Origin of the sequence: Streptomyces sp. F63 (assembly GCF_018070345.1) — a bacterium.
Taxonomy (GTDB): domain Bacteria; phylum Actinomycetota; class Actinomycetes; order Streptomycetales; family Streptomycetaceae; genus Streptomyces.
Map to the genome: position 1 here is coordinate 57,672 of NZ_JAGPXX010000014.1, position 57,671 is coordinate 115,342.

41 protein-coding genes (2 of these 41 cut by a window edge) are annotated in these 57,671 nt (G+C 73.8%); 19 read left to right on the forward strand and 22 right to left on the reverse strand.

Annotation, left to right across the window (positions count from 1 at the left end; genetic code table 11):
* Nucleotides 1-110: the 3' end of a VWA domain-containing protein gene (locus KBZ10_RS16405; RefSeq protein ID WP_374223364.1), read on the forward strand. 1,096 nt of this gene lie to the left of the window's left edge; the window shows 110 of its 1,206 coding nt (coding positions 1,097-1,206); the start codon falls outside the window, past its left edge; it ends in the stop codon at nt 108-110.
* Nucleotides 111-310: 200 nt separating this feature from the next.
* Here KBZ10_RS16405 and KBZ10_RS16410 read toward each other — a convergent pair whose 3' ends face one another.
* The 20 genes from KBZ10_RS16410 to KBZ10_RS16515 form a co-directional block, all read right to left on the reverse strand.
* Nucleotides 311-1,198 carry a peptidoglycan-binding protein gene (locus KBZ10_RS16410; protein WP_210988401.1) on the reverse strand — a complete coding sequence of 296 codons (888 nt, stop codon included), beginning with the start codon at nt 1,196-1,198 and terminating at the stop codon, nt 311-313.
* A gap of 266 nt (nt 1,199-1,464) precedes the next feature.
* A complete protein-coding gene (locus tag KBZ10_RS16415) occupies nt 1,465-3,216 on the reverse strand; it encodes a DUF6519 domain-containing protein (RefSeq protein WP_247702484.1) in 1,752 nt (583 codons plus the stop codon).
* 178 nt (nt 3,217-3,394) lie between these two features.
* Nucleotides 3,395-5,749, reverse strand: a complete 2,355-nt coding sequence (locus KBZ10_RS16420) for a hypothetical protein (RefSeq protein WP_210988402.1) — start codon at nt 5,747-5,749, stop codon at nt 3,395-3,397.
* On the reverse strand, nt 5,746-9,888 hold the full coding sequence (locus tag KBZ10_RS16425; RefSeq protein ID WP_307847481.1) for a putative baseplate assembly protein: 4,143 nt from the start codon (nt 9,886-9,888) through the stop codon (nt 5,746-5,748). Before KBZ10_RS16425 ends, KBZ10_RS16420 begins: the two co-directional genes overlap by 4 nt.
* Nucleotides 9,885-13,661: a baseplate J/gp47 family protein gene (locus tag KBZ10_RS29510; RefSeq protein ID WP_247702485.1), complete on the reverse strand. Its 3,777-nt coding sequence runs from the start codon at nt 13,659-13,661 to the stop codon at nt 9,885-9,887. The genes KBZ10_RS16425 and KBZ10_RS29510 overlap by 4 nt, the downstream gene beginning before the upstream one ends.
* Nucleotides 13,658-14,053 carry a GPW/gp25 family protein gene (locus tag KBZ10_RS16445; protein WP_210988403.1) on the reverse strand — a complete coding sequence of 132 codons (396 nt, stop codon included), beginning with the start codon at nt 14,051-14,053 and terminating at the stop codon, nt 13,658-13,660. Before KBZ10_RS16445 ends, KBZ10_RS29510 begins: the two co-directional genes overlap by 4 nt.
* Nucleotides 14,050-14,499 carry a hypothetical protein gene (locus tag KBZ10_RS16450; protein WP_307847482.1) on the reverse strand — a complete coding sequence of 150 codons (450 nt, stop codon included), beginning with the start codon at nt 14,497-14,499 and terminating at the stop codon, nt 14,050-14,052. The genes KBZ10_RS16445 and KBZ10_RS16450 overlap by 4 nt, the downstream gene beginning before the upstream one ends.
* 22 nt (nt 14,500-14,521) lie before the next feature.
* Complete coding sequence (locus KBZ10_RS16455) at nt 14,522-15,067, reverse strand: phage baseplate assembly protein V (RefSeq protein ID WP_210988404.1); 546 nt, start codon at nt 15,065-15,067, stop codon at nt 14,522-14,524.
* Nucleotides 15,068-15,128: 61 nt separating this feature from the next.
* Nucleotides 15,129-16,220, reverse strand: a complete 1,092-nt coding sequence (locus tag KBZ10_RS16460) for a hypothetical protein (protein WP_210988458.1) — start codon at nt 16,218-16,220, stop codon at nt 15,129-15,131.
* A 43-nt stretch (nt 16,221-16,263) separates the two neighbouring features.
* Entirely contained in the window at nt 16,264-16,692 is a 429-nt protein-coding gene (locus tag KBZ10_RS16465) for a hypothetical protein (RefSeq protein ID WP_247702486.1), read from the reverse strand.
* A 4-nt stretch (nt 16,693-16,696) separates the two neighbouring features.
* The gene (locus KBZ10_RS16470) at nt 16,697-17,407 is read right to left on the reverse strand and encodes a hypothetical protein (RefSeq protein WP_210988405.1); all 711 of its coding nucleotides are present in this window, start codon (nt 17,405-17,407) and stop codon (nt 16,697-16,699) included.
* 41 nt (nt 17,408-17,448) lie between these two features.
* Nucleotides 17,449-18,015 (reverse strand): hypothetical protein, encoded by a 567-nt coding sequence (locus KBZ10_RS16475; RefSeq protein ID WP_210988406.1) that lies wholly within the window; start codon nt 18,013-18,015, stop codon nt 17,449-17,451.
* A gap of 10 nt (nt 18,016-18,025) precedes the next feature.
* A complete protein-coding gene (locus KBZ10_RS16480) occupies nt 18,026-24,697 on the reverse strand; it encodes a DUF4157 domain-containing protein (protein WP_210988407.1) in 6,672 nt (2,223 codons plus the stop codon).
* Nucleotides 24,694-25,002 carry a hypothetical protein gene (locus tag KBZ10_RS16485; protein ID WP_247702487.1) on the reverse strand — a complete coding sequence of 103 codons (309 nt, stop codon included), beginning with the start codon at nt 25,000-25,002 and terminating at the stop codon, nt 24,694-24,696. The genes KBZ10_RS16480 and KBZ10_RS16485 overlap by 4 nt, the downstream gene beginning before the upstream one ends.
* A gap of 179 nt (nt 25,003-25,181) precedes the next feature.
* Nucleotides 25,182-27,407, reverse strand: a complete 2,226-nt coding sequence (locus KBZ10_RS16490; RefSeq protein WP_210988408.1) for an ATP-binding protein — start codon at nt 27,405-27,407, stop codon at nt 25,182-25,184.
* A gap of 6 nt (nt 27,408-27,413) precedes the next feature.
* Nucleotides 27,414-28,622 (reverse strand): DUF4255 domain-containing protein, encoded by a 1,209-nt coding sequence (locus KBZ10_RS30060; protein WP_210988409.1) that lies wholly within the window; start codon nt 28,620-28,622, stop codon nt 27,414-27,416.
* 3 nt (nt 28,623-28,625) lie between these two features.
* Nucleotides 28,626-29,360: a hypothetical protein gene (locus KBZ10_RS16500; RefSeq protein ID WP_210988410.1), complete on the reverse strand. Its 735-nt coding sequence runs from the start codon at nt 29,358-29,360 to the stop codon at nt 28,626-28,628.
* Nucleotides 29,353-30,186, reverse strand: a complete 834-nt coding sequence (locus tag KBZ10_RS16505; protein ID WP_210988411.1) for a hypothetical protein — start codon at nt 30,184-30,186, stop codon at nt 29,353-29,355. Before KBZ10_RS16505 ends, KBZ10_RS16500 begins: the two co-directional genes overlap by 8 nt.
* Nucleotides 30,187-30,205: 19 nt before the next feature.
* Nucleotides 30,206-30,730 (reverse strand): phage tail protein, encoded by a 525-nt coding sequence (locus KBZ10_RS16510; RefSeq protein ID WP_019710451.1) that lies wholly within the window; start codon nt 30,728-30,730, stop codon nt 30,206-30,208.
* A gap of 7 nt (nt 30,731-30,737) precedes the next feature.
* Nucleotides 30,738-32,585: a phage tail sheath subtilisin-like domain-containing protein gene (locus KBZ10_RS16515; protein WP_210988412.1), complete on the reverse strand. Its 1,848-nt coding sequence runs from the start codon at nt 32,583-32,585 to the stop codon at nt 30,738-30,740.
* A 1,112-nt stretch (nt 32,586-33,697) separates the two neighbouring features.
* Between KBZ10_RS16515 and sucC the strand changes: the two genes are divergently transcribed.
* The 3 genes from sucC to KBZ10_RS16530 all read left to right on the forward strand — a co-directional run bounded on the left by sucC (nt 33,698) and on the right by KBZ10_RS16530 (nt 37,558).
* Nucleotides 33,698-34,873 (forward strand): ADP-forming succinate--CoA ligase subunit beta, encoded by a 1,176-nt coding sequence (sucC, locus tag KBZ10_RS16520; RefSeq protein ID WP_210988413.1) that lies wholly within the window; start codon nt 33,698-33,700, stop codon nt 34,871-34,873.
* A gap of 21 nt (nt 34,874-34,894) precedes the next feature.
* Nucleotides 34,895-35,779, forward strand: a complete 885-nt coding sequence (gene sucD / locus KBZ10_RS16525) for a succinate--CoA ligase subunit alpha (RefSeq protein WP_210988414.1) — start codon at nt 34,895-34,897, stop codon at nt 35,777-35,779.
* 282 nt (nt 35,780-36,061) lie between these two features.
* Nucleotides 36,062-37,558 carry a DUF6350 family protein gene (locus tag KBZ10_RS16530; RefSeq protein WP_210988415.1) on the forward strand — a complete coding sequence of 499 codons (1,497 nt, stop codon included), beginning with the start codon at nt 36,062-36,064 and terminating at the stop codon, nt 37,556-37,558.
* Nucleotides 37,559-37,571: 13 nt separating this feature from the next.
* Here the strand turns inward: KBZ10_RS16530 and KBZ10_RS16535 are convergent, their stop codons facing one another.
* On the reverse strand, nt 37,572-38,594 hold the full coding sequence (locus tag KBZ10_RS16535; protein ID WP_210988416.1) for a hypothetical protein: 1,023 nt from the start codon (nt 38,592-38,594) through the stop codon (nt 37,572-37,574).
* A gap of 247 nt (nt 38,595-38,841) precedes the next feature.
* On the opposite strand from KBZ10_RS16535, the gene purN reads away from it, so the two are divergent.
* From purN to KBZ10_RS16590, 11 genes are all read left to right on the forward strand, one after another.
* Nucleotides 38,842-39,513, forward strand: a complete 672-nt coding sequence (purN, locus tag KBZ10_RS16540; RefSeq protein ID WP_210988417.1) for a phosphoribosylglycinamide formyltransferase — start codon at nt 38,842-38,844, stop codon at nt 39,511-39,513.
* Nucleotides 39,510-41,114 carry a bifunctional phosphoribosylaminoimidazolecarboxamide formyltransferase/IMP cyclohydrolase gene (gene purH / locus KBZ10_RS16545; protein WP_210988418.1) on the forward strand — a complete coding sequence of 535 codons (1,605 nt, stop codon included), beginning with the start codon at nt 39,510-39,512 and terminating at the stop codon, nt 41,112-41,114. Before purN ends, purH begins: the two co-directional genes overlap by 4 nt.
* Nucleotides 41,115-41,281: 167 nt before the next feature.
* Nucleotides 41,282-42,163, forward strand: a complete 882-nt coding sequence (locus KBZ10_RS16550; protein ID WP_210988419.1) for a bifunctional methylenetetrahydrofolate dehydrogenase/methenyltetrahydrofolate cyclohydrolase — start codon at nt 41,282-41,284, stop codon at nt 42,161-42,163.
* Nucleotides 42,153-42,650 carry a DUF3017 domain-containing protein gene (locus KBZ10_RS16555; protein ID WP_210988420.1) on the forward strand — a complete coding sequence of 166 codons (498 nt, stop codon included), beginning with the start codon at nt 42,153-42,155 and terminating at the stop codon, nt 42,648-42,650. Before KBZ10_RS16550 ends, KBZ10_RS16555 begins: the two co-directional genes overlap by 11 nt.
* 489 nt (nt 42,651-43,139) lie before the next feature.
* Complete coding sequence (locus KBZ10_RS16560; protein ID WP_210988421.1) at nt 43,140-44,306, forward strand: XRE family transcriptional regulator; 1,167 nt, start codon at nt 43,140-43,142, stop codon at nt 44,304-44,306.
* Between the two features lie 567 nt (nt 44,307-44,873).
* Nucleotides 44,874-45,863: a malate dehydrogenase gene (locus tag KBZ10_RS16565; protein WP_210988422.1), complete on the forward strand. Its 990-nt coding sequence runs from the start codon at nt 44,874-44,876 to the stop codon at nt 45,861-45,863.
* A gap of 245 nt (nt 45,864-46,108) precedes the next feature.
* A complete protein-coding gene (locus tag KBZ10_RS16570; RefSeq protein ID WP_210988423.1) occupies nt 46,109-47,611 on the forward strand; it encodes an aldehyde dehydrogenase family protein in 1,503 nt (500 codons plus the stop codon).
* Nucleotides 47,612-47,674: 63 nt separating this feature from the next.
* On the forward strand, nt 47,675-49,255 hold the full coding sequence (locus tag KBZ10_RS16575) for a GMC family oxidoreductase (RefSeq protein WP_210988424.1): 1,581 nt from the start codon (nt 47,675-47,677) through the stop codon (nt 49,253-49,255).
* Between the two features lie 329 nt (nt 49,256-49,584).
* Nucleotides 49,585-50,664: a betaine/proline/choline family ABC transporter ATP-binding protein gene (locus KBZ10_RS16580; RefSeq protein ID WP_307847485.1), complete on the forward strand. Its 1,080-nt coding sequence runs from the start codon at nt 49,585-49,587 to the stop codon at nt 50,662-50,664.
* Nucleotides 50,665-50,782: 118 nt separating this feature from the next.
* Nucleotides 50,783-52,867: an ABC transporter permease subunit gene (locus KBZ10_RS16585; RefSeq protein WP_247702488.1), complete on the forward strand. Its 2,085-nt coding sequence runs from the start codon at nt 50,783-50,785 to the stop codon at nt 52,865-52,867.
* 103 nt (nt 52,868-52,970) lie between these two features.
* Entirely contained in the window at nt 52,971-53,936 is a 966-nt protein-coding gene (locus tag KBZ10_RS16590; RefSeq protein WP_210988425.1) for an ABC transporter substrate-binding protein, read from the forward strand.
* A gap of 129 nt (nt 53,937-54,065) precedes the next feature.
* Here the strand turns inward: KBZ10_RS16590 and KBZ10_RS16595 are convergent, their stop codons facing one another.
* Entirely contained in the window at nt 54,066-54,509 is a 444-nt protein-coding gene (locus KBZ10_RS16595; RefSeq protein ID WP_247702503.1) for a carboxymuconolactone decarboxylase family protein, read from the reverse strand.
* 383 nt (nt 54,510-54,892) lie between these two features.
* On the opposite strand from KBZ10_RS16595, the gene KBZ10_RS16600 reads away from it, so the two are divergent.
* The 4 genes from KBZ10_RS16600 to KBZ10_RS16615 form a co-directional block, all read left to right on the forward strand.
* Complete coding sequence (locus KBZ10_RS16600; protein WP_210988427.1) at nt 54,893-55,867, forward strand: ABC transporter substrate-binding protein; 975 nt, start codon at nt 54,893-54,895, stop codon at nt 55,865-55,867.
* The gene (locus KBZ10_RS16605; RefSeq protein WP_210988428.1) at nt 55,864-56,682 is read left to right on the forward strand and encodes an ABC transporter permease; all 819 of its coding nucleotides are present in this window, start codon (nt 55,864-55,866) and stop codon (nt 56,680-56,682) included. Before KBZ10_RS16600 ends, KBZ10_RS16605 begins: the two co-directional genes overlap by 4 nt.
* Nucleotides 56,679-57,461: an ABC transporter permease gene (locus tag KBZ10_RS16610; RefSeq protein ID WP_210988429.1), complete on the forward strand. Its 783-nt coding sequence runs from the start codon at nt 56,679-56,681 to the stop codon at nt 57,459-57,461. Before KBZ10_RS16605 ends, KBZ10_RS16610 begins: the two co-directional genes overlap by 4 nt.
* Before the next feature lie 68 nt (nt 57,462-57,529).
* A protein-coding gene (locus KBZ10_RS16615) for an ABC transporter ATP-binding protein (RefSeq protein ID WP_210988461.1) crosses the window boundary here: on the forward strand, nt 57,530-57,671 show its beginning. The gene runs 704 nt beyond the window's last position; the window shows 142 of its 846 coding nt (coding positions 1-142); its start codon is at nt 57,530-57,532; its stop codon lies beyond the right edge, outside the window.

The following is a 57,671-nucleotide window of genomic DNA, read 5'->3' on the forward strand; positions in this document are numbered from 1 at the left end:
CCCTCGGGGCACCGGCGTTCGCCTGCACCCCGGACCTCTTCCCGGAGGTGATGGCCGCGGCCCTCGAGAAGCGTCCGCTGCCCGTCCCGGAGGAGCCGGCCGGGCGGTGACCGGCGGGTGTGGCGACCGCCCGGGCGGGGCCCTGTCAGGTGGGCTCCGCCCGGGCGGCAGTTCATGATTCCATCAACAACCCGCTGCCGAGCGAACGTTGGCCGGATCGCCGCGTACGGTGGCGGGATGCCGTTCCTTTCCGGCCTCCGGCCTCCGGCCGGGGGTCCGGTTGGGCGGTCCCTTCGGCGCCGGGCTCGCGTCAGACGTCGGGCACCTTGAGTTTTCTCCAGCTGGTGGACCCCGGGATGCCGTCCGCGTCGGAGCCGGAGTAGCCCAGCTTCCGCTGCCAGGCGGCGTAGGACTGGCGGTCCGCCTCGGACCAGCGCGGGCCGGGGCCGACCCGGTAGCGCCCGCAGCCCTCGGCGACCAGCCGCTTCCCCATCGCCGTAATGATCTTGCTGTCGCAGCCCGTCCGGAAGAACCCGGCCCCGGGGAAGGGCTCGTGCTGCGGTCGCGGCGGGGGCTTCGGCGAGGTCTTCGGCGGGCCGTCCGGCTTCTCGCCGAGGCGGCGGGCGATCCGGTCCCGCAGGGTGTTCATCGAGAACCCGCGCGGGTCAACCTTCCCCGGCTGCCACTCCAGATGGCCGATCACGGACCGCTGGTTCCAGCCGTGTGCACGGCAGATGGCGGCCGACACCTTCTCGATCGCCAGCTTCTGCGCCTTGGGCCAGGGATCCCTGCCGTCACCGAGGTTGACGCACTCGAAGCCGTAGAAGCGGCGGTTGCCGTCCGTGTCGGCCTCGTTGTCCCGGGGGGGCGCTGTCTCGTTCATGACAGCCCGCAGGACGTCGCCGTCGCCCAGGCCCGCGTGATTCGCCCGGCCGTTCCCGACCAGGTGGACCACGCCGCTCTTGTCGATGACGCCGTGGCAGAGCGGGCCCGGCAGCGAGGAGTGGCCCTCGTAGCAGAGCCGCACCGTGGAGTCGGTCCCCGAGGTCACGGTGTGGTGGATCATCACCCCGTTGACCGGCCCCCAGGGGCCCTTGTGATTGCGGTTGTGCGAGCGCCAACCGCGGTACTCCCGGACCTCCAGTCCTTCGTCGCGCAGCGCCTTCAGCAGGCGGGAGGCGCTCAGGGGCGTTGCCATCGCCGGTACTCCTCTCGTTCGTCCACCGGCTCCCGGACACCCGGGCCCGGTGCGGGTGTGGTTCACCGCCCGCCGCGCACGGCTCCGCGGGTCGCGGAACCGTGCGCGGTCCTCCGTCGGCGCGGCACGCCTCACCAGGCGGTACGCCTCCGCATGCGGTTCGGCTCATGGATCGTTCGATGGAATGGCTCACGTCCGGTACCCCGAACGGGCCGTCCGGGGCCGGGGGCCGGGGCCGGGGGGAGCGCGTCCGCCGCCCGGGCCGGTCAGTTCTCCGCCGCCGCCCCGCCCCCTTCGCCGCTCTCCTCCTCCGAGGCCGGGGCCGAGCCGGAACCCGTGCCCGAGCCGCCCGGTGCGGACGCCGACGCGGGACGCCGCCGCGCCGCGGCCCGGGTCCCCGTGCCGGAGCCGCCGGAGCCGCCGGAGCCGCCGGAGCCGCCGGAGGAGCCGGACGCGGCGGAGGACCGGCCGCCCTCTTCCTCCCCCTCGCCGTCACCGGCCCGTGCCTCCGCCGCGGCCTTCTCCGCGGCCTTCGCCTCCGCCTCGGCCCGCGCCTCGGCCGCCAGTTCGGCCTCGCTCGCCGGCGGCACCGGAACGCCCAGCGGTCCGAAGACCCTGCGCAGATCCGCGATCGTCCCCTCGCCCGTCACCCAGCCCAGCGGCGCGTAGTGCACGCTGATCCCGGCGGGCGGCCGCAGCAGCGGCTTGCGCGCGGCGTTCACGGGCCACTCGACCGAGCCCGTGGCCGTACGGGCCGGGACGATCCAGTGGTCGCCGGACCGGTACCGGCCGCCGGCCTCGAAGTACACCTCGACACCGTCCTCCAGGGGCAGCCAGCGGCCCTCCTCGATCCGCGCCGCGCCGCCGCGGAAGCGTCCCGCGGCGCCCTTCCGGCCGCGCGCGGAGCCCTCCTTCTGGTCCCAGCGCCGCAGGAACGGGTGCAGCTCCGGCCGCCGTCCGACGCGCGGGTCCGGCTCGCCGGACAGCCGCACCCGCCGGCCCGGCAGGTCCAGCTCCTCCACCCGCAGCAGCGGCAGGGGTTCACCGCGGCTCGCGGAGGCGGTGTCCGCGAACTCGACCCAGTCGCCCACGTTCAGGTCCAGCTTGTCGTCGCTGCCCAGGGAGGCCAGTTCCACCCAGGTGCCGTCGAGTTCGTCGACGGGGAACAGCACGGAGCCGTTCTCCCGCGACCACTTGAACGTCGCCTCACCGTCCGCGCCGCCCTCGTGGATCTCCACCCGGTAGAGCTGGTTCTCCGGCCCCCGGTACCGGGCGTCCGGCGCGACCAGGCAGGGGTCCTCGTCCGCCCGGGCCGGCCGCTCGCTCCGCGCCGCCAGCCGGGAACGGCCCGCGCGTTCGTTCTCCACCCAGGTGCGGAAGGCCTCCCGGACGGCCGGCTTGTCCGGGTCCTCGCCCAGGTCGCCCAGCGCCGAACCCTCCAGCGGCAGCACCTGCCAGACGACCCTGGCGCGGGCCGCGGTGTCCGGCATGGCGGAGCCGAGGGCGACCTCGCGCAGCTCCGGGTCCTCGGCCGCGCTCACCGAGCGCTCCCACACCTTCAGGTACATGAGGTACGGGTAGCGGCCGGGCAGCCGGTCCTCGGGGCGCTCCGGGTCCCGGAAGCCGTCCGGCTGGTCCCAGTAGGTCCAGGTGGCGGGCGTCTCCGGTTCGGCCGTCCCGCCGCCGTCCGGGCCGTCCCCCGCGTCGTCGCCGACGGCGTCGCCCGGGCGCGGCCGGTCCGCGTCGCAGAGGATGCCGTCGACGTAGTAGCGGCCGCCGCCGATCGTCAGATCGTCCAGGTCGCGGCTGCCGGTCAGCGGGCCGACGGCGAAACCGGCGGCACCGGCCGGTCCGCCGTCCGGGCCGATCAGGTCGCGGGCGGTGGTGCGGGCCAGGTGGAGCTGGATGGCGGTCTGCTCGTTGGCGTCGGCGTCGAGCTGGACCCGGCCCTGCTGGGCGATCACGGCCGAGTAGTGGCGCTCCGGGCGGAAGGTGGAGCGGGAGATGTCTGCGTACATGAAGGGGTCCCCCTCGGAAGGTTCGGCGGCCGGGCGGGGCGCGGTTCCCCGCGGCCTCCGCCGGCTCTGGTGGCTCGGGCGGATCTGTGGATCTCTCGCTGATCGGTGGCGGTGCGGTGCGGTGCCGGTGGCGGTGCGGTGCCGGTGCGCCGGCGGTCACGGGACCGCCGGCCGGTGATCAGGTGACGGTGATGATCCCGGCGTCGGTGTCCGCGGGCGCGTACTCGGCCAGCCGGGCCCGCAGGCTGTCCATCCGCTGCGGCTCGTACAGGTCGTGGAAGACGCCCATCTCGGAGCCGTCGTCGGCGCCCCGGCGGATCTCCTCGGCGCAGGCCGCGGCCAGCCGCGCGTACGCCGGGGCGCCGTACCGCTCGCTCTCGAACAGCGGCCGCACCCGCCCCGCCTCCTCCGGGCCGGCCAGGTCCGGCTGGCAGCGGTGGCGGCGGGGCGTGCGGGAGCCGGGCGGGACGTAGCTGTACCGCAGGCAGCCGATGCCGCGCCGCGCCACGTGCATCCGCCCGGTGAAGACGCTGTTCTCCGCGATCCGCACGGCATGGGTGTGGACCTCGCCGATGACCGTGCTGCGGTGCGCGTGCAGCACGGCGTGGGCGTGCCGGCAGTCCGGGGCGGAGAGCGCGGGCAGGGTGTGGCCGGTGGCGTCCAGGACGCTGTCCCGGAGGTGGACGGCCGGCGGGTCGGTGCTCACCTCGTCCCCGATGACCTCGATGGTGCCGAGGACGCTCCGCTCGATCTGCAGGCAGGCGGTGGTGCGTTCGAGGACGATGCTGGGCTCCTCGGGGGAGGCCGGTTCGCAGTCCGGCTCCAGGGACCAGCCGGGCACCAGGGTGCAGTGACGCAGGACGACCGTGCCGACCGGCCCGGTGACGTTGATGCCGCGGCCCGCGATCAGCAGGCCGTCGAGGACGATCCGGGAGGGCTCGCGGTACGGGCAGCCGGGGCGGTGGTGCCGGCCGGGCGGTTCGGCCGGGCTGCCGCCCGTGCCGCCCGTGTTGCCCGTGCCGCCCGCCTCGCCCGTTTCCGTCGTTCCTCCGGCCCCCGTGCCGCGGGCCGCCGGCCCGCCCGCCGCCCCGTTCCCCGCGTGGTCCCCGTCCTCGGGGCAGCCGCAGCCGCCGTGCGCGCGGATGTTGAGCGCGTCCGGCCGGTTGCTGTACCAGTCGAGGAGCCGGATCACGGGCCGGGTGCCCTCGGCCGCGCGGACCTCCAGCCGGTCGCCCGGGCTCAGGTCGAAGTCGAGCTGTTCCTGGTAGGCGCCGCTGTGGGTGATCTCGATGACGCCCTCGGGGCCGGTGCCGCCCTCCCGCCGGTCCTGCCGCCACCGCTCGTACGCGTCCATGATGCGCAGGAAGCTCTGGCCGGGCCCGACCCGGTAGACCTTCGCCGTCGCCGGGGTGTCGCGGTCCCGGTCGTACTCGCCGCCGCCCAGGTCGTCACCGAAGGCGTAGTGGTAGCTCACCCACACCCCGCGCCGGGGCGCGGAGCGGGAGCCGAACGCGATCCTGCCGAGCTCCGGGTCCACGGCCACCTGCCCGCGCCGCGGCCGGTAGCGCCAGTCCGTCAGGTCCGCCACGACGATGTCCGACAGCGGCACCGGCTCCTCCCGGCCGTCCCGGTGGATCTCCAGGCTCTTGCCGGGCCCGTAGTAGTCGGCGAGCCGGTCCGCGAACTGCCGGCGCCGGATGTACGCCGGGACGTTGTCGACGGCCGCGACGTGCGCGGCGGACGGCTCGGGCTCCGGCTTGGTCACCAGCCGGGTGTCGTTGCCGAGGATCGAGAAGGTGTAGAGGTTCCGGGCCCGGTCGACGCAGTACGCGGGTGCGTCCGTCACCGGGTACGGCCGCAGCCGCCACACGAACAGGCCGACCCCGGCCGGGGTCAGGCCGCCCTGCCTGCGGGCCGAGCCCGCGCGCCGGACGTCCGCGGAGCGCGCCACCGTGCCGAACGGGCCGCCCGCCAGGTCCAGTTCCGCGGAGTCCCGCAGATCGGCGCTCCGGCCGCGGCCGGAACGCCGGGCGCGCACCGCCGCCGTCTCCGGCCCGTACAGCCGGACGGGCTGCAGGCCGGAGACGAGCCGGGAGAACTCCACGGCGCGCGCGGGCCAGCCGGCGACCGACTGCGCCAGCTCCTCCAGCAGCGGCAGCGTGCCCTTGCGGCGCCGGTTGGCGACCGTGGCGGCCACCTCCCGGCGCGGTGAGAGCGCCGCGGCCAGCCGCCGCCGGGAGAGGTCCGGCCGGCCGCCGTCCCCGGGGCCGGTGGCGAGCAGGTGTTCGTAGCCGGGCAGGGGGCGGTGGCCCACCAGATCGCCGAGGTAGGGCAGCACCCACTCGGCGGCCGTCTCCACGAACCAGTCGTCGTATTGCTGTTCGACACCGCTGCGCACCAGGTCGACCTGTTCGGCGATCACCGCGAGCAGCGCGCGCAGCGGCTCACCGCCCGGCCCCTCGCCCTGCTCGGCGTCCCGCAGCCGGTGCCACTGCGGAAGGAGATCCGCGAGCCCGTCCGGTTCCCTGCTCATCGGGTGACCTCCGTAAGAATCAGCGTGTCCGGGACCTCGGGTGACAGCAGCGCCAGCTGGGCGGGGCGCACGCCGCGGAAGACGAGCACCGAGCGGCCCCTCGGCAGCCGCCCGACGCCGCCGATGTCCGGGTTGAGGCGCAGCAGTTCGGCCAGGGAGATGCCGTGGCGGGCGGCGACCTCGGTGAGGGTCTCGCCCGCCTCGGCCGTCACCCGGTACGTCGTCTCGTCGTACTCGGCCTGCCGGGCGGGCACCACGGGCCGCGGCACGCCGGGGTCCGCCGGGGGCGCCGGGGTGTCCGGTCCGGCGGTGGTGACGGGCACGCCGGTGAAGACGTCCACGTCCAGGTGGGCGACGCCGGGCACGGTGTGGGCCGTGGCCAGCACCTCGGAGAGCAGCGCCGGCTGCCCCAGCTCGCGGCCGGGGTAGCCGAGCCGGCGCAGCAGGGCCTGCCGCAGCCGGGGTTCGACGGTCTCCCAGGAGTGGTCCGGCGCCACCTTCACCTGCGCCGCCAGCAGCAGCACGACCAGCTCCCGCACGTCGACGCGGACGGGCAGTCGCGGGTCGCCGTGCTCGGCGAGCGCCGAGCGCAGCGCCCGCAGGGTGTCCGAGTCGGGGCCGATGGGTACGTCGTCCACCCCGGCCACGGTCACCTGGACCACCCGGCGCCGCCCGTCGAAGAGTTCGCGGGCGGAGGCCCGGCCGATGCCGGCGCGGGAGCGGGCGAAGTCCTCGTAGTCCGGGAGGGAGACCAGCCGGTCCAGCGCGGAGACCGCCAGCGGGACGGTGCGGCGGGTGAGGCCCGGCCCGTCGCCCGCCGCGCCGCCGGTGGCGGGCAGCGGGTTGGTGACACCGGTGACGCCGAGGGGACGGGTGACGGCCTGGGTGACGCGGCCCGCGGGAAGGTTGGCCGGCACCTCCGTGCCGCCGGGCCCCTCCGTGCCGTGGCGGTAGCGGGCGCGGACGTTGTCGTGCCCGGTGGGCAGCCGCGCGCCGTTCACCCCGTCCCCGAACGTCACCGCCGGACGGCCGTCCGCGCCGGCGCCCAGCACGTAGACGCGTTCGCGCGGGCCGCGTCCGGCGAGGCTGTCCACCCGGTGCCACAGCAGCCCGTCCACCCGCACCTCCAGGGCCGGTACGGCCCCCAGCGCGTTGCCGGAGGGCAGCCAGGTGAGCGGGGCGCGCCAGAGCGTGAACGTCTGGTTGGCGCGGGTGGTGTCGCCGCTGCCGATGGGCTCGTCGCGGCTCTCGCCGTGCGACGCGGGCACGACGTTGCCCAGCACGCGGACGGTGTCGCGGTGGTAGCGGTGGGCCAGATCGGCGGTGAGCGTCAGCACCGTGTGGACGTGGTCGCCGGGCAGCTCCGGATCGAGCCGCTGCTCGACGTCGGCGATCACCGCGAGCTCGGTGGCGCGCAGCCCGGCGACGCCGGGGATGTCGCTGCGCTCCCCGGTGACGACGATGCGGCGGCCTGGGGCCAGCCCGTCGTGCAGATCGCCGAGTTCGAGTTCGTTGCCGTGCACGTCCTCGCCCAGCGGCTCGTCCGCCATCCGCAGCGGCTCGCCGCCCGCGTGCACCGTGGTGTCCCGGATGTGCGAGAGCAGCACGTCCTGGTCGTCCAGCCACGGGTCGGCGAGCGTGAGTTCGGTGCCGCGCCCGGTGATGCCGTAGTTGGCGTACGCGACGGTGCGCACGGCCGTGACCCGGGTGATGACGCGGCGGAGCGCCGGGTCGCCCGGGATCTCGTCCGGGGTGCCCTTGCGGGGGCGCTCGACGGCGACCCAGCTGCCGACCGTGAGGGAGTCGTGCACGGTGTCGAGCGGCAGCACGCAGCGGTTGGGCGCCGAGGGGACGGTGGCGATACCGATCTCCACGCTGTGCTGCTCGCTGGCCGTGGAACGGCGGACGTAGATCTCGTAGCCGCCGACGGTCTCCTGCCGGCGCTCGCCGGGCGCGAGCCGCCAGTCGTGGCTGCCGCCGTCCGCGACGGACACATGGATGGTGCCGTCCTCGGCCGGGCGGGACACGAACAGCGTCCGCTCCGGCAGGTCCGCCAGCAACTGGGCGGTCACGCCCGGCTCCTGCGGCTCCGTGCCGGACGCCGTCCGCCGGCCGGTGCGGCCGCTCTCCTGCCCCTGGGGGCTCTGGGCGGAGAGGACGACCGTGCCGGGGCCCAGGTCGAACGTCAGCTCGTTCGGGAGGTTCTCGCTGCGCTGCCAGGAGGCGTCCAGCTGGGCGTGGACGAACTCCGCCTTCACGGGCACCTTGCCGGCCGTGTCGAACACGACGCGCATGGTGGTCAGCGCGGAGCCGGTCAGCGGCCAGTCGGACTGCCGGATGATCCGGCCGCGCTCGTCCTGCACGGGCTTGAGCGGGGCCGTGGCCCCGAACGGCGCGGCCGTCACCCGCATCGCCAGCAGATCGCGCAGCACGGCGGGGCCGGGTACGGGGACGGCGGCGGCCGTCCCCGTGGCGGCGGCGGCCGGAGTGGCGCTGCGCCAGGCCGCGTACAGGTCGCCGCCGTCCAGCCGCGGGTCCAGCGCGGTCAGCAGCCGGGCGCCGAAGCCCGACTCCGGGCCGAAGAGGCTCCGGGGGTCGCGGGCGGCCGCGGTGGCGCGGGGGGCGGCCGGCGGGCGGACGGGGTGCGAGCGGAGGGCGGGGAGCAGCGCCCCGAGCGTGCGGAGGGCGGCCGGGGCCTGTGCGCCCTGCCCGGGGCTGTGCCGGTTTCCCGCGCCGGGCGGGGCGGCCGGGGCTGTCGCGCGTCCGCCGCGGTCCGTGCCGTCCGTGCGGTCCGTGCCGTCCGTGCCGTCCGTGCGGTCCGTGCGGTCCGCGGTGCCCCTTTCCCTCTCCGGCTCCCTCTCCGGCTCCGGCTCCAGGACGCGTCCGTCGAAGGCGGCGTCCTCGGCGGCCGAGCGGCCCGGGCCCAGTTCGACCGCCCGTTCCCGCAGCTCGGCCAGCACGGCCGCCAGCCGCTCGAACCAGGCGGCCACGTGCTCGTACGGCCCGGCGATGATCTCCGCCTCGGCCAGCCGGTCGAGGGGCTCCGCCAGCCGGTGCGCGAACTCCTCGGGTGAGGTGATGCCGTCCAGGTCCTCGCGGAGCGGAGCCAGCACCCGTGCGTCGAAGTCCTCGACCAGCCGGCTGACCGGGCGCGGATTCGGGTGCTCCGGGCTCGGCTCCGCCGGCTCCTCCGGGTCTTCCGGGCCGGCCGGTTCCGTGATCCACCGGCGGAGTTCGGTCAGCAGCTCGAACAGGCTCGGCGGCGCCGACCGCGGCAGGGCGACCGCCGTCACGCCGTCCTCCCGGTCGACGCGCAGCCGCGCGACCGGCAGCAGCAGCCGCTGCCCGGCGCCCGGTGCCCCGCTCCCGTCCCCGCCCGTGCCGCCGCCCCCGCCTCCGCCTCCGCCGAAGAGGAACAGCAGCCGGTCACCGAGGTGCAGACCGGTGTCCGTCCCGGCGACGTACAGCTCGGAGCGCCGGGCCAGATCCTCCGGGGTCAGCAGGGCCGGGCGGCGGCGCCGCACTCCCAGCTCGTTCCAGGACCGGCGGGCGGTCAGCTCCTCGTCCGTCTCGAAGGTGTGCGGCTCCTCCTGCGACACGGCGGGCACGCTGTGGCTGCGCGCGCCGCGCGGGATCAGCACGGGGATGTCCTCCCCGGAGCGCGGGTCGCGGTCCACCGTGTACGCGAGATGCGTGTCCGCGGCGATCCCGGGCCGCGGCCGGTGGCCCACCAGCCGGCCCAGCAGCGCCAGGGAGTGCTGCTCGCGGGCGGTGCGCAGATAGCCCTCGTCGGCGATCCGCTCGGAGTGGAACGTCAGCAGGTCGCCGAGGACGGCCCAGGCGTCCAGCAGGGCGACCGCCGGATCGTCCGGGGTGCGGACGGTCAGCCGGCGCAGCGCCGGATAGGCGGGTGAGGCGAGCCGGTCGAGCATGGCGGCCAGGAAGGAGCCGTACTCGCCGACCCGGTAGTCGAGGGCCGGGCGGCCCGGTGGATTGTGCACGGCGGCCGCCGCGCGGCGCTCGTCGTGCCCGCCGCTGCCACAGCCGCTGCCACATCCGCTGTCGCAGCCGCAGCCGCAGCCGCCGTTCGCGCCGCAGCCGCGGCCCGTGGTGGTCGTGTCGGTCGGTTCGATGGTCACTGTCCGCCCCCGAACTCCAGCTCCAGCCGGCCGTTCTCGGGCCGGTCCGGGTCGTTGTCGCACTGTGCGATCTCCAGCGGGCCGAGCCGCAGCACGCCCTCGTCCAGGGCGGGGTCGCGTACCCCGCCCGAGTCGCTCGCGTGGTCGTCGCCGGTGTCGCCGCTGCCGCCGTCGCCGTCGCCGTCGCCGTCGCTGTCGCCACCGGAGCGGGCGCCCGCGTCGAAGAGCCGCCGCAGCCTGGTGACGTGCACGCTCCGCACGCCGGGCACCGCCGCCGCCACGGCCACCAGCCGGCTCAGCCGCACCGGCTCCCCGAAGCCAAGGGCGTCGGGGTGGAAGAAGCCGAGCCGGCCGTCGGGCAGGACCCGGCAGCCGAGGACCCGGTGCAGCTCGGCCAGGACCGGGCCGTGCTGCTGCCCCGGTGCCGCGCAGACGGTCAGCGCGATGTCGAGCGGCACGGTCCGCGCCGGGACGACCACCACGTCGTGGCCGATCCGGCGGTAGCCCTCCAGATGCCGCGCCACCGCGTCCAGCAGCTCCGCGGACGGCTGACCGGTGCCGAGGGCGTCCACGGCGACATGCGCCTCCTGCGTGCTGCCGGTCCAGCGCATCTCCGCCGCCGCCCGCTGCACTCCCGGGACGGCGGACGCCAGTTCGGCGTAGTCGGCGGCCGTCACGGCGCGCAGCCGGGTACGCCTGAGGGCCAGCGGCGCCAGCCGGCGCACCTGTTCGACCGGCTCGGGGTCGGTGCCGCCGGTCGCGGGCAGCGGATTGCGCACCCGGATCACCGGGAAGCCGCGCCCGGCGCGGGCACCGGCCTCGCCGGCCTCGCTCGCCTCGCCGGTCTCCCGGGCCTCCCCGGACTCCGGGCCCGCCTCCGCGCCGTGCTCCGGTTCCCCGGATCCGCCCGGCGCCGCAGGGGCCACCGGCCGGCCCGTATCCCCGTACGGGTCCCAGCCGCGGTACGGGTCCCAGCCGCGGTACGGGTCCCAGCCGCCGTACGGATCCCAGCCGCCGTACGGATCCCACCCGGTGTACGGGTCCCACCCGCCGTACGGGCCCGGGTCCTCCGCGTCGTCGTCCGGCGGCCCGCACAGCACCAGCCGGTTGACGGCCTCCGCGCCGACGTTGCCCGCCGTGCCGCCGCCCAGCCGGTAGCGCAGCTCCAGCGTGGTCCCGGGCTCCGGGGCGGCGCCGTGGACACCGTCGCCGAAGCGCAGCGCGAGACGGCCGTCGTCCTCCGGTTCGCCGGTGAAGTGCCGGTCCCGGGACCCGCTGCCCAGCAGGTCCCGCCGGGGCTCCCACACGCGGGTGCCGTCCGGGGTCCGCTCCAGCACCCGTACCGCCGGGAGCGCCGCCCGCGGGTCCTGGCGGAGCGACGCGGCGGCCGGACCGGCCAGCACCGGGTCCTCCGGGTCGAGCCCGGCCGCGTACGGCGGGCCCCAGCAGTGCGCGATCTCCCAGGCGGTGCGCCGGTCCAGCACCGTGCCCGCGCGGGCACGGGCCGCCAGCACCTCCAGCCGGCGCTTCTTGCGGGCCAGCAACCGGTCGCTGCGGACCAGCAGTTCGCGCAGCGCGCGCCGCGGGTGGACGCGCAGCTCCAGCCGCTCCAGCACCCCCAGCCCGAACAGCACAGCCAGTTCGGCCGTCTCCCGATCGGACAGCCCGTCGCGGTCACGGGCGCTGCGCCACAGCTCCACCAGCCGCTGCCGCACCCGCTCCGGGACGGCCGCCAGCCGCTCCGCCTGCCCGGCGGCGACGAGGCGCGGCTCGGGGAACGGCACGGCCTGGACGACGGGGAAGCGGTCGAGGACCGGCCGGAAGCGCGGCACGATGCCCGGGTACACGGACTGCGCCAGCAGCGTGCGCAGGGCCGCCGCCTGGGCGTGCGCGGTGTCGGGCACGGCCTCCTCGCGCCGGCCCTCGCCCGTGATCCCCAGCCCGGCCCGCGCGGCGGCGTCCTCGCCGAAGGCGGTGAACAGCTCCCGGACGTGCGCGGGTGTGAGCAGCCGCCCGCTGTCGGCGAGATCGAGCAGCGCGGCGGCGAGCCGGGCCGGTTCGTTGCCGCCCGCGCGGTCCGGGCAGCCGAAGGCGGGCGGCTCGCACCGCGGCGGCACGGCCGGCACCGGAGGCACGGTGACGTGCTCCGGCTCGCCGTCGCAGACATCGCCGAAGGAGAGCGACCGGCCGTGGTCGACCAGGACGATGTTGCCGCGCGCGACGCTCACGTCCGGGACCGGCTCACAGCGTGTGCCGCCGGTGGTGGAGAGGCGGAGCGGGAAGCGCAGGGCGTCCTCGCGGGCCCAGGTGATCTCCAGGACCGGCTGTCCGCACAGCCGGTCGACGGCCGGGGTGACGGAGGTCAGGCGCACGGCCTGCCGGTGCGCCGGGTCGGCGTCGCCGGGGGTGCCGGAGCGGGGGCCGCGCACCTCCTCGAACACCAGCAGGTCGCCGGGGGCGAGGTCGAGCAGGCGCCGCCGGGGGCGCCCGTGGCCGTGGTGGCCGCGACCGTCCCCGGGGCCGCGTTCGTCCCCGGCCCCGCGTCCGTCCCTGTCCCCGGCCCCGCGGCCGCGGTCGCGGCCGCCGGCGGCACTGTGCCCCCGGTTGCCGTCTCCGTGGCGGTCGTCCCCGTGCCGGTCCTCCCCGTGGCCGTCGTTCCCGTCGTTCCCGTCGTTCCCGTCGTGCGGGCCGTGCTCCCGGTGCGCCCACGCGTCGCGCAGGGTGGCCGACGTGGCTCCCTTCGGCAACGAGCACTGCTCGCCGCCCCAGGTCCAGAAGCGGATGGCGTTGTGCTCGGGCCGCAGCCGCAGCGGCTTCGGCTCCACCGGCTCGAAGACCTCCACCCCGGCGCGCTCGTCCAGCTCCGCCAGTTCGTGGTCCGCGAGGACGGTGCCGGGCCGCGCGCCGTGCCGGTCGCGCGGACCGCGGTCGCGGAGGTCGACGGAGGCGAAGCGGAAGCTGCCGGGCGGCAGCGCCAGTGGCCGTGCCACCTCCACGGCCACATGGGCGCGGGCGTTGCAGCCGTCGTGCATCGGATAGTCGACCAGCCGGACGTGGCGGCGCACCGACACCCGCCGGCGCGCCGTGTCCAGATAGGCCTCGGTCGCGACCGCGTCCTGCTGGTAACTGATCAAGTCGGCCGTGTGCGCCAGCAGTTCGACCAGCGTGACCCCGAGGTCCGGGGCGTGCCGCTCCACCCAGCCGGGCGAGGTCAGCGCCAGCCGGTCCAGGACGACCTGCCGCAGGGTGTCGTAGTCCCGCGCCGTGTAGTCGATGACCGGGGCGGGCCTGAAGGTGGGCGGGCAGTCCGGCTGCTCGTCCGCGCAGTCGAACGGTGTGGGGCAGTCCGGCCGGAAGAAGAAGTCCACCGCGTGGTACCGCTGGTCGAAGCCGCGGTACGGCTCGGTGCCCGGACGCCCGTACGGGTCCGTCTCGACCACGGACAGCCGGTAGCGGGAGGTGTCACCGGCCTTGTCGACGGTGACGTACAGCCGGTCGTCCAGCTCCGGGTCGTCCTCCCGCTCGACTTCCACCTCCAGCGCCTCGATGCCGGTGACGCGCCGGCCGCCGTCGATGCGCACGTTCTCCGGGCACAGGCCGCGCGGGGCCTTGCCGAGGAAGGTGACGGTCAGGGTGCGGCCGTCGTCGCTCACCTCGACCGCGTCCACCCCGTTCAGCTCGGCCCGGCGCACCGCGCCGCGCCTGCCGTCGCCCCGGCACACCAGTGCGGTGCCGGGGCCGCCGGCCGTCGGTTCCCTGTCCGGCCCGCTCATGCGGCGCCCCTCCCCTCGAACACGTCCTCGCGGCGGTCCGCGGTGGCGCGCACCACGTACCGCAGATGGACGCGGACGACGCTCTCCTCGCTCTCCACGTCCACGTCCTCCACCTCGATCAGATCCCCCAGCCAGCGCTGCAGCGCGGCCTGTACGGACAGCTCCAGCGCGGACGCCAGTTCGGGGCTGCTGGGGGTGAACACCAGATCGAGCAGCCCGCAGCCGAAGTCGGGGCGCATCACGCGCTCGCCCGGGCTGGTGAACAGCAACTGCTCGATCAGATCGCGCACATGGTCGTCGTACGACGCGGCGCGGGCCGTGCGCCCCCGGCCGTCGATCCGGAACGGGAACGCGATGTCCTTCCGCGCGGTCCCCGCCGTCCTCGCCCTCATCGGCACTCCACCCCTCGCTGTGCGGTTCCGGGTCCCGGGCCGGCCACGACCGGCGCGCCCTGCGGGAGCAGGGCGTCGCTGAGGCACTGCGCCCCCGCGGCCGCGGTGTCCAGCAGCACCGGCGCCCCGTCGACGGTCACGGCGCCCCGGCAGCCGCCGCCCGCGCTCCAGCGGACGCTGGTGCACGGCGAGGGCCGGCCGTCGACGATGTGCCCGCAGCCGCTGACCGTGTGGACGTCCGCCGCGGTCATCAGCGGCAGCCCGTCCAGCCGCACCGCGGACGCGGCGTACGCCCCCGAGCCGGCGGCGGAGGCGGCCGCGACCCGGCCGCCGTGCGGGCAGCGCAGCTCCGCCCCCGTGTGGACGGGGCTCCCGGGACGCCCGTGGCCGCCGCTCCCGTGATCCCACCGGCCCCCGCGGCCCCCGCTTCCGTAACTCCTGGACACGACGTCCCTCCCCGTTCTTCTGCTAGCTCTTCTTGGGCACGGTCAGCCGGCCCTCGTTGACGTCCACCTGATCGCCGTCGAGGACGATCGACGTCCCCGCACCGCTGTTGATCTGCACCCCGGCGTTGTTGATCCGGATGAACGCGCCCCCCGGCGCCTGCAGCAGAATCCCGCCGTCCGGGGAGTCGTGGAGCACGATCCTGTGGTGGCTCCGGTTCTCGATGACCACGGGTTCGGCGCCCGTCCGGGCCGCGGCCCGTGCGTCCGGGGGCAGTTCGCTCTCGTCGCCGTACCAGCAGCCCGTCCAGACCGGGAAACTCGCGTCCCCCTGCTCGAACTCGATCCACACCCCGGCCCCCTCCCCGGGGACCACGTACTGGCCGGCCTGCGGGCCGGTGAACGGGAAGCAGGGCATGGCCCAGGTGGACGGCTCGTCCCCGAGCACGTCCGGCACGAGCGCCGTGATCCGGCCGATCCGCAACGGGTCGTCGTTGTCCACCACCCGGCCGCGGAACTTGCCGAGATAGCGGTTGTTGGGTCCTGGTCCTGGTCCTGCTGCTGGCGCCATCGTGTGCTTCTCCAGGTTCCTGTGGCTGCCCGGTCCCGGGTCTCCGGCTCCCGGTCTCCGGTCACGGACGGACGGTGTCGCTCAGCGCGACGAGGCCCTCCCGCGAGAGGGTGAAGTTCTGCTGGTACGAGCCGGGCCGGAGGTTGTGGGTCACGCTGCTGACGTAGTAGTCGCCGTCGTACGTCAGCCCGGCGCCCCGCACCCCGACCAGCTCGCGCGGCCGGAGGATGTAGCCGTGCCGGTTGACGTCCAGTTGCCCCGAGCCGGAGATCGCGTCGGCGGAGGTCGCGGCCCGCGCCAGCGTCTCGGCGCGCGCCTGCTCGGGGCTGAACTTCGCGGTGCCGGTCAGCTTGCGGCGCTTCAGCGCCGGACTGGCCCGCCGGCCCAGGGGCGGGCGGAGCGGGCTGATGTCGGGCTGGGGGAGCAGCGGCGCCCGCCGGGTCACCGGGTCCAGCACCCGCGCCTGCGGCTCCTCGCGGGCGGTGCCGTCATAGGCGAAGGTGAGCTGGTCAACGGTGGAGTTGACGTCCATGTTGACGTTGAGCGCGTGCTGCCGCTGCCCGACCCGCTTCTGCGGGCCGAAGTAGGCGGTCGAATAGCCGGGCGTCGGACCGGGTTCGAGATAGAAGACGTAACCGTTGGCCTGCGCCAGCTCGTTGAGGTACGCCAGGTCGGTGCCGGTCTGGTACTCGACGCGGAGCTGGGCGCGCGGCGGCTGCTCGATCTGCTCCCGGACGACGTACGGCTGGATGCCGTAGTCCTCGTAGCCGCGCAGGATGCGGGCGGCACGGGCGGAGGGCGCGAGGTTGGGGTAGCGCTCGGTGCGCTCCTCCAGATCCATGAGGAGGCTCAGGTCCTCCCCGGTGACGGTCAGCGTGGTCTGCCCCGGCTGGTTGCTCGCCCCGACCTCCTGCCGCACGATCAGCCCGTCGAGCAGGACCCGCGGGGTGCCGCGCACGGAGGCGGTGACGATGACCCGGGTGCGCGGGTCGAAGTAGCCGTCGGGGAGCAGCCGTTGGATGATCGCGCCGCGCTTGGTGAGGTCGAACGCGATCTGGAAACCGCTGCGTTCGCCCGCCGTGCTGGTGATCTGCACGGAGAGCAGGGCCTCGGACACCTCGTACGGCACCGGGCGGACCAGCTTCGGCCCCATGTGCACGGTGAGGTGGACCGGGCCGCCGCCGACCGGCTCTTCGTCAGCCACGGCCGCCGCCTCCCGCCGCTCCGCGCCCCGGCGCGCCGCCGGAGGCGCCGCTGCCCGGTGTGGTGAAGGCGCCCGGCATCGGGATGGCGATCTCCCGCCCCGGCTCGGCGGTCAGCTCGCGCGGATCGAGGACGGGATTGTCGTCGGCGATCCGCCACCACTGGCCCGGGTCGCCGAAGTAGCGCTGGGCGAGGTGGTCGGGGCGTTCGCCGGCGCCGACGGTGTGCGGGGCGGTGTCGCCGTCGTCCCCGGACCCGTCCTCGTCCGGCAGCGGGGGGAGCAACCGGCGCTTGGCGTAACGGACTTCGGTGCCGTCGGGGAAGCAGTACGCCCCGATCTCGGCGTCGTGGTACCGGCTGCCGCGCGGATACGGATGCGCTCCGGGGATCGCGTCCAGCGCGCTGTCATACGGCTCGATCATGGTGTTACGCCCTCCCCATGCGTGTGGACGCCGCCCGGGCCCCCATGCCGATGTCGGCTCCCGTGAGCCCGAGCGAACCGAGCGCCCCGGACCGGACGGTCCCGGCCAGCCGCTCCTTCTGCGCCAAATGCGCGAGATACAGCTCGGCCCCGCGGTGCCCGGCCGGCAGATCGCTGACAGTGAGCACCTTCAGCCCGATGGAGAGCGAGGCCCGTATCGGATTGAGATTGACGTCGAACGCGGATTCGTTGACGGACAGCTCGGTCAGCCGAACGGGCATGACGCGCTTGCTGCCCCAGGTGAAGAGGGTCAGCGGCATCTCGATCGGACTGATCTCGATGGTGCCCTTCTTCGACAGGCGTGCGTTCTCCCGCAGTTGGGCGGTGGTCGGCTGCACCAGCATTTCCAGGGTGGCGAGCTGCGGGTGAATGCCGTCCGGCGCCGCGATCTCGAACTGGTCGGTCGCGTCGATCTCGGCGGTGAACTTCCAGGTCTCCTCCGCCGGCCCCTTGAGGCGGAGGGCCTCATTGCGATCCCCTCCACTGCCTCCGCCGCCGGCGTCACCGGTCCCCCCGGCGGCCTGCGGCGCGATGGAGCGCTCCAGGCTGTCGGGGTTGAACTGCAGCACGATGATGCGCTGCGGGGTGCCGCGCTCGGGGTCGACGATGACGATGCCGGAGCGGATGGGCTTGGGGATGTCTGCGTAGCGGGTCATTTCGTCCTCTGCTGGCTTACCGGGAGATGGCGGCGCCACCCCTACGTGTTGTTACGTTCCAAACCCTCGAGGAGAAGGCGCGCATTGTCCCGGACATTCTCGACAGCGTCCGACTCTTCAAGATGCTTCACGATTTCCACCAACGACGGCCAAGGGCAGTAGCCAGTTGCTACGACGACGGCCTGCCGGATTCCCGGGTCAGTGTCCACTGACATCCGCCGCATCTCCTCGACGAGCGGCTCATCCTCCGTCGTCGGTGCGGTGAGGGCTGCAGCGTAGGCCGAGTAGAGCCGGTCGTCGCGCCCGTCCGAGCTTCGCAGCGCGCCAAGTGCTTCGGGATAAGTCCAGACAGGGAGGGAACTCCTGATATCTTGTTCGATTGATTCTGCCCCTGGGCCGCGCAGCGTGACAAAATTCAATCCGGTGAGCGGGTCTTCGACGTAATGAATTTCCACTCCGCCGTCGCTGCTGTGCCAGATGTGCCGGTAGATCTCGGAGTTCTTGTTTCCGATGTCGTACAGGGACCAACGCCGCGAGCGTGCGATCTGAAACATATTCGTTTCGTCGATGCCCGGCTTGAGGATCAAGCGGGATTTGATTTCTTTCACGGCATCTCCCTTACAGGCCGTAGAAGTCGGCCAGGAAGGCATACACCACTTGACGTCCCTGTCGGAGGGCATCCTGCGGCGTCTTGCCCAGCAGTTCTTTTCCATTGGTCACTTGTCTGAGCCATTGCTCCGCCATGTCCATCTCGCGCTTCTTGAGTTCATCCCGCGTTTTTTGGGCCTTGCCCGGCCGGCCCAAGACCTTGGCGGCAAGCTGCCGGGCTGCCTTGGGGGCACCCTCCATGGACATGGGGAACAGTCCGCGGCCACCCCAAGCCTTGCGCAGCTTCTTCCAGTTCCTCCTGTCTCCCTCGTAGTGCCTGAATGCTTGTTCCCACGTCATGTTGCCCTGGGAGACCCGATCGGTCGTCATGGCTGCGAAGCCGAGATTCCCGGGGTTGCGTGCAGATTCCCTTACGATCATGAGCCAGTGTAGGTGCCGCAGCAGTTCCTTCTGTTGCGAGGAGAAGCTGGCCGGGAATTTACCGGATTTTGTGTATTCTTCCATGGCGGCGGCGATCGCCGGATCCGAGAGGCCGCTGTTCCTCAGGTCGTCGGCAATATTTGGATATGTTTCCACCACCTGTGTCTTGGCGTTGAAGGTCGGCTTCTTGCTTTGCTTGTGCTCCTCCTGCACCATGCCTTGTTCGGCGCCGACGAGATACGACTCCATCGCGTCATGTGCAGGATTGTGCGGACCGACGGATACTTTCTGTCCGTTGGGAGTGGACACATTCAGGGTCTGGCCGCGCGTCCTGAGATAGTTCACTGCTCCGGGAAAGTCTTCGGAGCCGGAAATGCTTATCGGTGCGTCCGGGTCGGCCTGCTTCGTCAAACGCATCTTCAGGGCTGAAGCTTGCACCTTCGGATCCGACAGCATTTCATCCGACATCTCGTGAACGATGTCTCTGATGTCTTCTCTTGTGAGTCGATATCCGCCGCTCGCTGTCTTCTGCGGGTTCAGCTTGGCGGTGATGTCAAACTGACGGTCTCGTTCGCGGTCGAGTTCTGTCAGGCGGAACCAAGTGCGCATCGCTCGCAGTGACGCGTCCATGGCGACACCGTTGATTCCGCGCCTCAGGAGTCCATCGGCAAGCGGCCTGATGCGGGCGACAGCCTTTTCCAGGCGGGATTCCTTTGACTTTTTGGGGTCCTCTTTTTTCTTCTTGTTCTCCTTGTTCTTGTTGTTTTGGTCCGTTTTATTCTTCTTTTCGTTGCGCCACTTGTCGCGCTTCTTCTTGAAGAAGTCGCGAATCTTCTTGCCGGTGTTCTTCAGGGTCTTGCCGATCTTGCTCTTCTTCAGCTTCTTGCCCAGTGTCTTCCCGGCGTTGCGGATCTTCTTCAGTGTGGACTTGACCTTGCCCTTGACCTTCTTCAGGGCCTTGCCCAGCGGGGACTTCGGCCTGCGCGGCTTCGTCCGCTTCGGTGCCTCGGTCTCCTTTTTCTTCTTCTTGGGCTCGTCCGAGTCCTTGTCCCTCTTGGCATCCGGCTTCTGGTCGGGGCCCTTGTCCGACTTGTTGTCGGACTTCTGTCCCGGCTTCTGATCCGGTGACTTGTCCGTCGTCCGGTCCGGCTTGGAGTCCTGATCCTGCTTCTGCTGGGTCTTCTTCGACTCGTCCTCGTCCTTGCGCCGGTCACGGTCGTTCTTCGGGGTCTTGCTGTTCGGCCGGTCGTTCGCCGCGTCCTTGCCCTGGCTGCGGTTGCCGCCCGGGCCGCGGTCCGAGGTCTCCGAGCGGTTCTTCGGGACCCGCGGTCCCTTCGGCTTGGCGGGCTTCGCCGGCTTCTTCAGGGCTTCCTGGGCCTTGCGCGCCGCGCCCCGGGCCTTGTTGACCGCGTTGCCCGCGGCCTTCTTCGCGCCCTTGCCCGTCTTCTTCAGGCCCTTCATGATCTTCTGGGCCATCGCCTTCAGCCGCTTGCCCACGCCCTTCGTGGCGCCGGACAGCCGGATCATCAGGAAGTTGGCGATGAAGTCCAGCAGCGCGACGATCCCCGCGGCCACCGCCTCCGCGAACAGGCACGCCGCCGGGCCGGCCTTGACGGCCTTGAGGTACGCCCAGAACTTGCTGAACGCCGTCAGGATCGAACTGAGGCTCTGCCAGGCGGCCATCAGGCCCTGGACGACCGTCAGGATGGCGCCGGCCGCCGGGACCAGCATCGAGACGACCTTCTCGATCACGATCGACGCGATCATCATCGGCAGTGACGCGATGATCGCGTCCCAGGCCATCTTCCCGATCTGCTTGATCGAGACGCAGCCCTTCACCAGGACGTTGATCACGGCCTTGCCGAGGCCGAGGATGCCCTCCACCTTGGTGTCGAACCACTGCTTGACGCCCGTCTTGATGGCGCCCCACAGATGGTCCGTGATGCCCGCCTTCGCCGAGCTGCCCGCCTTGCTCAGCCAGCCGCCCACATCCGGCGCGATGTCCGCGACCAGCGCCGCGAACTTGCCCAGCGCCTCGATCGCCGCCTCGGCGAACTTCAGCGCGCCGATGATCGCGTCGCGGTAGAGCTTGATGGCGAACTTGATGCCGGCTTCCAGGACGTCCAGCAGGGCGTTCAGGCCCGCCGCCAGCGCGTCCAGCAGTGCGTTGACCGCCTTCTTCAGGCCGTCCGCCAGCTTGTTGACCGTGTCGATCGCCGCGTCCCGCAGGCCCTCGATCGCCTTGCGGAACTTGTCGCGCAGCTCCGGGAAGGCCGCCAGCAGTACGTCACAGACCGCGATCAGCGCGTCCGCCAGGACGTTGATCGCCGCGATGGCCAGGTCACGGACGAAGTCGATCGCCGCGTTGGCGAACTCCTTGAACTTGTCGATGACGCTGTTGATGGCCTCGCGGGCGGCGTCGAAGATCGCGGTGACGGCGTCCAGGAGCGCCGAGAAGAAGTCGCCGATCGCGTCGATCAGCTTCCCGAAGAGGCTGTCGGACTCGTTCTTCTTCTCCTCCTTCTTCTTCTCGGCGTCCTTCTCGGCCTTGTCGGCCTTGCTGTCGATGTCCTTGTTGTCGGCATCCTTGCGGTCGCTGACTTCCTTGTCCTTGTCGTCGCGACCCTTCGTGATCTTCTTGTTCTGCTCGCCGTGTTCCTTCTCGGACTTCTTGTCCGCGTCCTCGATCTTCTTGTCCTGCTCGTCGCGCCACTTCGTGCGCTCCGCATTGGCCTGTTCGGCGGCCCTGCCCCGTTCGGCGGTCTGCTTCTCGGCGTTCTGCTGGACCTCGCGGTCCATCTCCGCCTGCTTCTGCCGCTTCTCCTGCTGCTCGCCCTGCTGGTGTTCCTTCTCCTTGGCGGCCAGCTGCCCCTGGGCCTCGCCGGACGCGCCGCGGATCTCGCCGCCCCGCTCCTGCTTGGCGACGACCCCGACATGCGACTTCGCCTCGGGTCCCGTCGGCTGCCCGCCGCCGCCCCGGCCCTTGCCGCCGCCGCGCACGTCACCGCGCAGCTCCTCCTTGGGCGCGTTGGGGAAGATCTGGTCCTCGCCCATCGGCTTGGCCGCGTCCTCCCGGCCCGTGCCGTGGATCTTCCCCTGCTTCTCCTTGAGCTTCTCGGCCTGCTTGTCGGTGCGCTTGGGGTCGCTCTTGCCCGTCAGCTTGATCTTGGGGGCGGGGCCGACCGTCTTGTTGCGCAGCTCCGGGTCCGTCGTCGGGACCTGGTCGGCGGCGGCCTCGATGCTGCCGGCGTCGCCCGCGCTGATCTTGCCGTCCTTGCCGGGGTTGATCTGCGGCGGCGGTACGCCCTCGGTCGGCTTCTTGCCCTTGGCCTTCTCGCCGCCCTTGGCCTTCTGCTTCTCGCCCTCGTCCTCCGGACCGACCTTCTCCAGCTTCCCCGTCTCCGGGGTCGCGGGCGCTGCGGCCTTCGGCGGAGCGGACTGCGTCCGCGGGGCACCCGAGGGCCGCTCTCGCTTCGGCGGGTTCGCCGCGAGGCGCTTCCGCTCGTCGTTCGCCTTCTTCTCGCCGGCGGCGTCCACGCCGGGCAGCGCCTTCTGCGCCTGGTCCGGCGGCAGGGAACTGACGGTGCTCAGCGCGGCCTTCGGGTCCTGGGCCGATACGTCCGGCGGCTCCTGCTGCTTCTCCTCCTTGGCCGCGGCACCGCCGCCCCCGCCGCAACCGCCCTTGCCCTCTTCCTTCTCGGGTGCGGGCTCCGGAGGCGCGCAGCCGCCGCCGTCCTTCTCCAGCGAGGCCTCGGGCCTGGCCTTGGCGCCCTCGGGTGCCGGAGCGCCCATTTTGCCCGGCGCCTCGGCCTGTTCACCGGCCGGGCTGACGGATGCGTGCGCGACCGAGGGCGCGCCGCCCGGCCCGGCCGCGGGGGAGGGACCGGAAGGTTCACTGCCGCCCACGTTGCCGCTCGGGGCGGCCCCCGGGCCGGTCTGCTTGGGGATCTGGCTCTTCGGCCCGGATGCCTCGTTCTCCGTCTTGGCGGAGTCCGCGACACGGCGGGCGGCGGGGGAGGGGTTGCGGTCCTCGGCGGCCGTCTTCTCCGTATGGGCGCCCGCGGGAGGCGCCGCGGTCGGCTCGGGGCTCCTGGAAGAAGCGGAGTCGCCGCCGGACGGTGCGGACGTGGGCTTGCCGGCGGCCGCGCCCTCCGGCTGCCCCTTCGCGGCCTCCTGCTTCTCCTCCCGCTCGTCCTGTTCCTTGCGCTCCTGCTGCTGCTCCCCCGCGTCCTTGGCGTCCGGCTCCTCCTGGCCGTCGGCCTCGGTGTCCTTCTCGTCCTCGTCCTGCCGTTCCGCCGCGGTCCTGGCCGACTCCTGGTCCTGCTGCTGCTCCGGATCCGGCTTCTCGGCCTCCGGCTCGGGATCCTGCCTCTCCTCGGTCTCCGGGTCCGGGCCGACCTCCTGGTCGACCGGCTTCTCCGGCTGGAGGTCCTTCTCCGTGCGGTCGCCGGCCTCCGCCGCCGGACTGTCGGCCGGCTGCGGTGCCTCGCCTTCGACGGGCCCGATTTCGGCACCGGGCGGCTTGAGCTCGGACTCGGGGGCGTCCTCGTCCTCTTCCTCCTCGGCGTCGTTCTCCCGCTGCTCCTGAATCCGCTCGGCCTTGGTGGGCGGCGGAGCGGGGAACGTCGGCACCGGGGCGTCGGGGTTGTCGGCCGTCGGTACGGCCGACAGGTCGAGGTCCGTCTCCGGTAGATAGTCCTCGGGCTTCAGCTCCGGCTCGCCCGCGCCCGCGCCGCCCTTCCCCGCCTCGCCCTGCTCGCCGCCGATCTCCCGGTCGGCGCCCGCCTCCAGGCCGAGCGGCTGCTCCTCCTCGCGCGGGTCGCCCTCGTCCTCGTCCTTCTCGTGCAGCCCGTGCTCGGACAGCGCGCTGTCCCGCTGCTCGGCCCGCTCGTCAACCTTCTCCGGGCGTACGGGGCCGGGCTGGCCCTTCGCCTTCGGGTCGACCTCTTCCTGCTTGGAGCCCGCGACCCGCTTCCTCGCGTCGTCCTTGCGCTTCCGCTTCTCGCCGCCGGGCGCGTTGGCCTGCTCGGGATCCTGCTCCTCCCGCTCCCGCTGGGCCTTGCGCTCCTTCTTGGCCTGCTCCGTGTCCTGCTCGCGGTCCTCGGCCTTCTCCCGGTCGGCCCGGTCCGCCTCCTGCCGCTCCTGGGCCTGCTTCTCCTCGGCCTGTTGCTGTTCCTGCTCGGTCTGCTCCTGCTCCTTGGCGCGCTCGTCCTCCTGCGCCGTGCGTTCCGCGGCCTCCTTCTTCTCGGCGGCCGCGTCCTGCGACTCGCGGTCCTGCTCGCGCTCCCGGTCCTGTTTCCCGCCCTCGGAGCCCGTGGCCCGCCGCTCCTCGCGGGCGTCCTCGGCCTTCCGGTCGTCGGAGCGGTGTTCGCTCGCGGCGGCCCGCTCCTGGGCCGCCCACTCGTCCTGGAGCTGTTCGACGGTGTCGGGGACCGGTTCCGGCGCGAGGGCCGGGCCCAGCTCGGGCGGGTGCTCCTCCGTCTCCCCGATGAGTTTCAGCAGCCCGTTGTACTCAGGGCTCAGCAGCCGTACCTCAAGCCGGTCGAGCACCGATTCCTGCAGGCCGGGAGCCATCCGCGACAGCTGCATCCGGACCCGGCCGGACAGGTCCGCGGGGTCGCCGCGCAGCGACCGGAGGACTCCGTTCGCCAGCCGGTCCACCAGCGTCGCCGGGTCCAGAAGTTCAGCCCGCCGCCGGTCCGCGTCCAGCGTCGCGTAGCGCAGCCAGCCCGGGGTCGGCTGTCCCGCCTCGACCCCGGCCGCCGGCTCGTCCTCGCGTACGGAGCCCAGCATCGCGTTCCGTACGGACTCCTGCGCCGCCGACTCCGCCTCGCGCTCCGCCGCCTGCTCCGGCAGGCTCACCGCGCCCAGATCGCGGCCCGCGCGCAGCGCGCCGAGGCCGTCCGGGTTCTGCACGGTGTGCAGCAGCTCGTGGGCGAGGAGACGCTGCCCCTCCGCCGTGCCCGGGTGGTAGGTGCCCTCCCGGAAGAAGATGTCCTGGCCGACCGCGACGGCGTCCGCGCCCAGCATGTCGGTCAGCGCGCCCGCGTCCCGGTCGGTGTGCAGGCGTACGCGGCCGAAGTCGTGGCCGAGCTGCTCCTCCAGCTCCCGGCGCACACTCAGGTCGAGCGGCTGCCCGGCGCCGCTGACGATGTCCTTGGGTTCGGGCGCGGTGTTCTTCGCCGAACGCTCCGTGCGCTTGCGGCGCTTGGCGTTCCGCGCCGCCTCCGCGCGGGAATCCTGTGACGCGTGCGAACTCATGTGCGCCCCCGTCCCGTTGAACCGGGCCGCCGTTCCGGGCCGCCGGAGGCGTCCGGCGCGCCGTCCCCCGACAGCCCCGCGTGCACCGCGCGCGCCAGGGCCTCGCCCAGCCGGGCGGGTGAGGCGGTGCGCGGCAGCGGCTCCAGCCCGGACAGGGCCTCCACCGTCAGGTCCCGGCCGCCGGACGCCAGCGGCACGCCCCGCTCCCGTACGAGCCGGGTGAGTTCGGCGCGGAAGGCGGCCGTCACCCGGTCGGTGTCGATACGGGCGTCGAAACCGTCGAGCACCAGTTCGCCGATCTCCACCCGGATCTCCCGGGGCGGACGGGCCCGCTCCGGCCCGGCGGACCGCGGCGTCCCGTCCGGCGTCGTCCCGTCCCGCGGCGCCCCCTCAGGCGGCATCCCGCCGCGCGGCGTTCCGTCCCGTGGTGCCCCCGTCGTCGGCCCCGCCGCGTTCCGTCCCGTCTCGTTCCGACGTGTCCCGTTCAGATCCATCCGCGGACCTCCGAGGGCGTCAGGGAGCGCTCCAGCTTCAGGTACTCGGTGCGGGCGGCGGCCAGCATGTGCCGCATCCGCAGCGCTTCGCCCTCCTCCGCCGCGAGGAAGGCGCCCGCCAGCGCGATGTTGCGGATGGAGCCGCCCGCCACGGTGAGCTGCGCCAGCCGCTCCGGCTCGAGGTCCTTGACCGGCGCCTGCGCGGGCAGAACCCGGCGCCAGATCTCGGCCCGCTCGCTCTCTCCCGGGAACGGGAAGTCGACGACGAAGCGGATGCGCCGCATGAAGGCCGTGTCCAGGGCCTTCTTCATGTTCGTGGTGAGGATGGCCAGGCCCCGGTAGGCCTCCATCCGCATCAGCAGATAGCTGACCTCCAGATTCGCGTACCGGTCGTGGCTGTCCTTGACCTCGCTGCGCTTGCCGAACAGGGCGTCGGCCTCGTCGAACAGCAGCAGGGCCCCGCCGCGCTCCGCCGCGTCGAACACCTTGCGCAGGTTCTTCTCGGTCTCGCCGATGTACTTCGACACCACCTGCGAGAGGTCGATGACGAAGAGGTCGAGCCCCAGCTCCTTGGCCATCACCTCGGCCGCCAGGGTCTTGCCGGTGCCCGAGCCGCCTGCGAACAGCGCGGTGACGCCGAGGCCCCGGCGCAGCGTCTGCGCGAAACCCCACTCCTGGTGGACGGTGCCGCGCTGCCGTACGTGCGCCACGATCTCCCGCAGGATGCGCAACTGGCGTTCGGTCAGCACCAGATCGTCCCAGCCCGCCTCCGGTTCGATCCGGCGGCCCAGCTCGTCCAGGCCCATCCGGGCCTCCGTGAGCCCGGCCCGCCAGGCGAGCTCCTGTGCGTCCAGGCCGACGGCCTCTGCCTCCCCGCCGGCGAGGCCGCGGCGCACCGTCGCGGCGGCGGACCGCACGACGTGCGGAGGCAGCGAGAACTGCGCGACGAGCTGCCGCAGTTGCTCCTCCCCGACCCCGGGTACACCGCTGAACGCGTCCGTCCACAGCCGCAGCCGCTCCTCGTCGCCGAGGTCCGGGACGGTGATCCGCTCGCCCCGGTCCGCGTGCGTGGCGGGCCGGGCGTCCGTACTGGCGACGACCAGCGGCACGGCGGCGGCCGCGGCGAACGCGTCGGCCGCCGTGGCCTGTTCGCGGTCCAGCTCGCCGCTCTCCAGCAGCAGCGCGGCGGGTAGCAGGATCGCCTCGCGCTGCCAGAGACGGGAGAGGCGGTCGCGCTCGGCCGGGACGGCCGGCACGTCCTGCGCGGCCATCGAGTACAGCCCGAGTCCGCTGCGGCGGGCGGCGGACGCGGCGATCTCCTCCCGGGTGTGCCGGTCGCCGCCGACCAGTTCGACGCGCGGCGGCACGCCCGGCCCGGACTCCGCCCAGCCGTCGGCGATCCGCCGCGCGGCGGCGTCGTACGAGGGCGGGAGGCCGGCGGGGAGCGGCACGCGCCGCAGCAGCCCGTGCAGCCGGGCGTCGAGATACGGCGAGCCGAGGAGGAAGTGCAGGATGCGCTCGTCCAGGCGGAGACGGGAGGCGGTCAGCCGCGTCTCGTCGGCCGGCTCGACCAGGCGCCAGCGGCGCAGCGGGGCCACGGGGGTGAGCGCGCTCCAGTGCGGCTCGGCCAGCGCGGCCAGGGCGAGGGAGAAGGTCGGGTACGAGCGCTGCGGGTCACCGCTCGCGGCGGCGCAGCGGGAGGCGGTGGTCGGCTCCAGCTCGGCGGCCGCGGTGAGCAGCAGGATGTCCCGTTCGAAGGAGCTGAGGCCGAAGCAGGTGACGAGGGCGTCCAGGGACGCGGGGCCGGGCGCGGTGCCGGGTGCCGGGCGGTTCCCCGGCTCGCCCGGAACCCCGGGCGCCGGGCCGGCGGGTGGCTCCCCGGACTCGGGCTCCCCGGACTCGGGCTCCCCGGGCGCGGCCTCCCCGGGGCCCGGGACCGGATCCCGGTCCGGCGGTGCGGCCTTGGCCCGGCGGTGGTCCGCCGCGGAGGCTCCCGGGCGGGCGCCGGGAGCGGGGTCCGGCCCCGGACCGGACGTGTCCGGCGCCGGGGGGCCGGTCTGCGCGGTGGTGTGCGTGCGGGCGCGGGCGGCGTGGGCGTCGAGACGCGCCAGGACGGACCGTACGGCAGCGGCCAGCGCCGGGCCGTCCGCGTATCCGGGCGCGGCGGCCGGCCCGTTCCCGCCGGATGCCGTCCTGCCCTCGCCTGTCCCCGCCACCGCGCCTCAGCCCTCCCGCTGTTCGCCGGCCGCGTCGCCGGCCGCGTCGCCGGCCCCGGCCGCCCCGGAAGTGCCGTCGGAACCGCCGCCGGAACCGCCGTCCTTGCGCCGGGAGCCGGAGGTTCCGGTCCGCTTGGTGGTACTCGCCCGCCCGGTCCTGCCGGTGGGGGCGGAGGCGGTGCCCCGGCCCGTGCCGGCGGTGTCCGAAGGGGCGCCCGCGGTACGGGACGTGCGGGCCGCCGCCGTGGCGGGCCCGGTCTCCTCGGCCCTGGTCCGGGCCGCCGGGGACGCGGCACCGGTGCGGCCGGCCCGGGCCGTGGTCCGCCGGGCGGCCGCACCGGCTGACGCCGCCGGTGGCGTGGCGGCGGAGGCGGAGGACGGGGCCGCGGGGGCCGCCGCGGCGGCGAGGGCCGTGCCGGGCCCGGCGGCGGAAGGCCCGGAAGCGGCGGGGGAGTTCCGCCCGGCGCGGGACGCCCGACCGCTCGCCCGCGACGTCCCACCGGCTTCCGTTCCACCGGCTTCCCGTGCCCCGGCTTCCGTCCCCCCGGCCCGCGCCGGGCCGTCCACCGGACCCGCGCCGCCCCCCGGCGGCACCGGGGCCCCCGGGGCGCCGAAGGGGACCGCCCGGACCGTGTGCCGCTCCACCGGCGGTACCGGCACGGGCCGTTCACGGCCCTCGATCAGTACCAGCGACGCCTGATAGGCCACCGACAGCGAGTACGGCGTCTGGTGGAGCATCCCCCAGAGCTTCGAGGTCTCGTCGATGTCCATCTGGGTCGGGGTGAAGCGGACCTTCTGCAGGGCGTCGGCCAGATCGCTGCCCGCCAGATGCGGGCGTTCGGCGGCCTGTGCGATCACATCGCGCGGCAGCACCGGGATCTCGTGCAGCGTGCGCACCACGCATCCGATGAGCCGCTGCCCGACCAGCTCGGCCTCCTCCCCGTAGGCGCTGATCAGATAGTGCAGATCGAGCGCGGCCGCGGCCCGCTGGACGAGGGTGCCGTCGGCGGCCCGGGTCGGCAGGTCGTTGTTGCGCATCGAGGCGTTCGGCGTCACCTGGTAGCAGAACACCGTGATGAGCGGGTCGGGCGGCGGCTCGGCCGGGGGCTTGCGGGGCTCGACGCGGACCGCCTCGTTGAACTCCGGCGTCAGGTTGTTCGCGATCAGGTGGGCCAGCGCCTGGGTGACCGTCGCGATGGCGAGTGCGTTGCTCATGTCTCAGCTCCTCCGTCCGCCGCGCGTCAGATAGTCGTCCAGGCTCAGTGCCGGCGCGGGCCGGCCCGTACGGCCGGAACCGCCGCCCGCCCGCTCGCCGGGACGGGCCGCGCCCGCGGCGCTGACCTCCAGCCGGCCGATCTCCACATGCACGACCTGCTCCGCGCCCCGTCCCCGGCGCCGTCCGGCACCGGAGCGGGCGGCTTCGCGGGCCGCGGCCGCGTCGGCCTCGCGGGGGCGCGGCGGGACGGCGGCCGGGGGAGCGGCGACCACGCCCGGGGGGTGGGGCGCGGCCGCCGCGACCGTGGGTCCCGGCCCGCCGGCGGCGGGCGCGGGGGCCGAGCCCCGCCGTTCCCGCCGGGGGGTCTCCCGCCCCGCCGGGCGCGGGCCGGGCGGGACCGGCGCGGCGGGCCGCAGCAGCGGCGCGGCCGGCCGTGCGGTGACCGGTGGGACGGGCTCGCCGCGGGGGACCTCGGAGGAGCGGACGACGGTGTGCCGGTCGGTCCGGACCTCGCGCTCCCGCCGGACCATCTCCACCGGACCGCGGGCGGCCGGGGCCGCGGGAGCGGAGAGCGGGCCGCCCTCCTCCGGCCCGGGGTCCGCCGCCCGCAGCGACTCGACCCGCTCGAACGGGCCGGGCAGCCGCGGCCGCACCCGCGCCGGGGCGGCGGCGCCGGCCACCGCCCGTACGGGGGTGTGCCGGGCCAGCAGCCGGTCGAAGTGGTCGGGGTCAGGCATCGGCGCACAGCTCCAGGTAGTAGCGGCGCCGCAGCGGACTCAGCGCCAGGATCTCCGGCTCGCTCCAGCCGTAGGCGGTGGCGAGCAGGTGGACGTCGAGCAGCAGGTCCCGCGCCCAGGAGTCGAGTTCGGTCCAGAGGTAGGAGGTGATGTCCAGCTCGGCCGGGGTGGCCTCGCCGCACTCGGGGCAGGTGACGTGGAGCGTGACCTCGGCGGCGGGGTCGGCGCGCCCGGCGGCCTCGGCGATCCGCCGCCGCACCCGCTCCGGCAGGGCGTCGGGCATCCGGTCCCCGGCGACCGGTTCGCCGTTCCGCACGGCGGAGAGGATGCAGCGGGCCAGCAGCTCCCGCCGGGCGAGCGACGCCTCTGCCCCGCGGCCCGCCCCCGGCTCGCCGTCGGGCGCCTCGCCGCCCGCCGCCGCCCGGACCGCCGCCGCGAGGTCGGCGACGGTGGGCAGCCGGAACTCGACCACCCAGCCGTCCTCCGTCACCCGCAGCGGCCCTCCCGGCCGCGGACGGTCGCCGGTCAGCTGCCCGGCGTCGAGGTCGAACTCCATCGCCGTACCGCACGCACGGCACTCGATCCGCACCTGCATCCGCTCGCCGAAGAGCGTGCTCCGCAGCGCGAACAGGTCCGTCTCCCGCTCGCCGACCGGCATCGCCAGCAGTTCGCCGGTGCCGGCCCCCGGACGGGCCGTGCGGTGCAGCAGCAGGGCCCGCCCGGGACCGTGTTCCGCGAGCCCGGCCTCCCACACGGCCAGCAGTTCCGCCGCCCCGGGCGCAGATACCGCCCCGGGGCGCGGGCCCGCCGGCTCCGTCGTCTCCATCACGCGGACCGCCCGGCGCTCAGACCGGGTTGGTGAAGGACGGCTCCGTCGGCTCCGGCACCTCGTAGTCCCGCTCCCAGCCCTCGCACTCCAGCTTGAGACTCTGGATCGCGACGGCGTTGGCGTTGGCGTCCAGTTCCCCCAGCACCTGGTACTCACTCGGCCAGGCCCGGTAGAGCTTGTGCGAGACGGCCACCTGCCCGGCCTCGTTGAGGACCTGGATCACGATGTCCCGGCGGAAGTCGGCGAGCGACACCTCGGCGCCCAGCCCGGCCCCGACCTGCCAGACCTTGTTGGCCCAGCGGTCGAATTCCGGATCGTGGGTGACCCCGCGTTCGAGCGTCACCCCCTCGAATTCGGAACGCCCGGGCGATTTGCGCGGAGTGCTCGGGTCGCCGCCATTGCGGTGCTTGACCACTTCGGTGGTGCGCTTCAGCGGGCTGATTTTGCTGATGCCCGCGACCGTACGCCCGCCCCAGAGAACGAGGAACTTGAAATTCTTGTACGGGTCGAAGCGATGGGCGTTGATCTGAAACTCGGCCATCGGATTCCTAAATCTCGAACTGTCCGGCGATCTGCTGGATCTTGACGACCACGAACTCCGCGGGCCTGACCGGCGCGAATCCCACCACGACGTTCACCACGCCCTGCGCGATGTCCTGCTCGGTGGTGGTGTCCGCGTCGCATTTGACGTAGTACGCCTCGCGCGGTGTGCGGCCCTTGAACGCGCCCTGGCGGAACAGGGTGTGCAGGAACGACGAGGCGTCCAGCCGGATCTGCTGCCAGAGCTGTTCGCCGTTCGGTTCGAAGACCACCCACTGCAGCCCGCGGTGGAGGCTTTCCTCGATGTGCAGGGCGAGCCGCCGCACCGGTGCGTACGTCCACTCGCTGTCGAGGCCGTCCGCGCCCTCGAGCGTGCGGGCGCCCCAGACCAGCGGGCCGAGCACCGGGAAGGTGCGCAGGCAGTTGACGCCCAGCGGGTTGAGGAGGCCGCTCTCCCGGTCGGTGATCCGCACGGTCAGCGAGCGCACCCCGGCCAGCCGGGCCTCCGTGCCCGCCGCGGCCTTCCACACCCCGCGCTCACCGTCCGTGCGGGCGGTGACGCCGGCGACGGCGCCGGACGGCGGGAAGGCGCGCAGCCGCCCGGTGAGCGGGTCGGTCAGCCGCACCTGCGGGAAGTACAGCGCCGCGTGGTCGCTGCGGACCGGGTCGAACGCGGACAGCCCGGCCCGCGCCCGGTCCACACTGGTCCAGGACGCCGGAGCGTCGACGAGCAGGAAGATCCGCCGCTCCTCGCAGAGCGCCACGGCCGCCGAGATCACCGTGACCATGTCCTCGGTGGACTCGTACGCCGCCAGCTCGGGCAGCGCCAGCAGGTTGACGTCGTCGGCGTCGCGCAGCGCGTGCAGCCCCGTCTTGAGGTCCTCGCTGCCGATGAGGTCCTGCGGTCCGGGCGGATCGCCGTCCGCGCCCCCGGTGAGCGGGAAGACGGGCGGATTGACCGAGCCCTCCAGGCCCAGGTCGTTGGCGCACTCGCCGAGGAACCGCACGGTGTCGCGGGGGTCCGCGGACCCGGCGACCACCTGGATCCGGTTGCCGAACGCGGTGGCCTCGGCCCGGGCGAAGGCCCGCTTGCCGGGCGCGTCGGGCAGCGCCCGCAGCTTCCGCTCCAGCAGCAGGGCGAGTTCGGTGACGGTCACCGGGGCCGGGCCGTCCACCGCGGGGTCGTACAGGGTGAAGCTGCGCTCCGCCGTGCCGATCTTGACGGTGAGTTCGACGGCCGGGTCGGGCAGTTCGGCCCCGAACGGCTTCGACACGGTGCCGGACGGGTCGGGACGGCCCTCGCCGGCGACCCGGACCCGCACCAGATCGGAGCCCTCGTTCACCACGGTCTCCACGAAGCGCCCGTGCCCGGGGCTCATGGACAGCCCGGTGTAGCTCTCCCGGGCCTCGCCGTTCGCGTCGGTGACGCGCAGATTGAAGGTCTCGTCCGGGCGCCGGGTGTCGTGGTCGACGGACACCCGCAGGCCGGAGCCCCAGACGCCGGCCTCCCGGGCGGTGACCCGCAGCACCGGGTGGGCGCTGCCGTCCTCGGTGGACTCGAGCGTGACCTCGGCCTCCTCCCCGGTGCCGGACGCCGCCACGCGCACGATCACCGCGGCGGAGCCGCCGTTGCCGAAGAACTGGTGGACGGCGTGACTCACCGCGCTGCGGGCGGTGAGACCCCCGAAGCGGCGCTCGAAGTCGGCGAAACTGGTGATCCGCACCGGCTGGTTGAGCGGCCCTCGGCGGGTGTGCCCGACGAAGGCGGTCACCGAGGTGGTGACCGCGCCGATGGTGCGGACGCTACTGGGAAGTTCCTCGATGTATACGCCGGGATGGGCCGTTCGCACCGGCATTCCCTCCATTCCCTTCGCGCACCAAGAGATGAGAAGAAGGGATGAAGGAGTTGTGTGCGGCCCGTGAATGCGCGCGCACGTTCTCCGTCCCCCCGACGTACACCCCGCGCGGTTTTCGGTACCGCGCGCCCAAGCGTTCATTGCCTGTGGCTCTTGGTGCATGAGTGCCACTTGGAGTCTGGGTGCGCCTTCAAGTGGGGGTCAAGGACGGTTTCCGGCCTTTCCGCGAAGCGGGTAAGGGTATTCCCCTGGCCGCGTTCCGCGGGTGGATCACGGCATTGTCCTGGGTCGGAACGGATGAGTCCGGTCAGCGGAGTGGCGGAATTCAATATTCCGGGAATCGGATTAAGTCGAAAGAGTGAGGGTGTCGGCGCGCCGGTTTGTGTACCGGAAGGCGAAAAATGAGCGGTTCGGCTCCGGGGTGCGGGACCACGGCATCTGTACGAGAAGTGAAAACGATGGAGGGCCCGTGATGGCGGCGCGCGGGGGTCGCCAGGGCGCCGGTGGCGTCACGCGCCGGGAACGCCGACGGCTCCGGCCGGGAAGGCGCGGCGCGCGGCCCGGTCCGGTGTCACCGCTCCGCCTCCGGCCGCGGCGTGCGGCATGTCCGGTCCCGGCGCGGCCGGGGCCTCTCCGTTCCCCGGACCGTTCCGGGCGGGCGGGAAGGAAGGGCCGGTCGGAGGGGTGGCGAGAGGGGCCGGCAAGGGGAGCCGACAAGAGGGGCCGACAAGAGGGGCCGGTAAGAGGGCCGCCGGCGAAGGGTCGCCGGGGGAGGAGAGACGCCCGGCACCGGCCTCCACCGCTGGTGCCGGGCGTCACCCGGTCGGCGCAGCCGCCCCGGGCGGGGCCACTGTCGCCGATGCCGGGCATATCCCCGGTGCGGCGCGCCGCCACTCCTCTGATCTGTGACTGTAATCACCGCGCACATGTGATCTGTGATTTAGGGCCCTCCCGCGTACGGCGATAACCTGCCAGGCGGACATGCCGCGTGCCGGCCAGTGTGTGCGCCTCCCAGTGACCGCGTCGTCACGCTGCCCCTGCGGCACGCCCATGCAGACAACGCACCGCAATCACCACGACAGCGGTATCGAGACGCAAAGGGACGGACGCGCGTGGACCTGTTCGAGTATCAGGCGAGGGACCTCTTCGCCAAGCACGGTGTACCGGTGCTGGCCGGTGAAGTGATCGACACGCCTGAGGCGGCGCGCGAGGTGACCGAGCGTCTCGGCGGCCGCGCGGTCGTCAAGGCGCAGGTCAAGGTCGGTGGCCGCGGCAAGGCCGGCGGCGTGAAGCTGGCCAAGGACCCGGCCGACGCGGTCGAGAAGGCCGGCCAGATCCTGGGCATGGACATCAAGGGCCACACGGTCCACAAGGTGATGCTGGCCCAGACCGCGGACATCAAGGAGGAGTACTACGTCTCCTACCTGCTGGACCGCACCAACCGGACCTTCCTGGCCATGGCCTCCGTCGAGGGCGGCATGGACATCGAGGAGGTCGCCGCCACCAAGCCCGAGGCGCTCGCCAAGGTCCCGGTGGACGCCAACGAGGGCGTGACCCCCGAGAAGGCCCGCGAGATCGTCGAGGCGGCGAAGTTCCCCGCCGACGTCGCGGACCAGATCGCCGAGATCCTGCAGACCCTGTGGAAGGCGTTCATCGCCGAGGACGCCCTGCTCGTCGAGGTCAACCCGCTGGCCAAGACCGGTGACGACGGCAAGGTCCTGGCGCTGGACGGCAAGGTCTCCCTGGACGCCAACGCCGACTTCCGCCAGCCGGACCACGCGGCGCTGGAGGACAAGGCCGCGGCCGACCCGCTGGAGGCCGCCGCCAAGGCCAAGGGCCTCAACTACGTGAAGCTCGACGGCGAGGTCGGCATCATCGGCAACGGCGCGGGTCTCGTGATGAGCACCCTGGACGTCGTCGCGTACGCCGGTGAGGCGCACAACAACGTCAAGCCCGCCAACTTCCTCGACATCGGCGGCGGCGCCTCCGCCGAGGTGATGGCGAACGGCCTGGAGATCATCCTGGGCGACCCGGCCGTCAAGTCCGTCTTCGTCAACGTCTTCGGCGGCATCACCGCGTGCGACGCGGTCGCCAACGGCATCGTGCAGGCCCTGGAGCTGCTCAAGTCCAAGGGCGAGGAGGTCGACAAGCCGCTGGTCGTGCGGCTCGACGGCAACAACGCGGAGCTGGGTCGCACGATCCTCTCCGACGCGAACCACCCGCTGGTCCAGCAGGTGGACACCATGGACGGTGCGGCCGACCGTGCCGCCGAGCTGGCTGCTAAGTAAAGGGAACGGGTCACCAACACCATGGCTATCTTCCTCACCAAGGAAAGCAAGGTCATCGTCCAGGGGATGACCGGCTCCGAGGGCCAGAAGCACACCAAGCGGATGCTTGCCTCGGGCACGAACATCGTCGGCGGCGTGAACCCGCGCAAGGCCGGCGCCACGGTCGACTTCGGCGGCACCGAGGTGCCCGTCTTCGGCTCCGTCAAGGAGGCCATGGAGGCCACCGGCGCGGACGTCACCGTGATCTTCGTTCCGCCGAAGTTCGCGAAGGACGCGGTCGTCGAGGCGATCGACGCCGAGATCGGTCTCGCCGTCGTCATCACCGAGGGCATCGCGGTGCACGACACCGCCGCGTTCTGGGCGTACGCCGGCGCCAAGGGCAACAAGACCCGGATCGTCGGCCCCAACTGCCCGGGTCTCATCTCCCCCGGACAGTCGAACGCCGGCATCATCCCGGCCGACATCACCAACGCCGGCCGCATCGGCCTGGTCTCGAAGTCGGGCACGCTGACGTACCAGATGATGTACGAGCTGCGGGACCTCGGCTTCTCCTCGGCCGTCGGCATCGGTGGCGACCCGGTCATCGGCACCACGCACATCGACGCCCTGGCCGCCTTCGAGGCCGACCCCGACACCGACCTGATCGTGATGATCGGTGAGATCGGCGGCGACGCCGAGGAGCGGGCCGCGGAGTACATCAAGGCGAACGTGACGAAGCCGGTCGTCGGCTACGTCGCCGGGTTCACCGCGCCCGAGGGCAAGACCATGGGCCACGCCGGCGCCATCGTGTCCGGCTCCTCCGGCACGGCGCAGGCGAAGAAGGAGGCCCTGGAGGCCGCGGGTGTGAAGGTCGGCAAGACGCCGTCCGAGACGGCCCGCCTCGCGCGCGCCGCCCTCGCCGGCTGACCTCCGGCCGCACGGCCGCACGGTCGCACGGCCGCGTACCGCACAGCGGGGCCGCGAGGCCGTGCCGCACAGGGCGCCGGTTCCCCCTCCGGGCGGGAACCGGCGCCCTGCGGCGTACCCGGGCGCGGACACCGGGGTCCGCGGGGCGGGGCTCCCGCCGGGTGCCGGTCCCGGATCATCCGATCAGTCCGTCAGGTGATCCGACGACACAACGACCATAACGACACAACGAACATAGGCGGCTAACCGGATATACCGGATTGCGCTTGGCAGCATGGTCGCGTGAGCCGCCCCCTCGCCGACCCCGGCCTGCTGCCCCTTCCCGCCCATGACCACGGTGCCGACCCGCCGGCCCCGCTCGGCGAGCGCCTCCGCACGGCCACCGCCGGAGTGGCGGGTGGCGCGGTCGCAGCCGGGCTGGGGCTCGGTGTGCCCGCCGTGGCGGTGCTGGCCCACTGGATCGTCTCGGCCGACCCGGGCGCCGGGCCCGAGGGCGCCCTGCGGACCGCGGCCGCCCTCTGGCTTCTCGGCCACGGCGCGGAACTCCTCCGCACCACCGGCGTGGACGGCGGTACGGCCCCCGTGGGACTGCCGCCGCTGCTGATCGGCCTGCTGCCGGTATGGCTGCTGTACCGCTCCGCGCAACGGGCCACGGACGCCGCGGAGCAGGCGGAGGCGGCGGAAGCCGCGGCCCTCGCGGAAGCCGCCCTCGCGGTGCGCGTCGCGCGGACGGAGTACCCCGGGCCCGGGGAGACGGCCGGCGCCCGGCACGCGGCCCGGCACCGGGCCCCGGCGGAGCCTCCGCCCCCGCCCGGCCACAGCGCCTTCCCCACCCTCGCCTGGCTCTGCGCCGGCTACCTCGCCGTCGGCCTCGGCGCCGCCCTGTACGCCGACGAGGGACCGCTGCGCGCCGAGCCCGCCGCGGTGCTGCCGCGCCTCTGCGCCATCTGTGCCGTGACGGTGCTGTGCGGCACCTGGGCCGCCGGCGGCCTCGCCGAACGACGGCTGCCCCCCGGCGTGCGCGCCGCTCTGCGCCGGCTGCCGCGCGCGCTGCGCGCCCCGTTCACCTACCCCGAGGCGGGGGCCGGGCCCCGCGCGGCGGCTCGCGGCGTCGCGGTGCTCCTCGGCGGCGGCGCGCTGCTGGCGGCCGCGTCCCTCGCCGCGGACGGCATCGAGGCGCGGGACACGCTGCTCGCCCTCGACGGGACGGTGCCCGGACGGGCCTCCGTGCTGCTCCTCTGCCTGGCCCTGGCGCCCAACGCGGCCGTCTGGGGCGCCGCGTACGCACTGGGGCCCGGCTTCACCGCCGGGGCGGGCAGCACGGTCACCGCCCTCGTCGCCACGGGCTACCCGGAACTGCCCGCCTTCCCCCTCCTCGCCGCGCTCCCGCCCGAGGGCCCCGGTTCCCCGCTGACCTGGGCCGCCGGCGCGGTCCCCGTGGCCGCGGGCCTGGCCGTCGGCCGGCGCGCGGCCCTCGCCGCGTACCGGGCCCGGGCGGCCGGCCGGCCCGTCCCGGCCTGGTGGCAGACACCGCTGACCGCGCTGTACGGAGCGCTGGTCTGCGGGCTCGCGATGACACTGATCGCCGCCGCGTCGGGCGGCACCCTGGGTACCGGCGCGCTGGCCCGGCTCGGCCCCGACGCCTGGGCCACCGGGGCGGCCGCGGCCGCCTGGACGGGCGCGGCCGGGCTGCCCACCGCACTCGTCCTGCACGGCTGGTGGCTGAGGAGGAGCCGGTGGCGCGGCCCGGAGTCCGGCCCCGCGCCCGCCACGGCCTGACCGGCCGGGCGGCTCAGTCCGGGACGCCGAGGAGGGGACGGAGATGCTCGGGGAGGAGCTTCTCGCACTGCTGCTGGGAGGCCCGGGTCAGGGCGTCGTCCACGCACGTGTAGTAGTCGCGGTAGACGATCTGGAAGGTGTAGGTCGTCGCCACGACGGCCAGGGCGAGGCTGCCCGTGATGAGACCGCTGACCGCCGCGCTCTTCTGCGACCTGGCCCCGTAACCGCCGTTCTGCGCCGGGCCCTTGGCGGGCCCGGTGGCGGGGGTGCCCCCGGCGTCCGGGGGGCCCGACACGTCCTGCGGGCGGGCCGCGGCGGTACGGGACGGGGAGCTCTCCGGGCGGGGTGCCGTGCCCCGCAGGGAGCTGACACCCCAGTACAGGGCGAGGGAGCCCAGCAGCAGGGCGATCTCCGGCAGGCTGAACAGCGCGAGGATGAACGCCCACATGCCCGCGACCATCGCGTACCGGGCGCGCCGCTGGTTGGGGTCCGTCGGGTCCCAGCGCAGCTCGCCGGGGCCGCCCGGGCCCTCGGAGCCGCCCGGCCCGTCCTGCCGCCCGCCTCCGAAGCCGCCGCTCTGCCGGCCCGGCTGGCGGCTGCTCCACCGGGAACTGCCCCAGGACGGCCGCCGGCCGCCGTTCTCGCCGCCGCCCCGGCCCTCGCCGGAACCGCCGCGGGGCCGCCACTCCTCGTCGGGGCGGCCCTCCGGCGGGGGCGCGAAGGGATTGGCGGGCTCGCCGGCCCGGTCACCGCCCGCGTCCCCGCCGTCGGCGCCGTCCGCGCCCGTCCCCGGCCCCGTTCCCGCATCCGTTCCCGCGTCCGTCTCCGGCGTCCCGGCCGTGTCGCCGTCCCCGGTGTGCTCCGGTGCCCGCCCGGTGTCCCGCGGGCCGCCGTCGCCGCCGCTTCCGCTGTCGTGTGCGTCACGTCCGTTCCGCCCGCCGGAGGCCGGGGACGCCGATGCCGGGGGGCGTTCACGCAGGAGCGGGGTCGGGAACGGCGGGAGGCTGGGAGTCGCGCGGAGGCGTCGGTCCGGCATCTGGAGTGGTGTCTTCCCTCGTGTCGTCGTCCGGGCCGCGGGCCCGCGTCGGCGGATTCGGCCCTCGGAGTGACGTCGGTGTCTGAGACGCACGCTACCTTCCGCGCGCGCCCCCGTCCCGCGGGGGCTGCCCGCGGTGCCGGTATCGTGGCCCGTGGTCGGCGGCTTCGTAGGGTCTTCCGGACACCAGGATGCTCCTCGCTTGTGCGACCCCACAAACCTGCGCCCCGTGAGAAAGAGTTCCGCCGTGTCCTCGCCCCCTCTTCGCGCCCGCCCCTGGACTCCGGCCGGGGACCGGCCCGCCCGGCTGGTGGTGCTGGTCTCCGGCTCCGGTACGAACCTCCAGGCGCTGCTCGACGCGGTCGCGGCGGCCCCGGACGGCTCGTACGGTGCCGAGATCGTCGCCGTCGGGGCCGACCGGGACGGCATCGCCGGGCTGGAGCGGGCCGAGCGCGCCGGGCTGCCGACGTTCGTCTGCCGCCTCGGCGACCACCCGGACCGCGCGGCGTGGGACCGGGCACTCACCGAGGCCACCGCCCGTTTCGCACCGGACCTGGTGGTCTCCGCGGGCTTCATGAAGATCGTGGGCAAGGAATTCCTCGCCCGGTTCGGGGGGCGGTTCATCAACACCCACCCCGCGCTGCTGCCCAGCTTCCCCGGCGCCCACGCCGTGCGCGACGCCCTCGCGTACGGGGTCGGGGTGACCGGCTGCACCGTCCACTTCGTCGACGACGGCGTCGACACCGGGCCGGTCATCGCCCAGGGCGTGGTCGAGGTCCGGGACGAGGACCACGAGGACGGGGGAGCGGCGCTCCATGAGCGGATCAAGGAAGTCGAGCGACGGCTGCTCGTCGATGTCGTGGGGCGTCTGGCCCGCAACGGCTATCGCATCGAGGGACGAAAGGTACAGATCCCATGACCACTCCTGAAGGCCTCGCGGGCCTCCACGGCCCGGACGGCACGCGGCGGCCCATCCGCCGCGCCCTGGTCAGCGTCTACGACAAGACCGGCCTGGAGGAGCTGGCCCGGGGGCTGCACGAGTCCGGGGTCGAGCTCGTCTCCACCGGCTCCACGGCCGGGCGGATCGCCGCCGCCGGCGTGCCCGTCACCAAGGTGGAGGAGCTGACCGGCTTCCCCGAGTGCCTGGACGGCCGCGTCAAGACCCTGCATCCCCGGGTACACGCCGGCATCCTCGCCGACCTGCGGCTGGAGGAGCACCGCAAGCAGCTCGCCGAGCTGGAGGTGGCGCCCTTCGAGCTCGTCGTCGTCAACCTCTACCCGTTCCGGGAGACCGTCGCCTCCGGAGCCACCCCCGACGAGTGCGTCGAGCAGATCGACATCGGCGGGCCGTCGATGGTGCGCGCCGCCGCCAAGAACCACCCGTCGGTCGCCGTGGTGACCAGCCCCGGGCGGTACGGGGACGTCCTCGCCGCCGTCCGCGACGGCGGCTTCGGCCTGGACGCGCGCAAGCGGCTCGCCGCCGAGGCCTTCCAGCACACCGCCGCGTACGACGCAGCCGTCGCCACCTGGTTCACCGGGACCTACGCCCCCGAGCACGCGGAGAACGTCACCGCGCTCCCCGAGTTCCTCGGCGAGACCTGGCGCCGCAAGAGCACCCTCCGCTACGGCGAGAACCCGCACCAGTCCGCCGCCCTCTACACCGACGGCACCCCGGAGGGCATCGCCAACGCCGAGCAGCTGCACGGCAAGGAGATGTCCTTCAACAACTACGTGGACACCGAGGCCGCCCGCCGCGCCGCGTACGACCACGACGAGCCCTGTGTGGCGATCATCAAGCACGCCAACCCCTGCGGCATCGCCATCGGCGCCGACGTGGCCGAGGCGCACCGCAAGGCCCACGCCTGCGACCCGCTGTCGGCCTTCGGCGGCGTGATCGCCGTCAACCGCCCGGTGTCCGTGGCGATGGCCGAGCAGGTCGCGGAGATCTTCACCGAGGTCGTCGCGGCCCCGGCGTACGAGGACGGCGCCGTCGAGGTGCTGGCCCGCAAGAAGAACATCCGGGTGCTGCGCGTCGAGGGCGCCCCGGTCCGGGGGAACGAGCTGCGGCCCGTCTCCGGCGGTGTGCTCCTCCAGCACAGCGACCGCCTCCAGGCCGAGGGGGACCTGCCCGAGACCTGGACCCGGGTCTCCGGCGCGGCGCTGGACGAGACCGGGCTGGCCGAACTGGCCTTCGCCTGGCGGGCCTGCCGGGCCGTGAAGTCCAACGCCATCCTGCTCGCCAGGGGCGGAGCGACCGTCGGTGTCGGCATGGGCCAGGTCAACCGCGTCGACTCCGCGAAGCTCGCGGTGCAGCGGGCCGGCGCGGAGCGGGCGGCCGGCGCGTACGCCGCCTCCGACGCCTTCTTCCCCTTCCCGGACGGTCTGGAGGTGCTGCTGGAGGCCGGGGTGACCGCCGTCGTCCAGCCGGGCGGCTCCGTCCGCGACGAGCAGGTGATCGAGGCGGCGAAGGCGGCCGGCGTCACGATGTACCTCACCGGGACCCGGCACTTCTTCCACTGAGCCGGCCCGATCCCGCCCCCGCGGGACATCGCCCGGGCCGCGCCCCCTTCCCTGGGCGGCGCGGCCCGGTCCCGGACACCCGCGAGCCTCCGCACCCGCCCCCGCCCCCGCCCCGTCGCGGCGGACCTCATTGGCCACCGCCGCCGCCCATCCGGGAGGATGAAGCCATGACTGCCCAGATTCTCGACGGCAAGGCCACCGCGGCCGCGATCAAGTCCGAACTCGCCACCCGCGTCGCGGAGCTCAGGGCCCGCGGTGTCACCCCCGGCCTCGGCACGCTCCTCGTGGGCGACGACGTCGGCAGCCAGAAGTACGTCGCCGGGAAGCACCGCGACTGCGCGCAGGTCGGCATCGCCTCCATCCAGCGCGAACTGCCGGCCACCGCCACGCAGGAGGAGATCGAGGCGGTCGTACGGGAGCTCAACGAGGACCCGGCCTGCACCGGCTACATCGTCCAGCTCCCGCTGCCCAAGGGCATCGACACCGGCCGTGTCCTGGAGCTGATCGACCCGGCCAAGGACGCCGACGGCCTCGCCCCGATGAGCCTGGGCAAGCTGGTGCTCAACCAGGAGGCCGCCCTGCCCTGCACCCCCAACGGCATCCTGGCGCTGCTGCGCCGCCACGGGGTGGAGACCAAGGGCGCCCATCTGACCGTCGTGGGCCGCGGGATGACCGTCGGCCGCTCCATCGGGCTGCTGTTCACGCGCCGCGAGGTCAACGCGACCGTGACGCTCTGCCACACCGGCACCCGTGACCTCTCCGCCCAGCTCCGGCAGGCGGACATCATCGTCGCCGCGGCCGGTGCCCCGCACATCGTCCGGCCCGAGGACGTCAAGCCGGGCGCGGCCGTCCTGGACGTCGGCGTCAGCCGGGACGAGAGCGGGAAGATCGTCGGCGATGTGCACCCGGGCGTGGCCGAGGTCGCCGGCTGGGTGGCGCCCAACCCGGGCGGTGTCGGCCCGATGACCCGCGCGCTGCTGCTGCAGAACGTGGTGGAGGCCGCCGAACGGCGGGCCGGGGTCCGGGACGGCGCGGGCCATGCGGGCTGAGGCCGTGGAGAGCCAGGCGGCGGACGGCAGCCCCGGGACGCCCGGAAGCCGGGGGGCGCCCGGTGGCGCCGGAAAGCCGGGCGGGGGCGCGGGCCCGGGTGGCGGCAGCCGCCGCTTCCCCCGCCTCACGCGGAGCACCGCGCGCCCCGAGGGCGGCGGCCGTGCCGCGCCGGGGGACGCCCCGGCGCCGGTACGGCAGTGGCCGCTGCTGTCCGTGCTGGGCGGCACCGCGGCCGGACTGATCCTGGTCGCCTTCGGCGTGTCCCGGATCGGCACCCTGCTCGTCGGGCTCTCGCTGCTCGCCGGCGCGGTGCTGCGCCGGGTGCTGCCCTCGGTGGGAATGCTGGCCGTGCGGTCCCGCTTCACGGACATGGTGACGTACGGCCTGCTCGGCACCCTGATCACGCTGCTGGCTCTGATGTCCCTGCCCGACCCCTGGCTGGAGATTCCCTGGCTGGAGGACATCATCCGTTTCGCGGTGCGCTGACGCCCTCGGCGTTCGCGCACCCCTTGCCGGCGGACGCGTGGGCGGAGCCCGCCCCCTCCCCCGAGCAGGACGGGCTCCGCGTGTTTCCGAGCCTCTTCGTCCGGGGGGCCGGGATCAAGGGCGCTGGGTGCTCTGTGGCGCGGAGGTGACCGTTCCGGCATGTCCTGATCACGCTGTGCGCGCCGTGTCGGCAGCCGGTCACCGCTCCGCAACGGCCGTGCTCCGGACGCGCCCGCGGCCGGCCCGTCCGGGGCCTGCCGCCGGCCAACCCGTCCCGACGACCCGTCCCGACCGGGACGGATACGGGCGTACCGCCGCCGGCGCGGCGCGTTCTCCGCGGCAGCCGTGTCCCGAACCGGGGACACCCGTGTCGCCGCCGCGGCGGAACTGACATCCTGAACCCGAACATCCTTGACGGCAGGCGGCGTTACCGGGAGGTCGCGCCGTCGCCGGGTACTTGTGCACACGCGGGGGGAACAGGGGGAGGCAATGCCTCGTTGGAAGGTGCTGCCGGAAGAACTGGACCCGCAGATACGGGAGTTCACCGGACAGCTCCGCCGGATCGTCGAGCTCAGCGGTCTGGGGGTCGGGTCCGTCGCGGACCGCACCGGTTACAGCAAGACCTCGTGGGACCGGTATCTGAACGGCCGTCTGCTGCCGCCGCTGGGAGCCGTGGTGGCGCTGGCCGAGGTGACGGGCTACGCCATCGGTCCGCTCACGGCACAGTGGGAGCGGGCCGAGGCGGCGTGGGCCCGCGCCGAAGCGGGGCACGATCGCGCCACGGAACCACCGCCGGAGGCGCCGCCGGGGCACCCGGCGCCGGGGAGGGCGACGACCGGTGGCGCGGCGCCCGGACACCCCGCACCCGCGGCACCTCCGTACGGGCGGCCGGCCTCCGCGCCCGGGCAGCCCGGGCAGCCGGATCCCGGCCATCCGACGCCCGACACCGTCGCGCTCTCCGTCGTGACCGCCCCGGCCGGGCCGCGCGGGCCGGACGCGGGCAGCGACGCGCGCTCCGGCGGTGGCCCGCGGCCGGGTGGCGGTGCCCGGCGCGCGCTGCTGCTCGGACTCGGGCTGGCGGGGGCGCTCGCCGTGACCGCGGGCGCGGTGTTCTTCCTCGGTCTCGGTGACGACGCCCCGGCGGACGGCAAGGCCCGGGTCGCCACCACGCCGACGTCCGCCCCGGCGGAGCCGGAGCTCCCCGAGGGAGTCGCATGCTCGGGTGACGACTGCACGGGCGAGGACCCGGAGGAGCAGGGCTGCGGCGGCGAGCACGCCGGCACGGTCGCGGAGGTCCGGGTCGGCGCCGCGTTCGTGGAGATGCGGCACAGCGAGGTCTGCGGTGCGGTCTGGGCACGCATCACCGAGGCGGCCCCGGGCGATTCGGTGCGGGTCGCCGTGGGGAAGCGGAGCGAGAGCGCCGAGGTCCCCGCGGCGACCGGGACGCAGCCCGGGGTGACGGAGGCCTACACCCGGATGGTCGCCGCCGGCGAGCCGTCCGACGCCGAGGTGTGCGCGACCACGGCCGCGGGCGCGGAGGACTGCGCGCGGCCCGGCGCCGGCGCGGGCTCCGCGACCTCCGCCCCGCCGGGCGCCGGGGTCGGGGCCGGCGCCGGGGCACCGGAGACCCCGGGAGGTCCGTCCACCGAGGGGTAGCCGCAGCGCGCGGAGGCCGACCGCGGCCGCCGGGCACGCCGGTTGGGCTTCGGAGTCCGGGCCCGGAGGTCCGGATGCCCTCCGCCGGTGGCCGGTTCCCACCGGTCCGGCGGGGGGCCGGCCCCGGTGCGCGGCGGGCCGGCCGCCCTCCGCGGGCGGTGGCCGTCCGTCCGGTTCTTGCCGCCGTCCGGGGCGCATGCTTCCGCGGACCGGGGGCAGACGCCCGGGCAACCCCCCACGGGTGCGGCACCCCCCGTGGCGGCCGCTCGTCTCCCCCTCCTCGACGAGCGGCCGCCCTCCGCCTGCCCGCCGGGGGTTCGTGCCCGCGCCGTACGCCGTACCCCGCCGCACCGCCGTACCCCGCCGTACCCCGCCGCACCGCCGTACGGCCGTGCTCCGCCCAGGCCGTGAGCCGGGACACACAGGGCGGCAGAGCCCCGCGGACCCGTGGTCGGATAGCCTGACGCCGGTCTTCCCGTAGCGCGTTCTCCCGGGCACAACCGGGCGGGAGACCGAAGATCACATGGGGCAGGGACACCCACCACGACCCGCAGCAGGAGATCGCACATGACTCGCACTCCCGTCAATGTCACCGTCACCGGAGCGGCCGGGCAGATCGGCTACGCGCTGCTCTTCCGTATCGCCTCCGGTCACCTGCTCGGCGCGGACGTGCCGGTCAAGCTGCGTCTCCTGGAGATTCCGCAGGGGCTGAAGGCCGCCGAGGGCACCGCGATGGAGCTCGACGACTGCGCCTTCCCGCTGCTGCGCGGCATCGACATCACCGATGACCCGAACGTGGCCTTCGACGGCGCGAACGTGGGCCTCCTCGTCGGCGCCCGCCCCCGCACCAAGGGCATGGAGCGCGGCGACCTGCTGGAGGCCAACGGCGGCATCTTCAAGCCGCAGGGCAAGGCGATCAACGACCACGCCGCGGACGACGTGAAGGTGCTCGTCGTCGGCAACCCGGCCAACACCAACGCGCTCATCGCCCAGGCCGCCGCCCCGGACGTACCGGCCGAGCGGTTCACCGCGATGACCCGCCTGGACCACAACCGGGCCATCTCGCAGCTCGCGGCGAAGACCGGCGCCGCCGTCTCCGACATCAGGAAGCTGACGATCTGGGGCAACCACTCCGCCACCCAGTACCCCGACATCTTCCACGCGGAGATCGCGGGCAAGAACGCCGCCGAGGTCGTGAACGACGAGGCCTGGCTCGCCGACACCTTCATCCCGACCGTCGCCAAGCGTGGTGCCGCCATCATCGAGGCCCGCGGCGCGTCCTCGGCCGCCTCGGCCGCCAACGCCGCCATCGACCACGTCCACACCTGGGTCAACGGCACCGCCGAGGGCGACTGGACCTCCATGGGCATCCCGTCCGACGGCTCCTACGGCGTCCCGGAGGGCCTGATCTCCTCCTTCCCGGTGACCTGCGAGGGCGGCCAGTACACGATCGTCCAGGGTCTGGACATCAACGCGTTCTCCCGCACCCGCATCGACGCCTCGGTGCAGGAGCTGGCGGACGAGCGCGACGCGGTGCGCGGTCTCGGCCTGCTCTGACCTCGCCCCGGTCCGGCCCCCGCTGCCGGGCCCGGCAGCTCTCGACGGCCCGCCGCCGGTCGGTGACACGACCGGCGGCGGGCCGTCGTATGACAGGGGCCGTAACCGAACCGTAAGTGAGGAAGAACACTTAGAGTTAGGTTTTCCGCATACTTTTCGGCCAAGGGGGGATGGTTCCCCGTCGCCGGTGCCTCAACCCCGTCCGCACCGGCACGCACATCCCAGGCTGAGAAGGTGGAACCCGCATGCCGTCCCCCGACACCCTCCATATCGACGGCACCTGGCGCCCGGCCGCCTCCGGCGCGACGCGCGAGGTGCTCGACCCCGCGGACGCCACCGTCCTGGCGCGCGTGGCCGAGGGGGACGCCGAGGACGCGGACGCCGCGGTCGCCGCGGCACGCCGCGCCTTCGACTCCGGGCCCTGGCCCCGGACCCCGGTGGCCGAGCGCGCGGAACTACTGCGCCGCGTCGCCGCGCTGCTCCAGCGCGACCGCGAGGAGATCGCGCTCATCGAGAGCCGCGACACCGGCAAGACCCTCGAAGAGGGCCGCGTCGACGTCGACGACGTGACGGCGGCCTTCCGCTACTTCGCCGACCTGGTGATGAACGAGAGCGGCGGCCGCGTCGTGGACGCGGGCGACCCCGGCGTCCACAGCGTCGTGGTGTACGAGCCCGTGGGCGTCTGCGCGCTGATCACCCCCTGGAACTATCCCCTGCTGCAGGCCTCCTGGAAGGTCGCCCCGGCCCTCGCCGCGGGGAACACCTTCGTCCTCAAGCCCAGCGAGATCACTCCGCTGTCCACCGTCCACCTGGTCCGGCTGCTGGCCGAGGCCGGACTCCCGGACGGGGCCGCGAACCTCGTCACCGGCCCGGGCGACCCCGTCGGAGCCCGGCTCTCCGAACACCCCGGCGTCGACCTGGTCTCCTTCACCGGGGGCCTGGCCAGCGGCACCAGGGTCGCCCGGGCCGCCGCCGCCACGGTGAAGAAGGTCGCCCTGGAACTGGGCGGCAAGAATCCCAACGTCGTCTTCGCCGACGCGTGCGCCACCGAGGAGGGCTTCGACACCGCCGTCGACCAGGCGCTCAACGCCGCCTTCTTCCACAGCGGCCAGGTCTGCTCGGCCGGCGCCCGCCTCATCGTGGAGGAGTCCCTCCGGGAACGCTTCGTCACCGAACTCGCCCGCCGCGCCGCCGCGATCAGACTCGGCCGCGGCACCGAGGACGGCGTGGAGTGCGGCCCCCTCGTCTCCGCCCAGCAGCTCGCCAAGACCGAGATGTACGTCGCCTCCGCCCGCGAGGAGGGAGCCGTCGTGCGGGCCGGCGGCTCCCGGCCGGAACCCTCCGCCGTGCGCCCGGCGACCGGCTACTTCTACTCGCCCACCGTCCTGGACGCCTGCCACCGGGGGATGAGGGTCGTCCGCGAGGAGACCTTCGGCCCGCTGCTCACCGTCGAGACCTTCCGTGACGAGGACGAGGCGGTCAGCCTCGCCAACGACACCGAGTACGGGCTCGCCGGAGCGGTGTGGACCTCCGACGCGGGCCGCGCCCGGCGCGTCGCCGGACGGCTGCGCCACGGCACCGTCTGGATCAACGACTACCACCCGTATCTGCCGCAGGCCGAGTGGGGCGGCTTCGGCAAGTCCGGCATCGGCAGGGAGCTGGGCCCGGCGGGCCTCGCGGAGTACCGCGAGGCCAAGCACATCTACCAGAACCTCAGTCCCCGTCCGCAGCGCTGGTTCGCGGGCTGACCTTCCCGGCCCGCCACCGCGCCCGTACTCCCGCGCCCCGTTTCCCCAGGAGGAGCACCACCCATGCCACCGTCGTCCGGGACCACCCGCCCCGATCCCACAGCCACCCCCGACTATGTGATCGTCGGGGGCGGCACCGCCGGCTCGGTGATCGCCTCGCGGCTCGCCGAAGACCCCTCGGTCACCGTCGTCCTCGTCGAGGGCGGCCCGTCGGACATCGACCGGCCCGACGTGCTCACCCTGCGCCGCTGGCTGGGCCTGCTCGGCGGCGAGCTGGACTACGACTACCCGACCACGGAGCAGCCGCGCGGCAACTCCCACATCCGGCACAGCCGGGCCCGGGTCCTCGGCGGCTGCTCCTCGCACAACACGCTCATCAGCTTCAAGCCGCTGCCCGGTGACTGGGACGAGTGGGCCGAGGCGGGCGCCACCGGCTGGGACGCGGCCGCCATGGAGCCCTACTTCGGCCGGCTGCGCAACAACATCGTCGCCGTGGACGAGAAGGACCGGAACGCCATCGCCCGGGACTTCGTCGAGGCCGCCCGCGAGGCCGCCGGCGTCCCCCGCGTCGAGGGATTCAACGAGCGGCCGTTCCACGAGGGCGCCGGCTTCTTCGACCTCGCCTACCACCCGGAGACCAACAAGCGCTCCTCCGCCTCCGTGGCCTATCTCCACCCGCACATCGAGGCCGGCGACCGCCCCAACCTCCGCATCCTGCTGGAGACCTGGGCGTACCGGCTGGAGCTGGACGGCACCCGCGCCACCGGCGTGCACGTCCGCGCCGCGGACGGTACGGAGACGCTGCTGCGGGCCCGGCGCGAGGTGGTGGTCTGCGCGGGCGCCGTCGACACCCCCCGGCTGCTGCTGCACTCCGGCATCGGCCCGCGCGGAGACCTGGAGGCGCTCGGCATCCCCGTGGTCCACGACCTGCCGGGGGTGGGGGAGAACCTGCTCGACCACCCGGAGTCGGTGATCGTCTGGGAGACCCACGGGCCCATCCCGGAGAACTCGGCGATGGACTCCGACGCGGGCCTCTTCGTCCGCCGGGACCCCGCGTCCCGCGGACCGGACCTGATGTTCCACTTCTACCAGATCCCCTTCACCGACAACCCCGAGCGGCTGGGCTACGAGAAGCCCCCGCACGGGGTGTCGATGACCCCCAACATCCCCAAGCCGCGCAGCCGCGGCCGGCTCTACCTCACCAGCGCGGACCCCGCGGTCAAACCGGCCCTCGACTTCCGCTACTTCACGGACGAGGACGACTACGACGGCCGCACCCTGGTGGACGGCATCCGGCTCGCCCGCGAGATCGCGCAGACCGAACCCCTCGCCCGCTGGCTGAAGCGCGAGGTGGCCCCCGGCCCGGAGATCACCGGCGACGAGGAGCTCGGCGAGTACGCCCGCAGAGCCGCCCACACCGTCTACCACCCGGCCGGCACCTGCCGGATGGGCGCCGCGGACGACCCGCTCGCCGTGGTCGACCCGCAGCTGCGGATCCGGGGCCTGGACGGCATCCGGATCGCCGACGCCTCGGTCTTCCCGACCATGACCGCCGTCAACCCGATGATCGGCGTGCTGATGGTCGGGGAGAAGGCCGCGGAACTGCTCGCCGACCCGACGACCCCGGGAGATGACACACGATGAGCGACGAGAAGACCGCCGGCCGGGCCACCGAATCCTTGGCCAGCCCTGGTTCCTTGGCCACCCCTGGTTCCTCGGCCACCCCTGGTTCCTCGGCCACTGCCGAGCCGTCAGCCACGGCCGAATTGTCGGCCACTGCCGAGCCGTCAGCCACCACCGAGCTGTCGGCCACCACCGAGCTGTCGGACACCACCGAGCTGTCGGCCACCACCGAGCCGTCAGCCACCACCGAGCTGTCGGACACCACCGAGCTGTCGGCCACCACCGAGCCGTCAGCCCCTGCCGAATCCGCGGCCCCTGCCGGCTCCGTGGCGGCCGCCGACTCCCCGGCCATCGCGGCCACCGCGGACTCCCCGGCCGCGAGCCCCCAGCCAACCGCCGACCCCGTCTTCTCCGTACGCGGCCTGTGGAAGGTCTTCGGCCCCGGCGCCGACAAGATCCCCGGCAGCGCCCACGCGGATCTCCCCGCCCGCGAACTGCGCGAGCGCACCGGCTGCACCGCGGCCGTCCGCGACGTCTCCTTCGACGTCCACCGGGGCGAGGTCTTCGTCGTCATGGGCCTCTCCGGCTCCGGGAAGTCCACCCTCGTCCGCTGCCTCACCCGGCTCGTGGAGCCGACCGGCGGCACCCTCGCCATGGACGGCGAGGACGTGCTCGCCATGGACCGTGCCCGGCTGCGCGATCTGCGCCGGCACCGGGCCTCGATGGTCTTCCAGCACTTCGGCCTGCTGCCGCACCGCACCGTCCTCGACAACATCGCTTACGGCCTGGAGATCCAGGGGCTCGGCCGGGCCGAACGCCGGGCCAGGGCCGCCGCCATGGTGGAGAAGGTCGGCCTGACCGGTATGGAGCACCGCCGCCCCGGACAGCTGTCCGGCGGTCAGCAGCAGCGCGTCGGCCTGGCCCGCGCGCTCGCCGTCGATCCCGAAGTCCTGCTCTTCGACGAGCCGTTCAGCGCGCTCGACCCGCTCATCCGGCGCGACATGCAGGAGGAGGTCATCCGCCTGCACCGGGAGGAGGGACGGACGATGGTGTTCATCACCCACGACCTCACCGAGGCCCTGCGCCTCGGCGACCGCATCGCGCTGATGCGCGACGGCCGGATCGTGCAGCTCGGCACCCCGGAGGAGATCGTGAGCCGCCCCGCCGACGACTATGTACGGGACTTCGTCCGCGACGTGCCCCGGGAACAGGTCGTGACCGTGCGGAACGCCATGCGGCCCGCCGAGGGCGGCGAGTCCGCCGCCGGCGAGACGGTCGGACCGGACACCACCGTCGCCGAGGCCGTCGGGACCGTCGCCCGCTCCGGCGCCCCCGTGCGCGTCATGGAGGACGGCCGCTGCCTCGGCGTCGTCGACGCCGGGTGCCTGCTGGCCGCCATAGCCGGCGAGAAGGCGGCGGTGGCCCGATGACGGAACCGCGCATCCAGGCCGGCACCCTGCCGGTACCCGCCCGGCCGCGGCCCCCGTTCCCCGCGTGCCGTCCGGGAAGTCCGGCCGGTCCGGGCCGCACGGCCGAGGGGGCGGCGGCATGAGCGCGACCACCTCCGAGGCCATGACCCCGCCGGGCTCCGGCCCCGGTACCGGCAGCGATCCCGGCACCGGCGGCACGCCGGGGGACGGGCGGCAGCCGCAGAAGCGCACCGCCACCGCCGGACGGGCCCGGGCGGCTCTCACCCGCCTGCCCCGGCTGCCCGCCGGCCGGGCCGCCGTGCTCGCCGCCGTCCTCCTCGTCCTGCTGTCCCTGGCCGCCGCCACCGGGTTCACCGCAACCTGGCCGTCCGCGCTCCGGGCCGATCCGGCGGAACCGCTGAACGCGCTCAGCGACTGGATCATCGACAACCGGGACACCCACCCCCTGTTCCTGTACTTCCTGCTGCACCTCAGCAACACGGCCACCGCCTCCGTCGACGCGGTGTACCAGCTGCTGCTGTCCCTGGGCTGGCTCGGCGTGACCGCCGGCGGGGTGCTCCTCGCCTGGCGGGCCGGCGGTCTCGCGCACCGCACCGGGCTGCGGACCGCCGCGACGGCCTTCGGGGCGTTCGCCGCCTGCGGTCTGCTGGGCATGTGGGAACCCGCCGTGCTCACCCTCGCCCTGATGGTGGTCGCGGTGGCCGTGGCGGCCGTCACCGGACTGCTGCTCGGGCTGGCCGCCGGTCTCTCCGACCGCGTCCACCGGCTGCTGCGCCCGGTCCTGGACACCATGCAGGTGCTGCCCGCCTTCGCCTATCTGCTGCCGTTCGTGCTGGTCTTCGGCATCGGCACGCCCGCCGCGCTCTTCTCCACCGTCATCTACGCCGCGCCGCCGATGGCCCGCCTCACGGCCCTCGGCCTGCGCGGCACCGATGCGGCGGTGCTGGAGGCCTCGGCCTCGCTCGGCGCGGGCCCGCTCCAGCGGCTGCGGACCGTGCGGATCCCGCTGGCCCGCAGGGACATGCTGCTGGGACTCAACCAGACGATCATGATGGCGCTGTCCATGGTGGTCATCGCGGCCCTGGTCGGCGCCGGCGGTCTCGGCGAGGAGATCTACCAGGCGCTGTCGACCGTGGACGTCGGCGAGGCGCTCGCCGCAGGCATCCCCATCGTGCTCATCGCGATCTGGCTGGACCGCACCACCGCGGCGGCCGGCGCGCGGCTGGACGACACCGGACGCACCGCCGGGCCGCGGCTGCTGCGCGGGCCCGCCGCGTGGGCCGCGGTCGCCGCGGGGACGGCCGTCGCGGCGGCGGCCGGCCGGTTCCTCACCACCCCGGAGTGGCCGGCGGCGTGGACGTACGACATCTCCCCGGCCGTCAACGACTTCAAGAACTCGGTCATCGCGCAGCTCCGGGACGGGCTGCCCGTCGTCGGGGGCACCGAGGTGTGGGCGGCCGCCTTCACCGACTGGGTGCTGAACCCGCTGCACGAGGGCCTCGTGGCGCTTCCCTGGTGGCTGGTCCTCCTGCTGGTCGCCGCACTCGCGCTGCAGGTGGGCACGTGGCGGACCGCGCTCACCGCGGTGCTCGCGATGGCCGCGGTCGGCGTCATGGGGGTGTGGCCGGAGTCCCTGAACACCCTGTCCCAGGTGCTCGCGGCCCTCGTCCTGACCCTGCTGCTCGGCTTCGCCACGGGCGTCCTCGCGGCCCGGGTCCCGTGGGTGGACCGCGCGCTGCGGCCCGTCCTCGACGCGATGCAGACCATGCCGCATTTCGTCTACCTCATCCCGGTGGTGGCGCTGTTCGCCGTCGGGCGGGTGGCCGCCATCGTCGCGGCCGTGGTCTACGCCCTCCCCGCCGTCGTCCGCATCACCGCCCAGGGCCTGCGCCAGGTGGACCCCGCCGCGGTGGAGGCGGCCCGCTCCCTGGGGGCGAGCGGCACCCAGCTGCTGCGCCAGGTGCAGCTGCCGCTGGCCCGCCCGGCCCTGCTGCTGGCCGTCAACCAGGGCATCGTCCTCGTTCTCGCGGTGGTCATCGTGGGCGGTCTGGTCGGTGGCGGAGCCCTCGGTTACGACGTCGTCTACGGCCTCTCCCGCGGCGACCTCGGAGTGGGGCTGGTGGCCGGAGCGGCCATCGTCTGCCTCGGCCTGGTCCTGGACCGCGTCACCCAGCCCACCGCCGCCCGGCGGAAGGACACCTGACCACCGCCGGCCCCCTCACGGGCCCCCGCACCACCGCTGTTCGCGCACCAACGATGTTCATGCACCCACGATGTTCATGCACCAAAGGATAAGGAACCCTCTTATGCGCACCACCGAACGAACCCGCAGAACCGCCACCGCCATCGCCGTCGCGGGCGGGATGCTGCTGCTCAGCGCCTGCGGCGCGGCCGACACGGGCGCGTCGGACTCGGCGGGCGGCGGCGGCAAGACCGTGCGGCTCACCGTCCCGTCCTGGGTCGGCGCCGAGGCGAACGTCGCCGTGGCCAAGCACCTGCTGGAGAACGAACTCGGCTACAAGGTCAAGGCGCAGCAGATGGGCGAGGTCCTCGCCTGGGACGCGCTCAGCAAGGGGAACATCGACGCCATCCTGGAGGACTGGGGCCACCCCGAGCAGGAGCAGAAGTACATCGAGGAGAAGAAGACCGTCGTGCGGGCCGGTGACCTCGGCGTCACCGGGCACATCGGCTGGTTCGTCCCCAAGTACTTCGCCGACGAGCACCCGGACGTCACCAACTGGAAGAACCTCAACAAGTACGCCGACGAGCTGAGCACTTCGGAGACGGGTTCGAAGGGCCAGATCCTGGAGGGCTCGCCCGATTACGTCACCAACGACGAAGCGATCATCAAGAACCTGGACCTGGACTTCAAGGCCGTCTACGCGGGCAGCGAGGCCGCGCAGATCACCGAGATCCGGAAGAACGTCAAGGACAAGAAGCCCTTCCTGACGTACTGGTGGACCCCGCAGTGGCTGAACGCCGAGATCGACCTGGTCGAGGTCGAGCTGCCGGAGTACAAGGAGGGCTGCGACAAGGACCCGAAGAAGGTCGCGTGCGCCTACCCGGAGACCCCGCTGCAGAAGTTCCTCAACGCCGACTTCGCCGAGAAGGGCGGGGACGCGGCCGAGTTCCTGAAGAACCTCAAGCTGACGACCGAGCAGCAGAACGAGATCGCGAAGATGATCGCGGGCGAGAAGATGTCGCCGGAGGCCGCCGCCGAGAAGTGGACGAAGGCCAACCCGGACGTCTGGAAGGCATGGATGCCGCAGTGACCCCGGTCTCCGCGAGCCCTCGCCGGCCGCGGAGCCGCCGGGATGCGGAAGCCGGCGCGGGCCGGCCCACCAGGAGACGGTGGCCCGGCCCGCGCCGTCGTTGCGTGAGGCGCCGGCCCGCGGGGGCCCTCAGTGCCGGCCGGGCTGGTAGGCGCCCGGCAGGGCCCGGGTGGTCACGGCGATGCGGTTCCAGGCGTTGATGGTGAGGATCAGCCCGATGAGCTGGGCGAGTTCGGCCTCCTTGAACTGCGCGGCGGCCCGCTCGTACACCTCGTCCGGGACGCCGCCCGGCAGCAGGGTGACCGCCTCGGTGAGGGCGAGCGCCGCCCGCTCCCGCTCCGTGTAGTAGCCGGTGGCCTCCTCCCAGGCGCTCAGCAGGTAGATGCGGTCCTCCCGCTCACCGGCCGCGCGGGCGTCCTTGGTGTGCATGTCCAGGCAGAAGGCGCAGTGGTTGAGCTGCGAGGCGCGGATCTTGACCAGTTCGGCCAGCACCGGGTCGACGCCCTCGGAGGCGGCCCGGTCGAGGGCCACCATGGCCCGGTGGATCCCGGGGGCGAGCTTCGGCAGATTCATCCGGGGGCCGCCGAGGGCGCCCGCCGCCGCGCCGGCCTTGCCGGTCTCCGGCTTCTCGGTGCTCTCGGTGCCGTTCGCGCGGTTCTCGGTCCCGGTCGTCGTGTGTGTCATGGCAGGGACACTACGGGCCCGGTGGCGCAGAGGGATGGGCCATTTCACCAGTCTCCGCGTGGGCCAGTGGCGGGGCGCCCGTGGGAGGCCCGGCGGCGCGCCCGGCGCGGGCCGGGACATCCGGGAACGGCTGCGCAACGGCTGCGCCCAAACCATTGACGTGCTCCGATGCGCGCCCTACGTTCGTTTCACTCTCCGCACATTCGTGCGCATAGCGAACACAGGCGGGATCGCCGGCCTCCGCCGCCGGTTCCTCACACTCGGGAGTCTTCATGCACCACCGGCTTTCCAGACTCGTCCTCGCGGCGGCGACCGCCGTCGCGCTGGCCGGATGCGGTTCCTCCGCTTCCTCGGGCAACGGCGGCGCCGGGACGGAGGACGGCGGCACCGAACAGGTGAAGGTCGGCGTCATCCCGATCGTCGACGTCGCCCCCGTCTACCTGGGCGAGAAGAAGGGCTTCTTCGAGGAACGGGGCATCGAGCTCACGCTGGAGAGCGGCCAGGGCGGCGCGGCCATCGTGCCGGGCGTGGTCAGCGGCCAGTTCCAGTTCGGCTTCTCCAACGTGACCTCCCTGATGGTCGCCCACTCCAAGGGCGTGCCGATCCAGTCGGTCGCCAACGGCGTGGCCTCCACCGGCAAGGACGGCGCCGACTTCGGCGGCGTGGCGGTGGCGAAGGACAGCAAGATCACGTCGGCGAAGGACCTCGCCGGCAAGAAGGTCGCCGTCAACACCCTGAAGAACATCGGCGACACCACCGTCCGCGAGTCGGTGCGCAAGGCCGGCGGCGACCCGGAGAACATCAAGTTCACCGAACTGCCCTTCGACCAGATGCCCGCCGCGCTCTCCGAGGGCCGGGTCGAGGCCGCCTGGCTGGTCGAACCCGCCCTCTCCATCGCCAAGTCCCAGGGCGCCCGCGTCGTCGCCTCCAACTTCGTCGACGCCGCCCCGGACCTGACCGTGGCCACCTACTTCACCTCGGCCAAGACCGCCCAGGAGAACCCCGAACTGGTGAAGAAGTTCACCGAGGCCGTGAACGAGTCCCTGCGGTACGCCGACGAGCACCCGGACGAGGTCCGCGACATCCTCGGCAGCTACACCAAGATCGACCCCAAGCTGGCGAAGTCCATGACCCTGCCGCGCTGGCCCGCCGAGATCAACCGCGACTCGATCGAGAAACTGGCCGAACTCGGCCGCGCCGACGGCGTGTTCTCCAAGACCCCGGATCTGGACGCTCTCTTCCGATGACCACCACCGCCCTGCCGGGGGAGACGAGCGCGGCCGGTCCCGGCCGCCTCGGCCCGGCGCTGCGCGGCCTGGCCGGACTCACCGGCCTGGCCGCGCTGCTCCAGGTGCTGCCGCACACCGGCCTCGTCTCCCCCGACTACCTGCCCACCACCACCTCCATCCTCGGCGCGTTCACCGGGCTGCTCGGCGAGCCGGCGTTCTGGACCGCGCTCGGCGACACCCTCACCGGCTGGGCGCTCGGCCTGGCCATCGCCGTCACCGCCGGTGTCGTCCTCGGTATCGTGATCGGCTCCGTCCCCGTGCTGCGCGCGGCCACGGCCTCCACCATCGAGTTCCTGCGGCCGATCCCGTCCGTCGCACTCATCCCGGTGGCCGTGCTGCTCTACGGCACCGACCTCCGCTCCACGCTGCTGCTGGTCGTGTACGCCGCCTTCTGGCAGGTGCTCGTCCAGGTGCTGGCCGGGGTCCACGACGTCGACCCGGTGGCCGACGACACCGCGCACAGCTACCGGCTCGGCCGCTGGGGCCGCGTCCGGTACGTGCTGTGGCCCACCGCCCTGCCCTACGTCATGACCGGGGTGCGGCTGGCCGCGGCCGTCGCGCTCGTCCTCGCCGTCACCGCCGAACTCATCATCGGCACGCCGGGCCTCGGCAAGCAGCTCGCGGTCGCCCAGAGCTCGGGCGCCGTGGCCGAGGTGTACGCCCTCGTGCTGGTCACCGGACTGCTGGGCGTGGCGATCAACCTCGTGGCCCGCGCGGTCGAGCGGCGCACGCTCTTCTGGCACCAGTCGGTCCGCGGGAAGGAGCCATCGTGACCGTCCTGTCGGCGGCCAAGCGGGCCCTGACCGTCCTCGGTCTGCCCGCCGCCCTCTTCACCGTCTGGTGGTTCGCCACGGCGGACAGCACCGACTTCTACTTCCCCGCGCTGCGGGACATCCTCGCCGCCTTCGGCACCGTCTGGACCGGGGAGCGGCTCACCACCGACGTGCTGCCCAGCCTCCTCCGGCTCGCCGAGGGCTACGTCCTCGCCTCCGCCGCGGGCATCGCGCTCGGCGTGCTCATCGGCACCAAGCCGGCCGTGCGCGATGTGCTCGAACCGGTCCTGGAACTCTTCCGGGCCATCCCGCCGCCCGTCCTCGTCCCGGTGATCATGCTCTTCGCGGGCATCGGCGACACCATGAAGGTCCTGGTCATCGCCAGCGGCTGCCTCTGGCCGGTGCTGCTCAACACCGTCGAGGGCGTGCGCTCCGCCGACGAGGTGCTGAGCGACACCTGCCGCGCCTACGGGATCACGGGTGCCGCCCGTCTTCGGCACTTCGTGCTCCCCGGCGCCGGACCACAGATCGTCACCGGCATGCGGCAGGCGCTCTCCATCGGGATCATCCTGATGGTCATCAGCGAGATGTTCGCCGCGAGCAACGGCCTGGGCTTCACCGTCGTGCAGTTCCAGCGCAGCTTCGCCATCCCCGAGATGTGGAGCGGTGTCCTGCTCCTCGGCATCCTCGGCTTCCTGCTGTCCCTGCTCTTCCGGTTCGCGGAGAACCGGGCCCTCGCCTGGTACCACGGCCTGCGCCGGGCCCAGAGGTCGTCATGACCACCGGCACCGGCACCGCCACCGCCGCCCCGGGCGGCGGCCGGCCCGTTTCCCCCAAGGAGGCGTCGATGCTCGACGTACGAGGTCTGCGCAAGACCTACACCGCCCGCGGCCGCACCGTCGAGGCGGTCCGCGATCTGACCTTCCACATCGCGCCCGGCGAACTCGTCTGCCTCGTCGGCCCGTCCGGCTGCGGCAAGACCACCCTGC

Bases quoted from the DNA above. Each gene is read 5' to 3' on its own strand.
- KBZ10_RS16410 (WP_210988401.1), bottom strand. From the start codon at position 1,198: ATGGCAACGCCCCTGAGCGCCTCCCGCCTGCTGAAGGCGCTGCGCGAC.
- KBZ10_RS16415 (WP_247702484.1), bottom strand. From the start codon at position 3,216: ATGTACGCAGACATCTCCCGCTCCACCTTCCGCCCGGAGCGCCACTAC.
- KBZ10_RS16420 (WP_210988402.1), bottom strand. From the start codon at position 5,749: ATGAGCAGGGAACCGGACGGGCTCGCGGATCTCCTTCCGCAGTGGCAC.
- KBZ10_RS29510 (WP_247702485.1), bottom strand. From the start codon at position 13,661: ATGAGCGGGCCGGACAGGGAACCGACGGCCGGCGGCCCCGGCACCGCA.
- KBZ10_RS16445 (WP_210988403.1), bottom strand. From the start codon at position 14,053: ATGAGGGCGAGGACGGCGGGGACCGCGCGGAAGGACATCGCGTTCCCG.
- KBZ10_RS16455 (WP_210988404.1), bottom strand. From the start codon at position 15,067: ATGGCGCCAGCAGCAGGACCAGGACCAGGACCCAACAACCGCTATCTC.
- KBZ10_RS16460 (WP_210988458.1), bottom strand. From the start codon at position 16,220: ATGGGGCCGAAGCTGGTCCGCCCGGTGCCGTACGAGGTGTCCGAGGCC.
- KBZ10_RS16465 (WP_247702486.1), bottom strand. From the start codon at position 16,692: ATGATCGAGCCGTATGACAGCGCGCTGGACGCGATCCCCGGAGCGCAT.
- KBZ10_RS16470 (WP_210988405.1), bottom strand. From the start codon at position 17,407: ATGACCCGCTACGCAGACATCCCCAAGCCCATCCGCTCCGGCATCGTC.
- KBZ10_RS16480 (WP_210988407.1), bottom strand. From the start codon at position 24,697: ATGAGTTCGCACGCGTCACAGGATTCCCGCGCGGAGGCGGCGCGGAAC.
- KBZ10_RS30060 (WP_210988409.1), bottom strand. From the start codon at position 28,622: ATGAGCAACGCACTCGCCATCGCGACGGTCACCCAGGCGCTGGCCCAC.
- KBZ10_RS16500 (WP_210988410.1), bottom strand. From the start codon at position 29,360: ATGCCTGACCCCGACCACTTCGACCGGCTGCTGGCCCGGCACACCCCC.
- KBZ10_RS16505 (WP_210988411.1), bottom strand. From the start codon at position 30,186: ATGGAGACGACGGAGCCGGCGGGCCCGCGCCCCGGGGCGGTATCTGCG.
- KBZ10_RS16510 (WP_019710451.1), bottom strand. From the start codon at position 30,730: ATGGCCGAGTTTCAGATCAACGCCCATCGCTTCGACCCGTACAAGAAT.
- KBZ10_RS16515 (WP_210988412.1), bottom strand. From the start codon at position 32,585: ATGCCGGTGCGAACGGCCCATCCCGGCGTATACATCGAGGAACTTCCC.
- sucD (WP_210988414.1), top strand. From the start codon at position 34,895: ATGGCTATCTTCCTCACCAAGGAAAGCAAGGTCATCGTCCAGGGGATG.
- KBZ10_RS16535 (WP_210988416.1), bottom strand. From the start codon at position 38,594: ATGCCGGACCGACGCCTCCGCGCGACTCCCAGCCTCCCGCCGTTCCCG.
- purH (WP_210988418.1), top strand. From the start codon at position 39,510: ATGACCACTCCTGAAGGCCTCGCGGGCCTCCACGGCCCGGACGGCACG.
- KBZ10_RS16550 (WP_210988419.1), top strand. From the start codon at position 41,282: ATGACTGCCCAGATTCTCGACGGCAAGGCCACCGCGGCCGCGATCAAG.
- KBZ10_RS16555 (WP_210988420.1), top strand. From the start codon at position 42,153: ATGCGGGCTGAGGCCGTGGAGAGCCAGGCGGCGGACGGCAGCCCCGGG.
- KBZ10_RS16560 (WP_210988421.1), top strand. From the start codon at position 43,140: ATGCCTCGTTGGAAGGTGCTGCCGGAAGAACTGGACCCGCAGATACGG.
- KBZ10_RS16565 (WP_210988422.1), top strand. From the start codon at position 44,874: ATGACTCGCACTCCCGTCAATGTCACCGTCACCGGAGCGGCCGGGCAG.
- KBZ10_RS16570 (WP_210988423.1), top strand. From the start codon at position 46,109: ATGCCGTCCCCCGACACCCTCCATATCGACGGCACCTGGCGCCCGGCC.
- KBZ10_RS16575 (WP_210988424.1), top strand. From the start codon at position 47,675: ATGCCACCGTCGTCCGGGACCACCCGCCCCGATCCCACAGCCACCCCC.
- KBZ10_RS16585 (WP_247702488.1), top strand. From the start codon at position 50,783: ATGAGCGCGACCACCTCCGAGGCCATGACCCCGCCGGGCTCCGGCCCC.
- KBZ10_RS16590 (WP_210988425.1), top strand. From the start codon at position 52,971: ATGCGCACCACCGAACGAACCCGCAGAACCGCCACCGCCATCGCCGTC.
- KBZ10_RS16595 (WP_247702503.1), bottom strand. From the start codon at position 54,509: ATGAATCTGCCGAAGCTCGCCCCCGGGATCCACCGGGCCATGGTGGCC.
- KBZ10_RS16600 (WP_210988427.1), top strand. From the start codon at position 54,893: ATGCACCACCGGCTTTCCAGACTCGTCCTCGCGGCGGCGACCGCCGTC.
- KBZ10_RS16605 (WP_210988428.1), top strand. From the start codon at position 55,864: ATGACCACCACCGCCCTGCCGGGGGAGACGAGCGCGGCCGGTCCCGGC.